General features: G+C 70.6%; 49 protein-coding genes, 1 tRNA gene and 2 pseudogenes (1 of these 52 running past the window's edge). 22 read left to right on the plus strand and 30 right to left on the minus strand.

Features of this window, described 5'->3' with window-relative positions; genetic code table 11:
* Positions 1-230: 230 nt before the first annotated feature.
* Positions 231-887 (plus strand): TetR/AcrR family transcriptional regulator, encoded by a 657-nt coding sequence (locus tag AB0C04_RS30885; RefSeq protein ID WP_357061621.1) that lies wholly within the window; start codon positions 231-233, stop codon positions 885-887.
* A gap of 14 nt (positions 888-901) precedes the next feature.
* Here AB0C04_RS30885 and AB0C04_RS30890 read toward each other — a convergent pair.
* Positions 902-1,047, minus strand: a pseudogene (locus AB0C04_RS30890) (Ada metal-binding domain-containing protein); the annotation flags it as partial.
* Between the two features lie 394 nt (positions 1,048-1,441).
* Here AB0C04_RS30890 and AB0C04_RS30895 point away from each other — a divergent pair.
* The 3 genes from AB0C04_RS30895 to nhaA all read left to right on the plus strand — a co-directional run bounded on the left by AB0C04_RS30895 (position 1,442) and on the right by nhaA (position 4,492).
* Positions 1,442-1,870: an OsmC family protein gene (locus AB0C04_RS30895; RefSeq protein WP_357061624.1), complete on the plus strand. Its 429-nt coding sequence runs from the start codon at positions 1,442-1,444 to the stop codon at positions 1,868-1,870.
* Positions 1,871-2,111: 241 nt separating this feature from the next.
* Positions 2,112-2,561: a hypothetical protein gene (locus AB0C04_RS30900; RefSeq protein ID WP_357061626.1), complete on the plus strand. Its 450-nt coding sequence runs from the start codon at positions 2,112-2,114 to the stop codon at positions 2,559-2,561.
* 38 nt (positions 2,562-2,599) lie between these two features.
* Positions 2,600-4,492 carry a Na+/H+ antiporter NhaA gene (gene nhaA, locus AB0C04_RS30905; RefSeq protein ID WP_357061629.1) on the plus strand — a complete coding sequence of 631 codons (1,893 nt, stop codon included), beginning with the start codon at positions 2,600-2,602 and terminating at the stop codon, positions 4,490-4,492.
* A 156-nt stretch (positions 4,493-4,648) separates the two neighbouring features.
* Here nhaA and AB0C04_RS30910 read toward each other — a convergent pair whose 3' ends face one another.
* Positions 4,649-4,876 carry a DUF2007 domain-containing protein gene (locus AB0C04_RS30910; protein ID WP_357061632.1) on the minus strand — a complete coding sequence of 76 codons (228 nt, stop codon included), beginning with the start codon at positions 4,874-4,876 and terminating at the stop codon, positions 4,649-4,651.
* Between the two features lie 863 nt (positions 4,877-5,739).
* Here AB0C04_RS30910 and AB0C04_RS30915 point away from each other — a divergent pair.
* The 6 genes and pseudogenes from AB0C04_RS30915 to AB0C04_RS30940 all read left to right on the plus strand — a co-directional run bounded on the left by AB0C04_RS30915 (position 5,740) and on the right by AB0C04_RS30940 (position 14,301).
* Positions 5,740-6,414: pseudogene (locus tag AB0C04_RS30915) on the plus strand (cytidylate kinase family protein).
* 130 nt (positions 6,415-6,544) lie between these two features.
* Positions 6,545-6,742, plus strand: coding sequence for a hypothetical protein (locus AB0C04_RS30920; protein WP_357061634.1), 198 nt, complete (start codon positions 6,545-6,547; stop codon positions 6,740-6,742).
* 538 nt (positions 6,743-7,280) lie between these two features.
* Complete coding sequence (locus AB0C04_RS30925; protein WP_357061636.1) at positions 7,281-8,486, plus strand: hypothetical protein; 1,206 nt, start codon at positions 7,281-7,283, stop codon at positions 8,484-8,486.
* Positions 8,487-10,029: 1,543 nt separating this feature from the next.
* On the plus strand, positions 10,030-12,972 hold the full coding sequence (locus AB0C04_RS30930) for a beta-L-arabinofuranosidase domain-containing protein (protein ID WP_357061638.1): 2,943 nt from the start codon (positions 10,030-10,032) through the stop codon (positions 12,970-12,972).
* Positions 12,973-13,142: 170 nt separating this feature from the next.
* The gene (locus AB0C04_RS30935) at positions 13,143-13,688 is read left to right on the plus strand and encodes a PadR family transcriptional regulator (protein ID WP_357061641.1); all 546 of its coding nucleotides are present in this window, start codon (positions 13,143-13,145) and stop codon (positions 13,686-13,688) included.
* Entirely contained in the window at positions 13,660-14,301 is a 642-nt protein-coding gene (locus AB0C04_RS30940; protein WP_357061645.1) for a GyrI-like domain-containing protein, read from the plus strand. The genes AB0C04_RS30935 and AB0C04_RS30940 overlap by 29 nt, the downstream gene beginning before the upstream one ends.
* A 995-nt stretch (positions 14,302-15,296) precedes the next feature.
* Here the strand turns inward: AB0C04_RS30940 and AB0C04_RS30945 are convergent.
* Positions 15,297-17,543 (minus strand): helix-turn-helix domain-containing protein, encoded by a 2,247-nt coding sequence (locus AB0C04_RS30945; RefSeq protein ID WP_357061648.1) that lies wholly within the window; start codon positions 17,541-17,543, stop codon positions 15,297-15,299.
* A 163-nt stretch (positions 17,544-17,706) separates the two neighbouring features.
* On the opposite strand from AB0C04_RS30945, the gene AB0C04_RS30950 reads away from it, so the two are divergent.
* Complete coding sequence (locus AB0C04_RS30950; protein ID WP_357061651.1) at positions 17,707-18,162, plus strand: carboxymuconolactone decarboxylase family protein; 456 nt, start codon at positions 17,707-17,709, stop codon at positions 18,160-18,162.
* 125 nt (positions 18,163-18,287) lie between these two features.
* On the plus strand, positions 18,288-18,746 hold the full coding sequence (locus AB0C04_RS30955; RefSeq protein ID WP_357061653.1) for a DUF1801 domain-containing protein: 459 nt from the start codon (positions 18,288-18,290) through the stop codon (positions 18,744-18,746).
* A gap of 203 nt (positions 18,747-18,949) precedes the next feature.
* Here AB0C04_RS30955 and AB0C04_RS30960 read toward each other — a convergent pair whose 3' ends face one another.
* The 7 genes from AB0C04_RS30960 to AB0C04_RS30990 form a co-directional block, all read right to left on the minus strand.
* Positions 18,950-19,528, minus strand: coding sequence for a dihydrofolate reductase family protein (locus AB0C04_RS30960; protein WP_357061656.1), 579 nt, complete (start codon positions 19,526-19,528; stop codon positions 18,950-18,952).
* Positions 19,525-20,724 (minus strand): RNA polymerase sigma factor, encoded by a 1,200-nt coding sequence (locus tag AB0C04_RS30965; RefSeq protein WP_357061659.1) that lies wholly within the window; start codon positions 20,722-20,724, stop codon positions 19,525-19,527. Before AB0C04_RS30965 ends, AB0C04_RS30960 begins: the two co-directional genes overlap by 4 nt.
* A 20-nt stretch (positions 20,725-20,744) precedes the next feature.
* On the minus strand, positions 20,745-21,098 hold the full coding sequence (locus tag AB0C04_RS30970; protein WP_357061662.1) for a YciI family protein: 354 nt from the start codon (positions 21,096-21,098) through the stop codon (positions 20,745-20,747).
* Positions 21,099-21,137: 39 nt separating this feature from the next.
* Positions 21,138-21,551, minus strand: a complete 414-nt coding sequence (locus AB0C04_RS30975; protein WP_357061665.1) for a DUF6069 family protein — start codon at positions 21,549-21,551, stop codon at positions 21,138-21,140.
* A 513-nt stretch (positions 21,552-22,064) separates the two neighbouring features.
* Entirely contained in the window at positions 22,065-22,541 is a 477-nt protein-coding gene (coaD, locus tag AB0C04_RS30980) for a pantetheine-phosphate adenylyltransferase (RefSeq protein ID WP_357061668.1), read from the minus strand.
* Positions 22,542-22,597: 56 nt separating this feature from the next.
* Positions 22,598-23,131, minus strand: a complete 534-nt coding sequence (locus tag AB0C04_RS30985; protein ID WP_357061670.1) for a DUF6817 domain-containing protein — start codon at positions 23,129-23,131, stop codon at positions 22,598-22,600.
* A gap of 470 nt (positions 23,132-23,601) precedes the next feature.
* Positions 23,602-24,198 (minus strand): TetR/AcrR family transcriptional regulator, encoded by a 597-nt coding sequence (locus AB0C04_RS30990; RefSeq protein ID WP_357061672.1) that lies wholly within the window; start codon positions 24,196-24,198, stop codon positions 23,602-23,604.
* 252 nt (positions 24,199-24,450) lie between these two features.
* Between AB0C04_RS30990 and AB0C04_RS30995 the strand changes: the two genes are divergently transcribed.
* The 6 genes from AB0C04_RS30995 to AB0C04_RS31020 all read left to right on the plus strand — a co-directional run bounded on the left by AB0C04_RS30995 (position 24,451) and on the right by AB0C04_RS31020 (position 30,658).
* Positions 24,451-25,008 carry a hypothetical protein gene (locus tag AB0C04_RS30995; RefSeq protein WP_357061674.1) on the plus strand — a complete coding sequence of 186 codons (558 nt, stop codon included), beginning with the start codon at positions 24,451-24,453 and terminating at the stop codon, positions 25,006-25,008.
* Position 25,009: 1 nt separating this feature from the next.
* Entirely contained in the window at positions 25,010-26,452 is a 1,443-nt protein-coding gene (locus AB0C04_RS31000; protein ID WP_357061676.1) for an NAD(P)/FAD-dependent oxidoreductase, read from the plus strand.
* 289 nt (positions 26,453-26,741) lie between these two features.
* The gene (locus AB0C04_RS31005) at positions 26,742-27,977 is read left to right on the plus strand and encodes a low temperature requirement protein A (RefSeq protein ID WP_357061678.1); all 1,236 of its coding nucleotides are present in this window, start codon (positions 26,742-26,744) and stop codon (positions 27,975-27,977) included.
* A 244-nt stretch (positions 27,978-28,221) separates the two neighbouring features.
* Positions 28,222-28,569: a hypothetical protein gene (locus tag AB0C04_RS31010; protein ID WP_357061681.1), complete on the plus strand. Its 348-nt coding sequence runs from the start codon at positions 28,222-28,224 to the stop codon at positions 28,567-28,569.
* A gap of 377 nt (positions 28,570-28,946) precedes the next feature.
* A complete protein-coding gene (locus tag AB0C04_RS31015) occupies positions 28,947-29,474 on the plus strand; it encodes a hypothetical protein (RefSeq protein WP_357061684.1) in 528 nt (175 codons plus the stop codon).
* A gap of 140 nt (positions 29,475-29,614) precedes the next feature.
* Positions 29,615-30,658: a DUF6461 domain-containing protein gene (locus AB0C04_RS31020; protein WP_357061687.1), complete on the plus strand. Its 1,044-nt coding sequence runs from the start codon at positions 29,615-29,617 to the stop codon at positions 30,656-30,658.
* Between the two features lie 152 nt (positions 30,659-30,810).
* On the opposite strand, the gene AB0C04_RS31025 is transcribed toward AB0C04_RS31020, so the two are convergent.
* Positions 30,811-31,602, minus strand: coding sequence for a helix-turn-helix domain-containing protein (locus AB0C04_RS31025; protein WP_357061690.1), 792 nt, complete (start codon positions 31,600-31,602; stop codon positions 30,811-30,813).
* Positions 31,603-31,852: 250 nt separating this feature from the next.
* Between AB0C04_RS31025 and AB0C04_RS31030 the strand changes: the two genes are divergently transcribed.
* Positions 31,853-32,803, plus strand: a complete 951-nt coding sequence (locus AB0C04_RS31030) for a patatin family protein (protein WP_357061693.1) — start codon at positions 31,853-31,855, stop codon at positions 32,801-32,803.
* A gap of 23 nt (positions 32,804-32,826) precedes the next feature.
* Positions 32,827-33,726 (plus strand): alpha/beta hydrolase, encoded by a 900-nt coding sequence (locus AB0C04_RS31035; RefSeq protein ID WP_357061696.1) that lies wholly within the window; start codon positions 32,827-32,829, stop codon positions 33,724-33,726.
* On the opposite strand, the gene AB0C04_RS31040 is transcribed toward AB0C04_RS31035, so the two are convergent.
* The 10 genes from AB0C04_RS31040 to ald form a co-directional block, all read right to left on the minus strand.
* Positions 33,625-34,191: a hypothetical protein gene (locus tag AB0C04_RS31040; RefSeq protein ID WP_357061698.1), complete on the minus strand. Its 567-nt coding sequence runs from the start codon at positions 34,189-34,191 to the stop codon at positions 33,625-33,627. The two genes, AB0C04_RS31035 and AB0C04_RS31040, sit on opposite strands and share 102 nt — an antisense overlap.
* Positions 34,192-34,648: 457 nt before the next feature.
* A tRNA-Pro gene (locus tag AB0C04_RS31045) sits at positions 34,649-34,722 on the minus strand.
* 219 nt (positions 34,723-34,941) lie between these two features.
* Positions 34,942-36,345: a ribosome biogenesis GTPase Der gene (der, locus tag AB0C04_RS31050; RefSeq protein WP_357061700.1), complete on the minus strand. Its 1,404-nt coding sequence runs from the start codon at positions 36,343-36,345 to the stop codon at positions 34,942-34,944.
* On the minus strand, positions 36,342-37,022 hold the full coding sequence (cmk, locus tag AB0C04_RS31055; protein WP_357061703.1) for a (d)CMP kinase: 681 nt from the start codon (positions 37,020-37,022) through the stop codon (positions 36,342-36,344). The genes der and cmk overlap by 4 nt, the downstream gene beginning before the upstream one ends.
* A gap of 189 nt (positions 37,023-37,211) precedes the next feature.
* Positions 37,212-37,982, minus strand: coding sequence for a pseudouridine synthase (locus AB0C04_RS31060; protein WP_350874544.1), 771 nt, complete (start codon positions 37,980-37,982; stop codon positions 37,212-37,214).
* Entirely contained in the window at positions 37,969-39,006 is a 1,038-nt protein-coding gene (gene scpB / locus AB0C04_RS31065; protein ID WP_357061706.1) for an SMC-Scp complex subunit ScpB, read from the minus strand. The genes AB0C04_RS31060 and scpB overlap by 14 nt, the downstream gene beginning before the upstream one ends.
* A gap of 5 nt (positions 39,007-39,011) precedes the next feature.
* The gene (locus AB0C04_RS31070; RefSeq protein ID WP_357061708.1) at positions 39,012-40,082 is read right to left on the minus strand and encodes a ScpA family protein; all 1,071 of its coding nucleotides are present in this window, start codon (positions 40,080-40,082) and stop codon (positions 39,012-39,014) included.
* Between the two features lie 53 nt (positions 40,083-40,135).
* The gene (locus AB0C04_RS31075) at positions 40,136-41,059 is read right to left on the minus strand and encodes an AAA family ATPase (RefSeq protein WP_357061710.1); all 924 of its coding nucleotides are present in this window, start codon (positions 41,057-41,059) and stop codon (positions 40,136-40,138) included.
* A gap of 239 nt (positions 41,060-41,298) precedes the next feature.
* Positions 41,299-42,258 carry a site-specific tyrosine recombinase XerD gene (locus AB0C04_RS31080; protein WP_357061712.1) on the minus strand — a complete coding sequence of 320 codons (960 nt, stop codon included), beginning with the start codon at positions 42,256-42,258 and terminating at the stop codon, positions 41,299-41,301.
* Between the two features lie 44 nt (positions 42,259-42,302).
* Positions 42,303-43,418 (minus strand): alanine dehydrogenase, encoded by a 1,116-nt coding sequence (ald, locus tag AB0C04_RS31085; protein ID WP_357061714.1) that lies wholly within the window; start codon positions 43,416-43,418, stop codon positions 42,303-42,305.
* A gap of 290 nt (positions 43,419-43,708) precedes the next feature.
* On the opposite strand from ald, the gene AB0C04_RS31090 reads away from it, so the two are divergent.
* Positions 43,709-43,966, plus strand: a complete 258-nt coding sequence (locus tag AB0C04_RS31090) for a TM2 domain-containing protein (protein ID WP_357061717.1) — start codon at positions 43,709-43,711, stop codon at positions 43,964-43,966.
* A gap of 114 nt (positions 43,967-44,080) precedes the next feature.
* Here the strand turns inward: AB0C04_RS31090 and AB0C04_RS31095 are convergent, their stop codons facing one another.
* From AB0C04_RS31095 to recN, 9 genes are all read right to left on the minus strand, one after another.
* Positions 44,081-44,686: an NUDIX hydrolase gene (locus tag AB0C04_RS31095; protein WP_357061719.1), complete on the minus strand. Its 606-nt coding sequence runs from the start codon at positions 44,684-44,686 to the stop codon at positions 44,081-44,083.
* A complete protein-coding gene (locus AB0C04_RS31100) occupies positions 44,683-46,422 on the minus strand; it encodes a CTP synthase (RefSeq protein ID WP_357061721.1) in 1,740 nt (579 codons plus the stop codon). Before AB0C04_RS31100 ends, AB0C04_RS31095 begins: the two co-directional genes overlap by 4 nt.
* A 159-nt stretch (positions 46,423-46,581) precedes the next feature.
* Positions 46,582-48,972, minus strand: a complete 2,391-nt coding sequence (locus AB0C04_RS31105) for a hypothetical protein (protein WP_357061724.1) — start codon at positions 48,970-48,972, stop codon at positions 46,582-46,584.
* Positions 48,972-50,138: a glycosyltransferase family 4 protein gene (locus AB0C04_RS31110; protein WP_357061727.1), complete on the minus strand. Its 1,167-nt coding sequence runs from the start codon at positions 50,136-50,138 to the stop codon at positions 48,972-48,974. The genes AB0C04_RS31105 and AB0C04_RS31110 overlap by 1 nt, the downstream gene beginning before the upstream one ends.
* Entirely contained in the window at positions 50,135-51,826 is a 1,692-nt protein-coding gene (locus AB0C04_RS31115) for a lipid II flippase MurJ (RefSeq protein ID WP_357061730.1), read from the minus strand. The genes AB0C04_RS31110 and AB0C04_RS31115 overlap by 4 nt, the downstream gene beginning before the upstream one ends.
* 1 nt (position 51,827) lies before the next feature.
* Entirely contained in the window at positions 51,828-52,694 is an 867-nt protein-coding gene (locus tag AB0C04_RS31120) for a hypothetical protein (protein ID WP_357061733.1), read from the minus strand.
* A gap of 49 nt (positions 52,695-52,743) precedes the next feature.
* Complete coding sequence (locus tag AB0C04_RS31125; RefSeq protein ID WP_357061736.1) at positions 52,744-53,682, minus strand: copper transporter; 939 nt, start codon at positions 53,680-53,682, stop codon at positions 52,744-52,746.
* Between the two features lie 28 nt (positions 53,683-53,710).
* On the minus strand, positions 53,711-54,889 hold the full coding sequence (gene steA, locus AB0C04_RS31130; RefSeq protein WP_350874533.1) for a putative cytokinetic ring protein SteA: 1,179 nt from the start codon (positions 54,887-54,889) through the stop codon (positions 53,711-53,713).
* A 119-nt stretch (positions 54,890-55,008) separates the two neighbouring features.
* Positions 55,009-56,766, minus strand: coding sequence for a DNA repair protein RecN (gene recN / locus AB0C04_RS31135; protein WP_357061739.1), 1,758 nt, complete (start codon positions 56,764-56,766; stop codon positions 55,009-55,011).
* 91 nt (positions 56,767-56,857) lie between these two features.
* Between recN and AB0C04_RS31140 the strand changes: the two genes are divergently transcribed.
* Positions 56,858-57,671 carry the 5' portion of a helix-turn-helix domain-containing protein gene (locus tag AB0C04_RS31140; protein ID WP_357061741.1) on the plus strand. 170 nt of this gene lie beyond the right edge of the window, so only the first 814 of its 984 coding nucleotides appear in the window; the start codon lies at positions 56,858-56,860; its stop codon lies off the right edge, out of view.

The following is a 57,671-nucleotide window of genomic DNA, read 5'->3' on the forward strand; positions in this document are numbered from 1 at the left end:
CCCGGCCGCACCGTCCTCCACCCCGCGGCCGCCCCCCCGGGGGGGGGGTACCGCCGCCCCGTCGCCGCCCCGGACCCCCCCGGGCCGCGCCCCGCCCCCCCCCCCCCCCCCCGGCCCGGGGCCGAGGTGGTCGCCTGGACGAGGGCTGGTGGCGTCGAGAGTGCGGCAAACGGATGGACTCCAAGGTCCCATTCTCGATGGATTTTCTGGCGCGCCGATACACTTGACCAATGGGCGACGAGCAGGTGGCTGCGCCGACGAAGCAGCGGAGGATCAGTCAACGGGGCATCGCGACGCGAGAGCGGATCCTCGAGGCGGCGAACCGGCTGATGTTCGTGCGCGGAGTGAACGCGACGACCCTTGACGACGTCCGCGAGGCAAGTCAGACGAGCAAGTCTCAGCTTTACCACCACTTCGCCGACAAGCAGGAACTCGTGCGCGAGTTGGTCAAGTATCGAGGGGCGCTTGTGCTTCAGCGCGAGCGCGGAGGCCTCGAACGACTGAAATCGTTCTCAGGGCTGGTCCGGTGGCGTAACGCGCTGGTCCAGGCCAATTCGCTGAACAACGGCAAATACGGGTGCGGCCTCGGGTCGATGGCTGTCGAGCTGTCCGATCAAGATGAGCAGGCTCGATCGATGCTGTCGGAGACGTTTGCGGCGTGGGAAAAGCTGATCAGTGATGGTCTGCACCGGATGCGGGACAGCGGTGCACTGCGCCAGGACGCCGACCCGGAGAAGTTGGCTACGGGATTGATGGCAGCTTTGCAAGGCGGCTACTTGCTGGCGAACGCCTCACACAACGTCGCACCCATGGAAGTTGCTCTGGACATGGCGCTGGAACACATCAAATCGTTCCTCTCGGAGCCGTCCGGCGAGCCGACCCGTTAATTGAGCCCGCGCCAGGGCGCTGCGTCGGGGGACCCGCATTTGCAGGCTCGGCATCCAGCGAGCTGGGCGCTGGCCGCTGTCGGGTGAAAGTCGACGTTTCCGTCCGAGGGGTCTTGGCACGACACGACGGCCGACAGTAGATGCCGGTCGTCTTCGCCGCGGCAAGAAGGCTGCCATCGAGTCGCTCCTCGCGTCGATGGATCGCCGTGTACTGCGCCTACTGATCACTGATCATCGATGTTCCTCACGTAACCTTAACGGACTGATGGGTCCATTTCTGGGTTTGCCGTTGAGCGAGTTCAGCTGGCGGCACCCTGGTCCTAGCCGCCCCGCAATGCAGCTTACAACACCCCCGTGTGATGGTTCACAAGGGCCGAGCGGCTCTGACGACGAACGGCAAATTGGACGATCTGGTCCGCATAGGCTAGCCTGCGGAGGTACTCGATGACGGGGTGATACGCCCGGCCACAGCCCCTGCCCAGACTGCGGCTCGGCTGCTGCTGGATCCGCGTATCTGGACCGTCACTTCCAGGATCTACAGGAAGGCGCGGCTGATGGAAACCGATCGGGACCGTGTCGTCGCATCCGCCCGAGCTGTCCTTCCGGCCACTGAGCGCCGGCGCACGGACATGACCACCCGCGGCTTCACGTTCGTCGCCGATGAACCGCACAACCGCGCACTCGGCGAAGGCCCGACGCCGACGGAGTACCTCTTGATGGCGCTCGCGTCGTGCACTGCTCAGACGCTTCGGCAGTATGTCGACTATAAGTACGACACCGCCGGTGACATCACCGTCGAGATCGACTACCACGAACCCGAGCAGGAAGGCGCAGAGCGTTACCTGCAGCGCACAATCACGCTGAGCGAAGAACCTGACCCCGACGACTTGAAGGTGATGCACGACATTGCCGAGAAGTCTCCGGTGACCCTGCTGATTCAGTTCGCATGGAGCGTGAGGACCGAGTTCGTCGGGCCGCGCTGAATCAGGCCGCTCGCTGCTCGACGATCACCGCCGAGCAGTAAGCGGTTGTCGGGGATCGGCAGCCCGTGGCGCGGCAATGCCTGGTTCACGCGTACCTGACGAGCCGCGGTAATGACGGTGCGTGCGCGAGCCGTACGCGTAGAGGCCGGCGTACGTGGAGAGCAGTTCGGGATGCTGGCGGCGCAGCCAGGCGGAGAACAGGTCTCTGACGCCGCGCATCAGGTGCAGCGGCGCCGGGAGAATGCTGCCTGCCTCTGCGTCGGCCAAGGGTGCCGATCAACTCGTCGATCTGCTCGGTGCTGTCTGTCAATTCGGGCAGGATCGGCGCGACGATCACGGCGTGTGTGAGGCCGGCGTCGCGCATGGCTCGCAGTGTGATCAGCCGGGCCACGGTGGGCGGTCCGTCGGGTTCGAGCGAGCGTTGCAGTCGTCGAGGAAGGCGATGGAGCATGCCGAGCTCGACGTTGACGCGCTGAGCTGCGACAGCGAGCTGATCCAGGTCTTCCTCGTGGGTATCGCCGATTTCACCATCGCGTCGATCATGTGCGCGGTCGTCCCGACCATGAGCTCACTGATAGTCGCCCGCATCCTGCAGAGCAGCATCGCTCTCTCCGCAGCCGGCTACAGCTGGGGCAGCGCGATCAGTACTGAACCGAGGGGTCGCGTGCCCGCACTGCCGCATGTGATCTAGCTATCCATGCTGGCCCGGCCAGCTTCGGAAGGTGACGTGTGACCGAAACCAAGATGATCGGCCGAACGATCTGGATGCGGAATCTACCGGCACCGCTGCGAGCCTTTCTGCGAACTGAGTCCGGCAGCGCCGGCGTGCTCGTGGCCACCATCGTCGCCGCACTGCTCTGGGCCAACATCGACGTCGGCTCCTACGAGGCCGTCTGGCGCACCCAACTGTCCCTGCGCCTCGGGCACCTCGAGCTCTCCCGCGACCTGCACACCTGGATCAACAGCGGCTTGATGACGCTGTTCTTCCTGGTCGTCGGCCTTGAGGCGCGGCGCGAGTTCGACCTCGGCGACCTACGCGACCGGCGACGTTTCGTGTTGCCCAGCGTGGCCGGCGTGATCGGCATGCTGATCCCGGTGCTGATCTTCCTGGTGATCAACCACGGCGGGCCGGGCGCGCATGGCTGGGGCGTGGCCATGTCGACCGACACTGCTCTCGCGTTGGGCCTGCTGGCACTGCTCGGCCGGGGCGTGCCCGACCGGGTCCGGATCTTCCTGCTCACCGTGTTCGTGGTCGACGACTTGATCGCACTCATCGTCATCGCCCTGGTCTACAGCGACGACATCAAGATGATGCCGATCGTGGTGGCCGTAGCGGCGTTCGCGGTCATGCTGGCCATCCACGCAGCCGGCGTTCGACGTGGCTCGGCGTACGTGCCGGTCGCCATCGTGATGTGGGGCGCGCTGCTGGTCAGCGGAGTCGACCCGGTGGTGGCCGGACTGGCCATCGGGTTGACCGCGTTCGCCTACTCCCCCGGCCGAGCTGAGCTCGAGCAGGTCAGCGGGCTGTTCCGGTCGTTCCGTGAGCAGCCGACGCCCAAGCTCGCGCGTACGGCTTCGATCGGCCTCGCGAACACGCTATCGCCCAACGACCGCCTTCAGCGCATCTACCACCCTTGGTCCAGCTACGTCATCGTGCCGCTGTTCGGGCTCGCCAACGCTGGCATCAGCATCGACGGTCCGTTCCTGGCCCAGGCGTTCGCGTCGCCTGTCACCTGGGGCGTGCTGCTCGGGTATGTCGTCGGCAAGCCGCTCGCCGTGATCGGCACCTCGGCCGGGCTCACCTGGATCTCACACGGCCGCATCCGTCCGGCCGTGGGCTGGGCGGGCGTGCTCGGCAGCGGCACGATCGCCGGTGTCAGCTTCACGGTGTCGCTACTGATCGCCAGCCTGGCCTTCACCGGCGACCTACTGGCCGAGGCCAAAGTCGGGGTGCTCAGCGCCGCGATCGTATCCTCAGCGCTGACCTGGACCGCGTTCCGCGTCACCAACATGCTGCCCAAGGACAAGCGCACCCGGGCGCTCTTCGGCGACATGACGGAGCTGATCGACCTCATCCCAGGGGTCGACGAGAAGCACGACCACGTCCGCGGCCCAGCCGGTGCGTCGGTAACGCTGGTGCAGTACGGCGACTTCGAGTGCCCGTACTGCGGGAAGGCCGAGCCAGTCGTCCGGCAGTTGCTGGGCCACGCCGACCTGCGTTTCGTGTGGCGTCACCTGCCCCTGTCAGACGTGCACCCGCAAGCCCAGCTGGCAGCCGAGGCCGCCGAAGCAGCGGCCGCTCAGGGCAAGTTCTGGCAGATGCACGACCTGCTGCTCGACCACCAGGACAAGCTGAACATCACTGATCTAGTCACATACGCCGGTGACCTCGGTCTGGATCAGAAGCGCTTTCACGACGATCTGATAAGCCGGGCCCACGCCGGCCGCATCGAAAGCGACATCGACTCGGCTGACAACAGCGGAGTGTCCGGCACCCCGACGTTCTTCATCAACGGCCGCCGCCACTACGGCGCCTACGACATCACGACCTTGACCGCCGCCATTCGTATTGCCCGGGCCCGGGCCCGCCTCGGCCGCGAGGCACCAGCGAGCCGGAAATAAGCGCGTTCCGTTGACTCGACAGCACGCCGGTCGGCCGCTAGATCCTGCCGCGCGAACTCTTGCCTTGACGCGATGCGCGTGCGACAACGCCCGACACCCTGTTTACGACGACCTCGAGCCGTATGAACACGTGCCGGTCGCCTACCTCGATGGTGCTTACTCATACCCCCTGTCGCCGATGTCCGCGAGGATGCGCCGGGCCGCGGCTTCGTCGGCCGAGGCGACCAGCACACGCACGCCGCCCTGCTGCAACTGCGGCTCCTGCCCGCCGACGTCGTCCGCGATGTACGTCGCCCACAGGCCCTGACTTCGCAGCAGGCCCACGGCCAGTTCCGCCTCGATGCGGCTGGTGACAATCGCCACCGTGACCGGCGCACTCTCCATGACAAGAGACATTAGGCCGGTCCGGACCGAACCCAACCACGAACCGCGTTCCTGTCCGCCGGCCGCCGGACGGGTGCGAGGGTGGGGCGCGCCAAACCTGTCAGGTGGAGGTCCTACGCCCTGTACCGACGGCCGGCTCATCCGTCCTTCCCCGACGCCGGTCGACACTGGTAGGTGGAGAACTCGTCCAGCAACAATGCGCCTTCCGGCTCGATACGCCGGAAGAAGCGATCGCCGACCTGCAGCACCGGATCGCGGCCACACGGTAAACCCAGCCGAGAGCTGGTCACTGTGAACAGCCCCAGGAGGCGCGGCCCTAGGCCGGCCAGGCAGGTTCAGCCGCTAGGAGGATCGCGCCCGTCCGAAATACTCGACGCATGTCGTTAGCAGAGATGCGTCTCGCGCTCTACCTCCTCGGAACCTTGCTCTTCAACGGCTTAACCAACGCGGCTTTTTTACTGCAGGGAGCTTGGGGCGCGGCATGCCTCCCCCTGATGGGGGACCATCGTCGCAATACTGCACGGACGCGCTCAGCCACGGAGAGATACGGGACGCCCTGAGGTATCCCACGCCGACAGCACCGCAAGACTTCCGCACAGTAAGTGGTCTGCGTCGGCCCACAGCTCGCGGAACGAGCAATCAGCAGCGACATGACGCCTCCATCTGCTGTACCTAACCATGGTCCGGCTGTTCAACTGGCTCGCCCTCCTCACCAGAGGCGATGCCGCCAAGACCGTGTGCGCCGCGACCGCAGCACTTCATGCGGCAAGCTCGCTCACTCGGGGACCGGCGGGCGCGAAAGGCTGGCGGGCATAAGGTTGGCTCGACGCGGCGACCTTCGCGAGACTTGGACGGGGCAGGACATGGACCAAGGCACCCGTGACGAGGTACTCGGCCGCCTGGCTGAGGCAGTCGGGTCCGTCACAGTCGCGCACCCGACGCGGGTTGCCATCGACGGACCGCCCGCCGCAGGCAAGACCACGCTCGCCGACGAACTGGCCGTCGTCTTGCGCACACAGGGCCGCGACGTCATCCGCGCGACGATCGACGACTTCCTCTTCCCTCGGGCACAGCGCTATCCGCGCGGCGAGTACTCGGCCGAAGGCTGCTACTTCGACGCCCACGACTACGACGCGCTGAACCGGGTTCTGCTCGATCCGCTCGGCCCGGGCGGAGATCGACACTTTCAATACGCGGTCTACGACCGCACCGCGGATACTGCGCTGTCCCCGCCGGTCACTACTGCCCCCGCGGACGCCGTGCTGGTCTTCGACGGCGTCTTCCTCATGCGCCCGGAACTGATCGATCGGTGGGATCTGCGCATCTTCGTGTCGACCGCGCTCGAGAAGACCGTCGATCGTGCCGTGATCCGAGAGCGCCAGGTGTTATCTCGGGCCAAAGTCGAACGGCGCTGACGCGAGCGTTACATCCCCTCCCAGCAGTTCTACTTCGCTACGGTCCACCCGACCGATCACGCCGATATCATCGTGCACAACGACGAGCCCCAGCAGCCGCTCTGGGAGACCCGAACACACTGACCGCACTCAATTCGGCAGGTGCTCACTCCGGCCGAGTCAGCACGCCGTGACGTCGCGTAGCACGCGGGATCGTGGCAGATCGGGATGCCGCCGGCCGGCGAACATACTGTGCTCTGGCACACTCTGCGGCGTGTTGACCACCATCACCCTACGAAACGTCGGCGCCGCCGCCATCGTGGTTGGACTACTCGTCGCCGTGCTTACCCTCGGCACCACCACCGACCGTCCATTCATCCTGGCCGGGCTGCTCGTCCTCGTCGGTACTGGCCTACGGTTGGAGGCTGCCGTCCGCGCCCGAAACACACGCCACCAGGGCAGCGGCCACTGATCTTCACGGCAGTACACGCAATATCGCCATGTGGTTACGACCGAAGCAGCCAGATCGGCCTGACTCCGCGCCGGGGCGCTGCCCGCCCCTCCACTATGTCCCGTGACGCCCGATCGGCGGCATGAGCGCCGCCTCAACTTGACCAGCAATCATCCCGCCGCGGATCGGGGCGGCACTCAAGGGCATCGGATCTTGCGGACGGCGCCGTCACATCCTGTCGAGTGCACCGCCAATACCAGAGCTGTCAAGGGCTGCGGTGGTGGGTCTCCGAGGGAGAGTCGGCGTGCGTGGCAGCGGCACTCGTCCTTGACGCAGGCGTTGGGGTGACGAAGGTTGTCGTGTCGGTCTTGGTCAGGGTTGAGCACCGCGCCGCGCCACGAACTCCAGGAAATCTGTCCCGCGATGATCACCTGTGCGGTTGAGTCGGTCCGGAGCCCGCGCAGCGCCTCCGACACAGGTCGCGCGGGGGATACCGAACCCGGCCGGGTGCCGATAGTGTCCACGGGTCGCACCGCCCGTTCATCCGGAGGACTCCGTCATGAGGTTCGGACTTCCGTGGCTGCCCCGAACGGTGGCCACCGTGCTGCTTCTTCTCGGAGGGGTCGGCGTGCCCGCCGCGTCCGCCTCGGCGACGCCGGCGGGTCCGGACCTCACCGTCGACCTGGCCGGCGCGACGATTCCGCTGGGGGTCACGAAGAAGACCCTTCACCTGAAGCTCAGCAACCGGGGCGACGCGACCCCGACCCGGGTCGTCGTCCGGGTCGACGCGTCGGATCTGGACAGGTTCGATTTCAGGATTTCGCTCTGGCCGACCGGCGGGCTGGCTGAGTGCGACGGCGATTTCTCCGGCTGGTACTGCGACCTGCTGCCGGATCAGCTTCCGGGGCCGGGCGAGACGATGGAGCTTCCCGTCCTCGCCACCGTCCAGACCGGAGAGCCCCTCGCGGGCCGGATCAAGGTGACGGTCGATGTCAAACCGGTCGACACGAATCCGGCCGACAACACGAAGTGGTTCCCGATCGAAGTGGTGGATCACCCCGAAGCCGACCTTTCGGTGGTCGCACCGGACGTGACACAGTCGGTGAAGATCGCTGCCGACGGCAGCCTCGAATCCACCGGCACGCTGAATCCGGGCGAGACGGGCGCGGTGCGCTACACGATCGCCAACCAGGGGCGGGAGCCGGTCGATGGCGTCAAGGTCGAGCTGCGCGTGCCCACGGGCGCGACGTTCACCAGGCCACCGGGTGAATGCGTCCTCGGTGACGCCGGGCGTACGGCGGTCTGCACCTACGACCGACTGGCCCTCGTTCCTGTCGACCAGGACACCGACCCGAACGACCAGCTCCACTCCGCCGTCGAGCTGTACCACCTGGTGACGGTGCCGGCCGCCACGAAGGCGCCGGTCACGTTGCGAGACGGGACCATCCGGGTCGAGGGCCTGAGCCAGCCGCGGTCGGACCGTTCCGGCCCGGCGCTGAGCGACCTTCCCACGAACGCCATCGCCGTACCGGCGGTCGACGTGGACGACAGCGACAACCAGGACGGGTTCGCGGTCGTGGTGGCCGCGAACAGCAGCGGCGGAGGTAGCGGCGGCGATCCCGGTGACGGTGGTGGCGCTGGTGGTGGCGGCAGCTTGCCGATTACCGGGCCCCAGGCCGGGCTGACCGCCGGGACAGGCCTCGCCATGCTGCTGGGTGGCGGCGTGCTGCTGCTCCTGACCCGACGGCGCCGGGCCATCCGGTGACCCTCGACGGGTGATCGGTGTTGGCAGTGCGCAACTGGCCCGTCAGGAGCCCGAGCCGGAACGCGGGCGCCGGCCTGACCAGGGGCGAAACCACGACCGACAGAGCGGACGCCACCACCAGTGGACAAGCGAAGCGCCCGTAGGCGAACACCCAGCGGGGACGTCGACGAGAGGGCCAGGCGACCGTCGACGCCGCCGGCGGGGAGGTTTGCCGCGAACGGCCGTCGATCCTCCCCGACGGGAAGCACAGGACTCGCGCTGGCCTCCCGCTGGCGAAAAGATCGTGGACGCATTAGAGACTTTCGTGAAACGTGGTGCGGCAGACGGAACACCCGCAAACCCGGCCGGCCCGAGATTCCGGCCCTCATGATCTTCCCTGAGGCTCTTTCAACCTCGGAGATGCTGCTCCTCGACGAGTAGCAGGACGACGATCGTGTGGGCAGGGCGGCGGCGCGGCCCAAGCTCGTCGGCCACGCCAGCGGCGACGACAATGCTGGCATGTCTCGACACGACGCTTGGTGGGCTGCGCTGAGCCCGCAGCTGTAGGCCCGGATCGGCGAGCTGTTGTGCGCACGCCGGCTGATCATGGCCGTTGTCCTGCTGCGGTATAGCTGACCGCAACCACCACAGGGGCCTGTAGGTCCAGCCGCCGCACCCGATCGTTACCGCTCTGACACCATGGTGTGGGCGTGATCGTCATCCAGCGGGTACGCGTGCGATCGAGCGCCGCTGGCCGCGGCGCTCCACACCCCAACGCCCGTCGATGGCTCAACCGCCCGGTGATACTTCCTGCGCCGCTGCCAACCGGCGATGTCGTAGCCCATGACATCCTGGCCGCTGAGGCCACCGGGTACGCACGCCGCAGCGACGTACTGACCGGCGGGGCGTGAGCATCGCCCGCAGTCTCACTTTGTGGCTCACCTTCGACGGCTCGGCGGTCACCGTCGAACGCCTGCCCGGCGGGGCGGCGTTTCTCAACTGGGCGTGTCGAGCACGACGCGACCGTCACGGAGCGGACCCGTTATGCCCGGTGTGCCACAGCGCTAAGGCCCAACCTCCTAACCAGCAGAACAGGCCGGACCCAGACGTTCAGGCGGATCTAAAAGGGCTCAGTCGGCTTACCAGCGGGAGCTCGACGCTTGCTCATGCCCCGCATTGGGCTGCCTGGCCATGAGTGCCATGTCCGAGGCCCCCGCGGGGGAATACCTCCCTGAGATACCGGTCGCGCTCGCCTCATCTCGGTTCCGGTGTGGACAAATTCGGTGACGCCGGGGTGGTGGCGACGATGGGCGGCGCCATCGACGTGCACAGACCTCTTGACCATGGCCTAGTGATCGCTAACATGGGGAGCACACACGTGCAGTAGCGCTCTCACCACCGACAAGGCGCAGTCCTGCCTGAGCTAATGCCTCGCCATCGTCTGCCAACCCGCCCACCAATGCGCCGCGATGTTAGCGCGAACATTTCCCTCCTGGCGGTGGGGTGGCCGGTGTGTCCCGTCCCGGCCAGCGACCTGGTCACAGCCCAGAACAAGGAGAGTGACGTGAGCAAGCAGTTCTCCCGGCGGAACCTGTTGCGCATTGGCGCTTTGGCGGCCGCCGCCCCGGCCGCGATGACCCTCGCGCCAACCGCGCCCGCATTCGGTTCGGGCGGCACCCACGGCGACCGAGGCGGCGCCGGAAGCAAACACCCGCGACCGGGCTGGGAAGCCGCCAACTGGCGGGTCAAGCCCTTCGCGCTGAACCAGGTCGCCCTGCGCGACGGCATCTTCCAGCAGAAGCGCGACCGGATGCTCAACTACGCTCGGAACTACCCCGGCACCGGCGGTGTTTTCGACGGGCCGGACCGCATGCTGCACCTGTTCCGGGTCAACGCCGGCCTGTCCGCTCCCGGGACCTGGCCGGGTGGTTGGGACACCCCCAACCACCTCCTGCGCGGCCACTTCACCGGTCACTACCTGACGATGCTGTCGCAATGTTGGGCCGACACCGGCGAGGAGGTCTTCCTCGACAAGCTCGACTACCTGGTCGAGGAACTGGGCAAATGTCAACGGGCGCTGGACGCCCGACCGGTGGGTCGGGTGCCGGGCCGTTCGGGCAAGGCGGTACGGCTCAGCGACCCGCACCCCAACCAGTACGTCCTGCTGCCCACGGGCATCCTGGCGGACGTCGCGGACGTCACCATCGCGGCCTGGGTGAACCTCGTGGCGGCGCAGAACAACGCCAAGATCTTCAGCTTCGGCACGGGTGCCAACGTCCACCTCTCGCTGACCGCGCGGGTCTCGGCGACCAACCCCGGTCCGCGTTTCGCGATCACCAACAGCGGCACCAGCGCCGAGCAGCGGATCACCGGCGACAGCGTTCCCGTCCCGGTCGGTCAGTGGGCGCACGTCGCGGTCACCCTCTCCGCCGCGGACGGCACCGGTCGGCTCTACGTCGACGGGGTCGAGGCCGGCACGGCCGCCATCACGCTTACCCCGGCGAGCCTCGGTGCGACCGGCAACAACTGGATCGGGCGCGGGCAAAGCAACAACGACCCGCTGCTGAACACGTCGGTCGACGACTTCCGGATTTATCGTCGGGCGCTGAGCGGGACCGAGGTGCAGGCGCTCGCCGCTGAACAGGCATCGGCCCCGGCCGCGTCCCCGGCGGACCTGGTCACCTGGTACCGCTTCGACACCGACGGCGAGACCGCCCGCGACCACTCGGGCAACCGGCGGGACGCGAGGATCATCGGCACCAGCTACCGCGGTTTCCTCGCCGCGTTCCCGGAGGGCCAGTTCAGCCGCCTCGAGCCGCCGACACTGCAGCCCAACAGCGGACCGAACGCGGTCTGGGCGGTCTGGTACACCTGCCACAAGATCATGCGAGGGCTGCTCAACGCGTACCACCTGACCGGCAACGAGGAGGCCCTCGACATCGCCTTCCGGATGGGCGACTGGGCCCACCAGCGGCTCAGCCGGTACAGCCAGGATGAGCTGGATCGAATGTGGAACATCTACAGCGCGGGCGAGGCCGGGTCGATGAACGAGGTGATGGCGGAACTCTCGGCGCTGGCCCACGGCTCCAAGAAGCGGGCGCAATACCTGGCGACGGCAAAGGCTTTCACCTTCACCACCCTCTTCGACGCCTCCCTCGCCGAGCGGGACGAGCTCAACGGGCGTCACGCCAACCAGTACATGGCGCCGAACATCGGCTACCTGCGGATCTTCGAGCGGACCGGGGACCGGGACTTCCACGTCGCGGCCAAGCACTTCTGGTCGATGGTGGTGCCGCACCGCACCTTCAGCAACGGCGGTGCCGGCCGGAGCGAACACTTCGGCCCGCGCGGCGTCATCACGGCCGGATTCACCTCATCATCGGACCCGAGACACGCCGAGACCTGCTGCGCCTACAACATGCTGCGACTGACCCGGAACCTTTTCTTCCACGACCCGGATCCGGCCTACATGGACTTCTACGAGAAGGCCCTGCACAACCAGATCCTCAGCTCGCGTCGGGACGTGGACAGCGTGACCAGCACCGAGGTGACGTACCACCAGAACATGTGGCCGGGCCGCTCGCGCCGGATCGGCAACACCGTCGAATACAGCCGGTACGGCGGCAACGGCAGTTGCTGCAACGGCACCGGCCTGGAGAGCCACACCAAGTACCAGGAGACCGTCTACCTCCATTCGGCCGACGAGTCGACGCTCTATGTGAACCTCTTCATCGCCTCGACCCTCACCTGGCGCGACCGGGGTTTCGTCATCACCCAGGAGACGCGGTACCCGACCGAGGGGTCGAGCCGGCTCCGCTTCGAGCAGGGCGGCGGGCGGTTGAAGGTCCGGCTGCGGGTGCCGTCGTGGGCGACGCAGGGCTACACGGTACGGGTGAACGGGCGCCCCCAGCGGCTGGAGGCCAAGCCCGGCAGCTACGTCACCGTCGACCGGCGCTGGAACCGCGGCGACACGATCGACATCGACATGCCGATGAGCTTCCGGGTGGAGAAGGCCCTCGACGACAAGTCGGTCCAGTCGATCATGTACGGCCCGACCCTGATGGTGGTCCGCGACGCGACGCCGAGCTACCGCGAGTTCAGCTTCTATCGCGACCTCAAGCTCAACGGCGATCTGGCCAGTTCGATCCGATCGACCGACGTGTCGATGCACTTCACCACGCACGGCTACACGCTGGCGCCGTATTACATCTCCGACCCGGTGCCCGGCGAGTTCAACGCCTACCACCCGTACGTCAAGCGGATCGAGCCCGAGGTGGTCTTCGGCACAGTCGGGTCCGGAGTGCCCAACGACGGCGCACGCGACGAGAACGGCGAGACCTTCCTCGACCGGGTCTGGGCGGAGGCACCGTTCGCCAGCCACTGGCACTTCCTCAACCGGGTGCGGCAGGTTTCGGCCGAGTGGGTGACCGCCGGCCGGCACACCGAGGAACAGCGGCAGGCGATCCTCGACGCCGCCACCCAGGCGCGGCGCGACCTGGACGGCTGAACGTCGTCGCGCGGGGCCGGTCCGGGGCGGTGTCACCGTCCGGGCCGGCCCCGCGCTGCGGCCAACCCACCCCGAGGCTGCGGCGACGGCCGTGTTCAGGAACGCCATCCGTCACATCCTGTCGGGGTGCACCGCCGATACCAGAGCTATTCTAGTGCTAGAGTACGGCCGTGGAGTTGACTCCCGCTGAGCTGACCGTGTTGGGCCTGGTCATCGAACGGCCGCAGCACGGTTACGACCTGGAGCAGGTGATCGAGCAGCGCGGCATACGGCAGTGGACCGACATCGGGTTCTCCTCGATCTACTACCTGCTCACCAAGCTGGAGCAGCGCGGCCTGCTCCATGTCCCGGAGGCTCCGGCCGCCGCCAAATCCCGGCGCGTCTTCCACGCCACCACCGAGGGCCGCCGGGTTGCGGCACGTAACGCGCTGGCCTTCGTCGCTGAGGCACGACCAGTCCCACACCCACTGCTGGTCGGCGTCGCCAACCTGTCCCTGCTCTCGACGCAGCAGTACGCACAGGCACTGCGCACCCGGCTGGCGCAGCTCGAAGCCCGGATCGCCGCAGTCCGGGCGGCGCAGCAGGCACAAGCCACCCTCCCGCTCGCAGCGCGTGAGGTGTTCTCCTACTCCCTGAGCCTCATGGACGCAGAAAGGCAGTGGCTCGCCACCCGAGTCCAGGTGCCCCATGACCAAGAAGACCGACGACAAGATTGACTTCAAGAAGACCCTTGACGCCTACCGAGCGCAACGAGGCCGGTTCCGGATAGTCGACGTACCCGACATGCAGTACCTCATGACCGACGGCCACGGCGACCCCAACACCTCGCCCGCCTTCACCGAGGCGGTCGAAGCGCTCTACCCAGTGGCGTACAAGCTGAAGTTCGCCAGCAAGCGTGACCTCGGGCGCGACTATGTCGTCCCGCCGCTGGAAGGCCTGTGGTGGGCCGAGGACATGGCTGACTTCACAGTGGCACGGGACAAGTCGCGGTGGGACTGGACGCTGATGCTCATGGTCCCCGACTGGATCAACCAGACCATGTTCACCACCGCCGTCGAGCAAACCGGTGCCAAGCACCGGCCGGCGCGTCTCGACGAAGTCCGCCTCCAAACGCTGTCCGAGGGGCGGTGCGTGCAGACGCTGCACATCGGTTCCTTCGACGACGAGGCCGATGTCCTCGCACAACTGCATCATGGGTTCATCCCCGGCAACGGGCTTCGCATGGCCGGAACACACCACGAGATCTACCTCAGCGACTATCGCAAGGTCGCACCCGACAAGCAGCGCACCATCCTCAGACAGCCAGTCACCATCGACACCGAGGTGTGAGGGGGAGCATGGCCGACGCCCAGTGTGCAGATGTCGACGCCGGACGCTCCCGAACTGCTCCCCCGCTTGGGTGGCCGCCGGTTGAACCAGCGGCCGGTAGGTTTGGCCGCCGGATCTTCGGTCGCCGAACGTGCTGGCGCGGGTGTTGTGTAAGCCATCCGGCCCCGCCGTGGGCTCGATCTGGTTGATCGAGACTCGGGCGGGGCCGGACGGCCTGGGTGCTGCTGGTGAAGATCCCGCCGGGCGGCAGGGTGGCAACGTTCTGGACGACCGTGGACTCCGTGAGGTGGACCATGCCGTCGTTGTAGATGCCACCGGCGAGCGAATTCCCGCCCGCGGCCTTGTTCTGGTCGACATGGCTGCGCCACAGCACGACAGTGCCGCTACCGACGTAGATGCCGCCCCCGTGCTCGTTGCGGACGGTGTTCTGCTTCGGTCATCACGGCCGCCGAACGGCTGGGGCACGGAAACGCCTTGGTCCTCATGGGCGCCTGATGCCGGACTCCGAGGAGCACACCCGCCGCGTCGTTCGACGAGCATGGGCCCCTCCCCCGGTGTGCCTCAGAGCGAGGAGACGATCTTCTGACGTGCGGGAACCGGCTGGATCTTCCGCACGCTGTGAGTGACGCCGACGCAGGCCGCCGTAGGGCCTGGCCAGGCGAGCACCCCGATCAGGCTCGCCAGCAGGGAGCTGACGAAAAGCACATCGGCTGCTCCAACCCGCTCCCCCAACCGGCCTGGCACCGGGCCCCCGACCGCCGCCCCGAACGCCGCGCCTCGTCAGCGGCAAATGAGTACGCACGACCTGCAAGGCCTCCACCTGGTGGCAGGCCGGCTGGTCGTCCGGGGTCAGCGGGTCAGCGGGACGCGTCTCGTCGGCGTGCAGCGGCCGGGGCATGATGATCGGATTCGCAGCGATCCGCGCTGATCGGCACGAGCGAGCGCTCGAGGGCCTGGTCGGCGATCGAGCGAAGTGTACGGACGGTGGTGAGGGTTCAGCAGGCAGCGCGCACGATCTCCCGCGCCGCCTGGGCGAGCTTCTCGTCGTGCGGCCGGCCCAGCTCACGCGCGAACTCAATGGTCCGGTCGAGCAGCGCCAGCGCCTCGTCATAGCGACCCGCCGCGCGGCACGTCTCGGCGTACGTGTGCAGGAAGTCGACCTCCAACTGGACCTCGGCCAGCGGCTCCAGCAGCTCGAAGGTGCGCCGGTGGTGTTCGAGCGCCTTCTCGGGTGAACCCATGATCCGCAGCGCGACACCGAGATAGTTGTGGCACCACGCCTGGTTGTGTTGAAGATTGTTCTGCTCGGACAGCTGTAACGCGTTCTGCAGCGTTCGCAGCGACTCCGCCGGGTCGTCCGGTGCCAGTGCGACACCGAGGGTGACCAGCCCGGTGATCTGTGCAGGCCCGTCCGCCAGGGCGACGGATGCCCGGGCGAGTTCGACGGCTTCACTGTGCCGCCCGAGGTGAAGTGTCACCCAGCCGTCGAAGGCCAGCGCCTGGGATTGCCCGGCGGGGCGTCCGATCTTCTCGAACAGCGTGCGTGCCCGCCTGAACTGCGCCTGCGCCGCTTCGAGGTCACCCAGATCCCGGCGTACGAAGCCGATGCGCAGAGCCAGAGCAGCTGCGACATCATCGTCCGGCCCGGACTGCTCCGCCAGTTCGTAGGCAGCGAGCGCCTCGGTGAGGCGTCCGGCGGCGGCGCGGGCGTAGCCGAGGTCGGCGAGCAGCGAAGCCCGCTGCTGGTCGCGGCCGAGACGTGCCGCGGCGGCCGCGGCGGCTTCGAGCAGTCGTGCCTGGTCGTCGGTTCCGCGGTGCCGGAAAAACCAGACCCGCATGGCCTGCGGCAGTTCGGCCACCACCTCGTCCACGCCGAGCCGCACGGCGGCGTCGAAGTAGGCCACCAGATTGACGTACTCGAGGTCGAACCAGCCCAGGGCCTTCGCCGGATCGCCCGGCGAGGGTTGGCCACGGTGCGGGGAGGGCAGTGTCTGATCGTGAGCGACGGCCTGCGCCAGATAGTGGCTCAGGACCCGGCGCAGAGCGGCTTCGGCCTCCGGCTCCTCGGCGGCGGCGATGTCCGCCGCGTACTGCCGGATCAGGTCATGCATCCGGTACCGCCCGGGTGAGGGCTCCTGGACCAGGTGGGCGTCGACCAACTCCTCCAGCCCCGCGCCGACCCGGTCGGGCGGCATGTCGGTGAGGGCGCCCGCCACCGCCGCGTCGAAGTCGGCGCCCGGCAGGACGCCCAGCAGCCGGAACATGCGGCGCTGGACCGCGTCGAGCTGCTGCAGCGACATGGCGAACACGGAGTCGAGGCGGCTGGGGGTGGCGCGCAGTCGCTCGGCCAGCACCGCCACCGTCCAGCCTGGACGGTGACAGAGCCGCGCGCCCGCCATCCGTAGCGCCAGCGGGAGCCCGCCGCACTGCCGCAGCACCTGGCTGACCGCTTCCTCTTCGGTGAGCGCCAGCCCGGCTGCCCGGCCGAACAGGTGCGCCGCGTCGGCGTCGGCCAGTGGCTCCAGCGACACCGGCGGCACCCCGTCCAGGCTCACCAGCCGGTGGCGGCTGGTGACCAGGACCGCGGATTTCCCCGCGCCGGGGAGCAGCGGGCGCACCTGCTCCGCGTCGACCGCGTTGTCGAGCAGGACGAGCGCCCGCCGGCGGGACAACTCCGACCGCCAGAGCGCCGCGCGTTCGGCGGTGCCGGCTGGGGGGTGCGCGATATCCAACGCGCCCAGTAACCGGCCCAGCGCGGCATGCGGCTCCAGCGGCTCCTGGCCCGGGGTGAAGCCGTTCAGGTCGACGTAGAGCCCGCCGTCCGGGAACGTGGGGGCGAGCCGATGAGCCACGTGCACGGCGAGGCTGGTCTTGCCCACGCCGGCCATGCCGTCGATCGCGGCCGCGCCGACGGTGCACAGCAGCTCTTCGACCAGCGCGGACTCTGCCTCCCGGCCGGTGAAGTCGAACAGGTCGGCTGGCAGGTCGTTGCGGCGCGGGGTGGGCGCCGCGCCGGCTCTGGCCGCCTCGGCCCAGACCGCGCGCAGTGGCCGGGGATCGCGGCCCACGGCCCGGCACAACGCCACGACGGCCTCCCATGGCGGCACGAGCTGACCGCTCAGGTACCGCGACAGCGAGGAGCTGCTGAGACCCGTCTGGCGAGCGAGCGCGCGAAGGCTGAGCCCGCTCAGCTCCTTGATCCGGGCGAGCTGAGCCACCAGTCGCTCCTGGGGGCTGGACACGTGCAACACCGTACCCGTCCCGGTCCGCGCTAACGGATCGGCGGCGGGTTTGCGCTGCTAGACGGGGTTTTATGTGTCCCACAGTGTCCCACGGACCGCGAGGGGCCCGGCACGCCGATGTCGGATGACTCCTGTCAGAAACACCGACGACGAAGGAGAAGCGATGTCGACCGAGCGCATGCCGAACCCGGCGGTTCTGATCCCCGAGGCGATGGAGGCCCTGATGGCCGTGAACGGGGTCATCGCGGGCGCCGGAGTGGACGGCAAGCTGCTGGCGCTGAGCCACCTGCGGGCCAGCCAGATCAACGGCTGCGGGCCGTGTGTGGCCGGGGGCGCCCACCAGGCCCGCCAGCACGGCGCGACCGCGGACCAGGTGCACGCCGTCGCCGCGTGGCGGGAGACGCCCTGGTTCAGCGACGAGGAGCGCGCCGCGCTGGCCCTGACCGAGGCCGTGACTCGGCTCGCCGACCAGCCGGACCCGGTGCCGGACCAGGTGTGGGACGTGGCCGCCAAGCACTTCGACCAGAAAGAGCTGGCCGCGCTGCTGCTCAACATCGCGATTGCCAACGCCTTCAACCGGCTCAACGCGCCGACCCGCCAGCAGGCGGGCAAGTGGTGACCTTGTTCCTGATCAGAACCGAAGATCTCGATCAACGCTGAGACCTCGGTGGGCTCCGCCCTTCGGACAGGGCTCCACTGACCGGTACCGCCCGAAGCCACGTGTCACAGAGAGAGGACGTTGTCATGTCGACCACGACGAAGACCATCACCGCGAACGGCGAGAAGTACGACGGTTTCACCGAAGAGGAGCGCGACGCGATGAAGGAGCGCGCCAAGGAGCGGAAGACGAGCGCCCGGCGGGGCGCCAAGCCCGACACGGAGAGCGACGTGCTCGCGAAGATCGCCGAGATGTCGGCGTCCGACCGGGTGATCGCCGAGCGGTTGCACGCCGTGATCAAGGCCAACGCGCCGGTCCTCACATCGAAGCTGTGGTACGGGATGCCCGCGTACGCCCGCAACGGCAAGGTCGTCTGCTTCTTCCAGAGTGCGGCGAAGTTCAAGACGCGGTACGCGACGCTCGGCTTCAGTGACGGGGCGAACCTCGACGGGGGCGCCATGTGGCCGACCTCGTTCGCCCTGACCGAGTTGACCGCCGACGACGAGGCGAGGGTCGGCGCGCTCGTGAAGCAGGCGGTGAGCTGAGGACCGGACGTACAGCTGGTCAGCCGGCGCCGATGGGGCCGGCTGACCAGCTGTATTGGCGGATCGCGGAAGATCCGGACACGGCCAGGGCCGTGACCACAAGCAGAGGGGTACGTCCCGAAGCACCTATCTCGCCTACGGCGATGGCGGAAGCTGCGGGTCAGGTTCGACCGCGTGGCGGGGGTGGAGGTGAACGGACGGACTCAGACGTGCAGGGTCGGCCGGTAGATGAGTTCCTGGGTGCGGCCGTCGAGTGTCCGGCTCTCTGTCAGCTCCAGGTCGAAGTCGGCCGCCCCCTGGAAGATCGGCTCCGTCCCGGTCTGACCGGTGATCACCGGAAAAAGCGTCACCTGGACGCGGTCGACCAGACCGGCGGCCATTAGCGCCCGGTTCAACGACAGGCTGCCGTGCGAGCGCAAGGGCACCTCGGACTCCTCCTTGAGCCGGGCGACGGCGTCGACGGCGTCACCGCTCACAACGGTCGCGTCCGGCCAGTCGAGGGGTCCTTCCAGCGTGCTCGACACCACCGTCGCCGGGAGGCTCCTCATCCGAGTGACCCAGGCGTCACGGACCTCGGACTCCTCGGTGCTCGCGGCCAGCATCCGCGCGAACACCCGGTACGTCTCGGCTCCGAAGACCATGCGCTGCTCCTCGCTGTACAAGGCGAGGCGGTGCTCGAGCAACTCGGGGCCCTGCTTACCCCAGTAGCCGCCCCAGTTGCCGCTGTTGGTGCCGAAGCCATCGAGGCTGGAGAAGACGTCGAAGGTGTAGGTAGCGGTCATGGTGCTCTCCTTGTGCGTGCGAGTTCGGTACGACGGGTCTGCAGGAAGGCGCGCTCGGTCTCGTTGGTGGCCAGTGCCATGGCTTGGTCGTAGGCGGCTCGGGCCTCCGCGTCACGGCCGAGCCGGGCCAGCAGTTCGGCCCGGGTGGCGGGCAACCGGTGGTAGCCCGGGAGATCGACGTCTTCCAGCGCGGCGAGGGCCACCGCCGGTCCGTGCACCTCGGCGACGGCGACCGCACGGTTGAGCGCGACGATCGGAGTCGGCGCGAGCGCGAGGAGCTGGTCGTAGAGTGCCAGGACCTGCGGCCAGTCGGTGGCGGCGCCGTCGGTGTGCACCGCGCTGATCGCGGCCTGGATCTGGTATGGGCCGGGCCGGTTTCGCCGCAGACAACGGCGGACCAGGTCGTGGCCCTCGGCGATGAGTGTCCGGTTCCACAATGACCGGTCCTGATCGACCAGCAGCACCAGTTCGCCGGTCGGGTCGAGCCGGGCTGGGCGGCGCGCCTCGGTCAGCAGCAGCAGGGCGAGCAAGCCGAGGACCTCGGGCTCATCGGGCATCAACGCGGCGAGCTCGCGGGCGAGCCGGATCGCCTCGGTGCACAGGTCCCTTCTGATCAGCGGTCCGGCGGTGGAAGCGTAGCCCTCGTTGAACATCAGGTAGAGCACGGTGAGCACCGGCGGCAGCCGGTCCGGCAGCTCATGTTCGGCAGGTACCCGGTAAGGAATGCCGGCGTCGCGGATCTTCTTCTTGGCGCGCACGATCCGCTGGGCGACGGTCGCCTCCTGAATCAGGTAGGCCCGGGCGATCTCCGGTACTTCGAGGCCGCCGAGCAGGCGGAGCGTGAGGGCGGTCCGCGCATCAGGAGCGAGCGCCGGGTGGCAGCAGGTGAAGATGAGTCGCAGCTGGTCGTCTTTCACCGGTCCCACCTCCTGGGGCTCGTCCTGTTGGTGCAGCAGCAGGGCCTGGGCGTGCCGGGCCTCGCGGGTCGACTCCCGGCGGAGCCGGTCGACGGCCCGGTTGCGTCCGGTGGTCACGATCCAGGCGCCCGGGTTCGGCGGTGGGGTCTGCCACTTCTGCAGCGCCGTGGTGAAGGCGTCTTGGACCGCCTCCTCGGCGAGGTTGATGTCACCGAGGAGGCGGGCCAGGGTGGCGACGCAGCGGCCGTACTCCGCGCGGTAGATGCTCGCCAGGTCCATGTCGCGTGACCGGCTTGTGATCAGGCTTGGGACAGGTCATCGAAGGGGCGCACCTCGACCGGGCCGCAGGCCGCCGCGCACTTCTGGGCCCAAGCCAGCGCCTGGTCCAGGTCCGCGCACTTGATGATCCAGAATCCGGCGATGTGCTCCTTCGTCTCGGCGAATGGACCATCGCTCATGGTGGTGGTGCCGTTCTCGATCCGGACGACGGTGGCGCTGTCCGGCGACAGGAGTCCGCCGGCGAAGACCCAGGCGCCGGCGGCCTGCAGTTCGTCGTTGATCCGATCGGTCTCCCTGAACATGGTTTGCATCTCCTCGTCGGACGGCGTCGGAGCGCCCTCGACGAAATGCACGGCAATCAGGTACTGCTTCATGACGGTCCTCCGGTAGCTCGACGGTGCGATGGCGACAGGTCAGGCGGTCAGGCGGCGCGCGACAGCGGGGATCACGATCGCGGCCGCGACCAGGTGGGTGAGCATCAGCAGCGCCTTGGTGGCCGCCCCGGCGTCGGCGATCACGTCCGGCACCAGTGACAGGACGGTCAGCACCACCGTTGTGCGGACGAACGTGCGCTGCGGACGCCGGGCGACACGCGACAGCAGCGCGGCGATGACCACGCCGATCAGCGAAAAGGCAGCGGTCAGCACGCCGAACCCCGCGACCGGAATCGGGGCGCCACCCATGTCGAGGCTGATCCCTGCCGCGTGGCCGGCGGCGGCGACGGCCATGGTGGCGGCGCTCGCGGCAACCGCGGCGATGACACCGGTCCGGATCAGCGCACCGATGCTCGACGTGGTGGCGCGGGTCGTGTTCGCAGTGGTGGTCATCGTGCCCTCCAGGAGGTGTGTGGACCGGCTCGGCGCCGGGCTCTCACCAGGGCTACGAAAAGGATCAACCCCAATCGACAAGCACGCCCAGATCTTTTCGAAGACATTCGACTCCGGTGTACGTCGACGCAGTTCCGGGGCATAGCGGACGAACCCGACGATAGGCCGGTGATGCTCTGGGCGTCGATGAGCCGCGCGCCACGAACCTGACCTTCACCACAGCCTCCGCGTGGCCGCTGCTACCGACCTCGTCGACCATGCCGACGAGACCCAGTTCCAGAATCCACCGTTGCACGCCGTTCGGCCTTGGACCCCGACCATGCGGCGCGATGCGCTTCGTGCACCTGGCGCGCACTCTCGGCGGCACGAGCGGGCACCCAGCGGGCGCGCGTCTCGGCCGCTGGCTACGCCGCCCGCGGGTAAGGCACGGATCGAGCAGGTCACCGGGTTGATCCTGGCCACCGTCGCCGTCCGCCTAGTACTCCAACGTCACTTGTTCTTGACGCGGCAGTCTCAAGAATTATCTGGCGGCGGTCCGACGAGGGGTTCGCCAATGTCCGGCAGTCTACGGCCGCGTGGACGAGGGCCAGTTCCCAGCGTGCGCACCGCGGTCGAGGACACCGCGGCCAGTTCTGGCTGCGCAGGCAGAAATACCGTGGGGACACCCAGCGACTGGTTCATCGCGGCGAGCTGGTACTCGGTCCGAAGGTCGGTGGTGTTACGCACGCCGCGGACGATCACTCCTACTTCGAGGCGACGGCAGTAGGTGGAGGTCAACCCGCTCCAGGCCGTAACGGTGACGGAGGTCCACTCGACCGGCAGGATGGCCCGAACAGCGGCCGCCCGCTCCTCTTCGTTGGTGCCCGGATGCTTGATGCTGTTGACCGCGACGAGCACGACCACTTCGTCGAAGAGGTCGCGCGCCCGCTTCACGACATTCAAATGCCCTGGGGTGAAGGGATCAAAGCTGCCGGGGTAGACGGCTCGCACGCGTACGCGACCGGGGGTGCGCGCTGTCGAACGTGGCCCTGCCGATGGTTCGGTCGTCACGGCCGCAAGACCCGCTGCGCATCGCGGATGACCCGCTCGGATGCCAGTGGGGCCCAGGAGGCGAACAGTTCCCGGAAGTAGGTACCGTGCCGGTCCGCCACCGCGGGATCGTGTTCGACGACGTCCAGTTCGTTGACGATGCTCAGGTCCATGAGCGACCGAAGTTGAGCCGCATTCGGCGTTCTCACCTGACGTACGAAGCGGTCGAACACCTGACCGGTCTTTGCCAGCTCCCGCCAGCTGCGTCTACGGTCGCAGGCGCCATACAGATAGACAAGCTCCTCGGCGTCGGCACCAACGAGGTCCCGTAGCACAGCACGATCGGCCTGATCAAGCAGGGCGAGGTCGAACCCGTCGGTGCCGTAGACGGCGTGGGTAAGGCCCGCGGCTTGCACTTCACTGCTGCAGCCAAGCACGGCGAGTCGTTCGCTGACTCGACACAGGTGGGCGTACAGGTTGCCCCCGGGATGCGCGATCTGCTCAGCTCCATGCCGGCGGAGCCAGACCCGCACGCCTTTGTCGGTGCCCATGGCCCGACTGTAGGTATCGGCTGTCGGATTCGCTGGCCCCTGGGTGTGGGCAATATGTCACAGCGCCGTGGATACGTCTGGCACTTGCCCCTGAGGGTCGGCAGACCCAAAGCACCTCAATGCCACCTGGCTACGAGATCAAGAAATAGAAGGTCCGCACAGACTTTCGAAGAACCGGACGTGGGCGATGCCGCCCGCGTTGGGCAGCGCCGGCGTCCGCTCTTCAGCTGCCGGCTACCGGCCGTCCACTGAACCCACGACGGAGACTCCGCAACCACCTACGGCTACCGGCTTGAGGCGGGCGGGCAGCCGGCACCATTCGTGGCGACGTCAGCGGACGTACCATGCTGCGCGCACTGAGGGACGTCTGCGGCACGCGCGCCATGGACGGCTGGAAGCACGAAGCCGGCGCATCACAGCGATCCTCTTCGACGGCCCCCGGTCGGCGCGCAACGCAGGCTGACCGCAGCTCAGGATGGCTGGCGTGCGGCATGAGTCCGGATGAGCCCCTCGACGCCGCGGAGGAAGGTTTCGCAGATCAGTACCGGGTCGAAAAGGCAGCCGGCCGCCATGGCGCCGTCGCGGAGCATGACGAAGTGCTGCGCGGCGGGCTCGGCCTCGGTTTTCTCGATGCTCGCCATCAAGGTGTTGATCGTGTCGAGGAACCACTGTCGATGCGTGAGGACGGCTTGGTGCACGGGGTGGTCGGGATCGTGATACTCGGCCACGGCGTTCAGGAAGGCGCAGCCGCGAAAGCCGGCGGACTGAATGCCCTGGGCAATCGACTCCGCAACGGCCCGGAGGGTGTCGGGCGCCGGTAGGCCGGCGGTGATAGCCGTGTCCACCTGGCCGCGGATGGCTTGATCGGCTGCCTGCAGATAGGCGAGGACGAGATCCTCTTTGCCGGGGAAGTGCCGATAGAAAGTGGCCCGGGTCACTTTCGCCTCGGTGATGATCCGGTCGACGCCGACCGAGTGGATTCCCTCCCCGTAGAAAATCCTGGTCGCCGTGTTGAGAAGCCGTTGTCGCGCCTCGGACGGCCGGATGACGGTCTCGCTACGTGCCATGAGCCCATAGTAGCGAATAGAACGTTCAGTCTTGCACCTTCGGCCCGTCGGGCTCGGCCAGTCCTCGCGGATGGCCTCGACGGCCGCTCCCAGCCCGGGGGTAGGCAAAGGGGTAGAACGTTCTGTCTTGACAAGTCGGCGCCAAGTCGCCATCATTTAGCTAGGTAGAACGACCGTTCTACAGGGCGGTGCTTCCGGCCCGCGGCGCCCGCTGGGCGCCGTTTCCCCTCTCAGTACCCACCGAAGGACACCATGACCACCGTTACCGCACCCGGGATCTCGACGACGGCGTCCACCCTGCGGCGGCTTTACTTCGTCCGCTTCGCGTTCGCCATCGTCTGGGCCCTCGTGATGTTCACGACCGCCAAGCACCTCGGGCCGCTGGCCGTGACGCTGCTCGTAATCTACCCGCTGTTCGACGTGGCCGCCGCCGTCATCGACGCCCGCGCGTCGCGCGCCACCGGATCATCCACGCTGCTGTACGTGAACGTCGCGGTCAGCCTGCTCGCCGCAGTCGGCTTGGCCTTCGCCGGCGCGTCCGGCATCCCGGCGGTCCTGCGCGTGTGGGGTGCCTGGGCGGTCGTGGCCGGACTGGTTCAGCTGATCGTGGCGGTCAACCGCCGCGGGATGGGCGGCCAGTGGCCGATGATCATCAGCGGGGGCATCTCCGTCCTCGCCGGCGGATCGTTCATCGCCGCTGCCTCCGCGGACAACCCGGTGCTGACCAACGCGATCGGCTACGCCATTCCCGGCGCCATCTTCTTCCTCATCTCGGCCATCCGCCTCGGTCGCGCCGCCAAGGCGATCTGACATGGACAGCGCCACCTACGACGTGGTCGTGATCGGCGCGGGGCCGGTCGGGGAGAACGTCGCCGATCGGGTCGTGCAGGGCGGCCTGACCGCAGCCATCGTCGAGCGGGAACTGGTCGGTGGTGAGTGCTCATACTGGGCCTGCATGCCGACCAAGGCGTTGCTGCGCAGCGCGACCGCGCTCCGGGCGGCGCGCCAACTGCCCGGCGCTCGTGAGGCGGTGACGGGCGACCTGGACGCGGCCGCCGTGCTGCGCCATCGCGACTCCTTCGCCTCGAACTGGTCTGACGACGGGCAGGTGTCCTGGCTCGACTCGGCCGGGATCGCGCTGTATCGCGGCCAGGGACGGATCAGCTCCGACCGGGTCGTCGAGGTGTGGACCGGCGAGGACGACCCGAGCATCTCGCTCACCGCCCGGCATGCGGTCGTCGTCGCGACCGGAAGCAGGGCACTGATCCCGGACGTCACCGGTATCGGCCAGGCGGCACCCTGGACGAGCCGGGAGGCTGCCGCCGTGACCGACATTCCTGGTCGGCTCGCCGTCATCGGTGGTGGCGTGGTGGCGTCGGAGATGGCGACCGCGTTCGCAAGTCTCGGATCCAGGGTGACGGTGCTGGCCCGTGACGGTGTGCTGCCGCTGGCGGAGCCGTTCGTCGGCGAGCGGGTCACGCAGTCGTTGCGGGAAGCCGGTGTGTCCGTGAGGCTCGGCGCCGAGGCCGCGTCAGTGAACCGGGACGGCGACGGCACGGTGCACGTCACGCTCACCAACGGCGAGCAGATCGCAGCCGACGAACTCCTCGTCGCGACCGGCCGTACACCGAACACGCAGGACGTCGGTCTCGACAAGATCGGCCTGAAGCCCGGTGCGTGGCTCACGGTCGACGACACGTTGCGGGTCGTCGACGACGACGGGGCGTTGATCGGCGACGGATGGCTGTACGCCGCCGGTGACGTCAACCGGCGCGTACTGCTGACCCACCAGGGCAAGTACCAGGCTCGCGCAGTGGGCGACGTCATCGTGGCGCGCGCCAAGGGCGAGCAGGTCGACGACGGCCGGTGGGGCCGGCACGTCGCCACGGCCGACGAGCGTACGGTGCCGCAGGTCGTCTTCACCGACCCGGAGATCGCGTCGGTGGGGCTGACCGCAGCCGCCGCCGAGGCCGCCGGGCTGCGGATCCGGGTCGTCGACTACGACCTGGCCGCCGTCGCGGGATCCGCTCTGCACGCCGAGGGATACCAGGGGCACGCCCGGATGGTCGTCGAAGAGGACCGGCAGGTGATCGTCGGCTTCACACTCGTCGGTCCCGACGTCGCGGAACTGCTGCATGCGGCGACGATCGCGGTCGTCGGCGAGGTGCCGCTGGATCGGTTGTGGCACGCCGTTCCCGCGTTCCCGACGGTCAGCGAGGTTTGGCTGCGCCTGCTGGAGGCGTACGGCCGCTGACGGCGAGCCGAGTACCCCTCGACCGGTCGCGGTTCGTGGCGGGACGAGGCGCGCTGAAGTGGCGCCGGCCAGCGGCTGCTTTCTCGGCACCCCACCGATGCGGGGGTCACGGACGCTGCAGCTCCTCGACCGTGAGCCCCTCGGGACCGTCTGCGTGTTCATCGCGGAGTACCGGAAACCACTCCCGGGGCCCGCGGGCGGATGAGGGCGAGGGGAACACCAGCAGAGGCCGACGCAACCCTGTCGGCCGCCGACTCGTTGCTGCCACAGGGGCGGACGGGGGCGGACGATGGTGGCGGGACGCGGTGCCGAACTGCTGCGCCCTGCGACGAGTTCGGGGCGCGCCACGTTCCTGGAACTCTTCTTCGACCTGGCCTTCGTTGTCGCCCTCACCCGGGTCTCGCAACGGTTCGCCGACCTCGGCAGCGACACCGGCTGGACGCTCGTTGCCGGGCTCGGTCGTACCCTGCTGCTGTTCCTGGCGCTCTGGTTGATCTGGTCGCACACCACCTGGATCACCAGTCGCTACGAGCCGGAGCGGTCGATCATTCAGGCGGTCGTGGTCGGCACCATGTTCGCCGCCCTGGTGATGGCGGTGACGCTGCCGCGCGCCATGGAGGAGCGGGCGTTGCCGTTCACGGTCGCGTATCTGCTGGTGATGGTGGTGCGGCCGCTGGTGGTCGCTGCCGCGCTGCGTGGCCATCCACGACGGCTGGTGCCGTTTCGCCTCGCCGCATGGGCAGCGCTTTCCGCGCCGCTCTGGCTGGTCGGCGCGTTGGGCCCGGACCGGCTCCGCCTGCCGCTATGGGCTGCCGCGCTTGCCGTGGACTATCTCGCCTGGGCCCTGGGCTGGCCGCTGCCGCGGCTCGGGGCTGCCGCGGTGGGTCACTGGCGGATCGCCGGGGGGCACCTGGCCGAACGTCACCAGCAGATGTTCCTCATCGCGCTCGGTGAGTCGATCGCGGTCATCGGCGTCGTCTTCAGTGGCATGAGTTACTCCGCGGAGCGGGCAGCCGCCTTCGTGGTCGCGTTCGCCACCAGCGCGCTGCTGTGGCGGATCTACTTTCACCGCGCCGGTCTGTTGCTGACCGAGGCGTTGGGTCGGGCGCGTATGCCCGGCCGGTTGGGCACGGCGACGGAACGGACGCACGCGTTGATCGTGCTCAGCGTGCTCGTCACCGCGGTCGGCTACGAGCTGGTGATCGCCCATCCGTTCGGGCCGCTGCGACCGACGTGGCTTCTGTTCGTGGTGGGCGGTCCGGCGCTCTTCCTCCTCGCTCGGGTACGGCTGGATTACGAGATCTTCGGCCGGGTCTACCGGTCGCGGATGATCGGCTTGGTGGTCCTGCTGCTGGTCACGACGGTGCTGGCCCGCTGGTCGCCGATGGTCGCACTGAGCGTGGTGGCCGGAGTGCTGGTCCTTGTCGCGCTGCTCGACGCGTTGCGAAATCGGCAGCAGCCGCTGGAGGATTCCGCCTCGCCGATTGGGCGGGAGACGCCCGGCAGCCCCGGGTCCGAGGCGTGATCGCGCGGGCTACCTGAAGCGCTCCGTCGCCCCGCAGCTGTATCAACTCACCTGTCTTGTGGGCGGGATCAGGCACCCGCGACTCGCCAGCCGTGGCCGCCTAGTCATACATCACCGTGGGTCACCAGCGGCGATGAACGCCAGCCCGCCCAGAGGGGCAGAAGCGGATGCCAGCAAGCAGATCGCGTGGCGCGATACCCGCGAACCGCGACGTAGTCGTGGACGTGCGGCAGGATGGACAGCCATGGGCGCTGCCGACCCGTACGTGACCGTCACGGAGCCGACATTCGTGGCACGGATCCTCCTCGATCCCGACACAGGTACCGCGGATTCCGTGGCCAGCGTGGATGCCTTCGTCGATCTTCCTGACGGCTCTAGTTGGGCGCTGACGATCCTCACCGTCGACGAGGTCCGCCGCCTGCTCGCGGAATGGAAGGAGACCGGTGAAGTCGCGAACGGCAGTTACTTCTGGGCCGTTGATCAGCTGATCGTGCCCGGACCGGGCGTATCGGCCATGGCCACAGCGATCCGAGAACTCGTCCGCAGCGGGGAGATCGTAAGCGTCGGTGTCCGATGCGAGGATCCGGGCTGACGCCGTTTGGGCATACCCGCGACGAGTGATGGCTCCGACGGGCGACGGGCACGGCTGCCGGCAGCGCAGTGCGCCTTATCAGACACGGGCGCGGGCACGGCGTGACGCCTCAGGGCTCGCGCTGCTCAACCCGAGTCCACCCGGTCCAACCACGCTCGCCGATCAGCTCCCGCAGCCGCACGGCGGCGGAGTGGGCGCCGTCGGGTTGGGAAAGTGGCGTCATGGCTGACTCACCGCTCGGTCATCGGCAAGTGAGGACGTCACCCGACGAATCCTGTTACGTCTGAACCCGACGCCCTCGCCGTCCATTCGCTCGACCAGCGGCATAAGCGGATATCGGCTGGCGCGGCGCGCAGCCCGTGGGCCATAGTTTGGGCGTGATCGTCATCCAGCGGGTGCGCGTGCGATGGAGCGCCGCTGGCCGCGGCGCACCACAGGCCGACGCCCGTCGAGGACTCAACCGCCCGTTGATACTCCCTGCGCCGCTGCCAACAGGCGATGTCGTGGTCCACGACGTCCTGGCTGATGAGGTCGCCGGCTACGCACGACGCGTCGACGTACTGACCGGCGGCGTGAGCATCGCCCGCAGCCTCACTCTATGGCTCACCTTCGACGGCTCGGCGGTAACCGTCGAGCGCCTGCCCGGCAGGGCGGCGTTTCCCCGGACGGGAGTGTCGACCCGGCTGTTCACCCTCACGCACGGGCAGGTCGGCCGGTACAGAGCCAACTTCCGGTTCCGGTTCACCGACTGCGCGTGCGACCCCAGCTGGTACTACGAGGACTGGGTGGTCCACGTCAGCAACGGCGATGTTGCACACGACCGGTTTCTGAGCGGCGAGCCGGACCGCGATGTCGACAACCGTGTCCATCTTTACGGCGGCCCCGCGCGCCGAGGTAACCGCTAGCAGGCTCCCATCGCACGCGGGTCGGCCGGGATTCGAGCGCGCTGGCGAGTCATGCGCGTCGATGCTGGTTGATCGCTGAGAATGCTCGCCGTGATAATGCTGCTGGCCGTATGACACGGCCGCTGGGGAGGCTCGGGGCAGTGACCGATGAGGACGTGGCGCGGTACCGGCGGCTGCTCGATGTGCACCCCGAAGCGACGATAGCCCTGGTCGAGTCGTTGTGTTGGACGGTGATTCAGCCGCTGACCAAGCCCGTGTCCGTGCCCGAGATAGCGCGCCGCCTGGGCGCAGACCCGGACGAGATCGAGCATCAGACGGTGTGGGGGGATACCCCGGACTGGGCGGTGCATCTTGATCAGGTGGGGTCGGCGGTGGTGATGGTGGAGCGGTTCGGCAGCGAGGGCTCCCGCGACGAGGTGTTGCGGTGGCTGTCCGACGGCGCGATCGTGCACAGCTCCTGGTGGGGTATCAACGCTCGCGGCTCGTTCAGCTACGCCGCCTTCGGCCGGTTGCTCACCCGCCTAGAGGACATCGACGACGACCAGCCCAGCGGCGAGCAGCCGACCGCTCTGGACGAGGATCGCGCCGCGTTGCGCGGGCTCGCCGACGACCTGTTGTCCTCTTCGGCGCAGTTGGCTCTGGTGGAGCGGCGCACCGGGATCCGGCTCGATGCGGCCTGGTTGGACGAGCCGCACCCGATGGTGGTGCTGCGAAGGCCGATCCCCGACGACCCACGCCCACCGGGCATTTTCGCCCCTGAGGACCCGGACCTGGCCGCCCTGCTGTTCATCGCCGGCGAACCTGCCCACCGCACCGCCGTGCGCTGGGTGCTCGGCCTGCTCGCCGACGAGCACGGCCTGCGCGACGAGCCCGTGGTCGGTGCGATTCTTGATGCGCTGACGCACGACTGGCCGACCCGCGAGGCGGCATGGGCAGACATCAGGGTGATGCAGCTGCGGCTACAGGAGGAGGCCAGGACAGGCGCGACGGGCTTCCCCGAGCGCGAGCGGCTGACCCGCCGCTTTTTCGCCGGTCTGGCCTTCGCCGAGACGGTCGGCGCACCGGATGGCCGCTTGGGGCGGCCGGCGACGCTGTATTACGCCAAACAGGCGCTTGGCAAGCGGTGGCCGACGATTCGGGCTGAACTGTGGCGCCGCGCCCGCAGCGAGCGCGGCACTGCCTAGCGCCACGCGCCCAGAATCGATCCCCGCCCGACCCGCCAACCCTTGTGAGGCCGGCCTGCCCAACGGGCGGCGCCGGTACCGTCCGTATCTCGGGCTAATGCCGCTACTCGACGGTGGAGCGCAGGCTCGTGGGCGTTCGCCTCGAAGTCGACCTAAGAGTGGCGGCGCAGGATGGTCTCGGTTTGCTCGTCGGCAGGGAAGAACAGCTCGATTGACAGGTCCGACAGGGTGACGTCCATCGGGGTCCCGAATGTGCTCAGGAGGCTGAACATCGATAGTTCCTCACCGCCGAGCTCCAGCCGCCATGAGAGGACCGGGTCGTCCGCTTCGTCTGAGGAAAGGCGGCCCCAGGTGTGGCGTTCCGGGATGGCGGGCCAGGTCGCGATCTCGTCGGCGAGTGCGGCAAGGCGGGGGTCTTGGGTCCGCACGACGGCCCGATCGAGCCGGCGCAGCAGGTAGGCCGACCATTGCGGGAAGTTTCGGGTACGGCCGGCGAGTCCGGCAGGGTGCAGGGCCATACGGAAAATGTTGATCGGCGCGCCCCTCACGTCCTCAGGAATGCCGGCAACCAGTCGGCGTGCAGCGCGGTTGCTGAGCTGCACATTCCACTGCCGGTCGATTGCGAGGCCGGGGAACGGGTCGTGCGTGTCCAGGAGCGCTTGCACCGAGGCCCGGATGCGGGAAAGCGCCGGCCCGGTGAGCGGCGTCTCCGGATAGCGGGGAGCGTATCCGGCCGCCAGCATCCAGTCGTTGCGCTCGCGCAGCGGCAGGTCCAGATGCTCGGCGATCTTCATCAGCAAGCCGACACTCGGCTTCGACTTGCCCAGTTCGACGAAGCTCAGGTGGCGGGGTGAGATGCCGATCTCGTGCGCCAGGTCCATCTGGCTGCGCCGAGCCAGCCCCCGCTGCCGGCGGATCAGGTGTCCGACGTCCGCAGCTGTCACGAGACGCACGATAGCCGGGCGGCACGCGTCGAAACGAGTACCTGCCAGGTATTCGCATCTGCGTCCCCCCAGCGGGCAGGATGGCGACACCCCCAAAGCTCGGGACAAACCAAGAATGCCCCTCTTCGACACCACGCAACGGCCCCGGCCTGCAGATACGGGGCGGGGTGCCCTGAGTGTCGCGCAGTCGCATTCACCCGAACCTGGGCAGCTATTGAAAGAATCGGCATCAAAAGAAAAAGGTGCACCGGTGACCGCCACTGTCCTTCAGCTGCTACGTGACCGCATGCAAGAAGCAAGCATTCCCGGACAACGCAGCGACGACGCGCGCCTGGTACTACTGATCGAAGGCGGCAGCTCCCGTGGCGCCTACTCGAGCGGAATGACAATCGCCGTCGAACAACTCGGGCTGCTACCACTGTTCGACGCCGTCTACGGCAGCTCCGCGGGAGCGCTGAATGCAGCGTGGCTGCTGTGCGGTCGCGCGGCAAGCAGCAAGCACGCCTGGTGGGATCCGATCATCATGCGGACGACCATCAACCCAAGGCGTGCACTGCGCCGGCTGCCGATCGTGGACACTCGTTTCCTTGTCCACACGGTGTACACCGAGATCTTGCCGATGGGGTTCCAGGAGATCCTGGACAGCGCGGTTGAATTCCACCCGATCGCCACAGACGCGCTCACAGGCCAGGCCATTGATCTGCACGGACAGATCCGTGACCGATCCAGCTTGCAGGCCGCGCTGCGCGCGTCGACTGCAATGCCGCTTCTCGCAGGCGAACCGATCGAGATCGACGGGCGACCGTTCGTTGACGCCGGGCTGAGCGAGGCGGTCCCGGTACGGACAGCACTCGCCCAGAAGGCCACCCATATCGTTGCGCTGCGTACTCGACGCACGGATGAGGTTGCGTCAGCTCCGTCCCGCGCCGAGCGCCTGGTGATGTCGCGATGGTTCGCCCGACGCGCACCGGGAGCCACCGAGACGTGGCTGCGCCGCGAAGCCATCAGAGCGGAGGAAGAGCAGCTCCTGGCGTCCCACCCCTCGACCTTGCAGATCCGCCCACCGATCGGCAGCGCGAAGATCGGCCGTACCGAGCGACGCCCACACCTGCTTCGCGCAGCTGTCGACACAGGCTGGCAGGCGGCACTGAACGAACTCCGCTGCGTCGAAGATGCCCCTATGAGGTTCGCCCCGAGGTGACATCGATTCCCGGGGAGGTCCGCATGCTCGACACAGCCCTTGGTACCGGCAAGACCGTGGCCCTGCCCAGCGGGCGGGTCGCCTACGCCGAGCGCGGCTCCGGCCCGCCCGTCGTGTTCGTGCATGGTCTGCTGGTCAACGCCAACCTCTGGCGCAAAGTCGCGCCGGCCATCGCGGACGCCGGCTTTCGCTGCATCGCGCCGAATTGGCCGCTCGGCGCGCACCAGCTGCCCATGCCGGCCGACGCTGACCTGACGCCCTCCGGGGTCGCCACGCTGATCGCGGAGTTCCTCGACGCGCTTGACCTGACTGACGTCACCGTGGTCGCCAACGACACCGGCGGCGCACTCACGCAGATCCTGATGGCCAACCATCCGGAGCGGCTCGGCCGTGTTGTGCTCACCCCGTGCGACGCGTTCGAGTACTTCCTGCCCGAGCCGTTCACCTCGCTACCCGAGCTGGTTCGGCTGCCCGGTGCGGTCTGGCTGGCCAGCCGACTGCTCCGGCCGCCGATGGTGCAGCGCCGGCCGGCTGCATTCGGCTGGCTGGCCAAGCGCGGCATCCCCGCAGAGATCATGGACTCCTACCTACGGCCAATCTACGACAGCCGGCAGATTCGCAGAGACGCCAGGCGGTTCATCGTTGGTGTGCACAACAGGTACACGCTGGCCGCTGCCCAGGCGCTGATCGGATTCAGCAAGCCGGTGTTGTTGGTCCGTGCGCAGGACGATCGGATCTTCCCTGCCCGGCTCTTCGAACGACTCGCGGCAACCCTGCCCGACGCCCGACTGGTCACGGTCGCCGATTCGTATACCTTCGTGTCAGAGGATCAGCCGTCCGAACTGGCCCGGCTGGTCGTGGAGTTCGCTGGCCTGCCGGCTTTCGAACAGCGCCCTCACCACGGACGCGATGAAGACGGCTGACGCGATGGTCAGCACCACGGCCACAGGAGCGATGTGCTCCGTCTGCCACTCGAAATCGCCTGCGGTGATAGCCGTTTGATCGACGCCAAAGATTTCCCACGACGATGGCAGCAGCGAGGCCGGATACCACAGCGGCGCGTATGAATACGGCAGACCAACACCATCGTTGAGCGTCCAGTAACCGGCCCCGTCATAGATCAGCGCACTGTCGACGACGACCGCCACATCGCAGGCAACCAGGGTCGCGACGCACAGCAGCACGACAGCACTCTTGGCGTGCCCCCACCTCGCCAGCCGGCTCGCGACCAATGCGCCCATGCCGAGGAGCGCCGCCCAGACGCTGGCGGTGAGCGCCTCGATCGGCAGGTACTCGGCACGTAGTCCGTGCGCAAATAGCACAACGAGCAGCACTACGACGATCCACAACAGACCGAGCCGCTTGGTCATCGACCAGGTTGAACCCATGCCGCGGAGGCTACCGCAGATCGACTCGGGTCCTGGGCCAGAGACTCTGGCGGCGGGACGGATTCGCCAGCAGAGTCCCGTCAGCTTCCACGGCAGGACCCCGCCGTCTACCGCCTGACGCAGCGTTACCTGCCGGCCATCTGCGTGACCGCGCCGCGCCGCCGCCATCGGCAGAAGGAGGCGGCGAGGGAAAGAGCCGGCGAAGCTCACAACGCCCGCCGCACCTGTGGTTCGCCACTGGTCGACCTGGACGTGTGTCGCGGAACGCTTTGGCGATCCTGAGACGCGGACTTCTCGATCACGATGGAGATCTACAGCCAAGTCTCGTCCAAGGCCACCCGGGAAGCCCTGCGGAAGCTCGGCCAGAGCCCGGATCAAATGAGCCGTTGCTGTATCTCGCTGCAATACAAGATCAGAAATGGCCACCCGGAAGATTCCGAATGGCCTCTGACCTGCGTCGGGACGGCCGGATTCGAACCGACGACCCCTTGACCCCCAGTCAAGTGCGCTACCAAGCTGCGCCACGTCCCGATGCTCCCGCGCGATCTCCCCGCGACAGCCGGTACAGCTTAGCGCAGCATCTCCCCCTCGTCCGCACAGGCCCCACTCGTCCCGCCGGCTGGCGCGGCGCCGCACCGGCTCCCGCGCGACCCACCCCACCACCTGTAAAGCGTCCTAGGAGGGTGGGGTGAAAGGGAATGCAGAAGGGCCGGGTGGGATGCGTCCCCCACCCGGCCCTTCGAGGATCGATCAGCCGTGTGCCTTGCCCCGGCCGCCGGGGCCGAGCTTCTTGCGCGGGCGTACCGAGATCTCGATCGGGCTGCCCTCGAAGCCGAACTCCTCGCGCAGCTTGCGCTCGACGAAGCGCTGGTAGCCGGCGTCGATCGGCCCGGTGGTGAAGAGCACGAAGCGCGGCGGCGCCACCCCGGCCTGGGTGGCGAAGAGAATCCGCGGCGCCCGTCCGCCTCGCACCGGGTGCGGGGTGGCCTGCACCAGCGCGGTCAGCCACTGGTTGAGCTGCGCGGTCGGTACCCGGGTCTCCCAGCTGGCAAGGGCCTTGCGCAGCGCCGGTGCCAGCTTGTCCACCGCCCGGCCGGTCATCGCCGACAGGTTGAGCCGGAGCGCCCAGGGGATGCGGCGCAGCTCCCGGTCGATCTCCTTGTCCAGGTAGTACCGACGGTCGGCGTCGACCATGTCCCACTTGTTGAAGGCGATCACCAGGGCCCGGCCGGCCTCGGTCACCATGGTCAGGATCCGCTGGTCCTGCTCGCTGATCGGCTCGCTGGAGTCGAGCAGCACCACGGCCACCTCGGCCGCCTCGATCGCCGCGGCGGTGCGCAGGCTGGCGTAGTACTCGGTGCCGCTGGCCTTGCCGACCCGCTTGCGCAGCCCGGCGGTGTCCACCAGGTGCCAGGTCTCCCCGCCGATCTGCACCAGGCTGTCGACCGGGTCGACGGTGGTGCCGGCGACCGAGTCGACCACCGCCCGCTCCTCGCCGGAGAACCGGTTGAGCAGGCTGGACTTGCCCACGTTCGGCCGGCCGACCAGCGCCACCCGGCGCGGTCCGCGCGGGCGGTTCTCCACGATCGGCGGGGCGTCGGGCAGCGCGTCCAGGATCGCGTCAAGCAGCTCGCCGGAACCACGCCCGTGCAGCGCCGACACCGGGTGCGGCTCACCCAGTCCGAGCGACCAGAGCGAGGTGGCCTCCATCTCGATCGCGGTGTTGTCGGCCTTGTTCGCCACCAGGATGACCGGCTTGGCGCTGCGTCGCAGCATCTTCACCGCGGCCTCGTCCACGTCGGTCGAACCGATCACCGCGTCGACCACGAAGAGCACCACGTCGGCGGTGACCACCGCCGCCTCGGCCTGCGCGGCGATCGCCGCCGCCCGGTCCTTCGCGTCCGGCTCCCAACCGCCGGTGTCCACCACGGTGAACGCCCGGCCGGACCACTGCGCGTCGTACGGCACCCGGTCCCGGGTCACCCCGGGGACGTCCTCGACGACCGCCTGCCGGCGGCCGATGATCCGGTTGACCAGTGTCGACTTGCCCACGTTGGGCCGGCCGACCACGGCCACCACCGGCTGCGGACCGGACTGCTCCTCAACTTCCACGTCGGGTTCGCGCAACTCGACCCAACCACCAGGCTCGCTCATGCCACTCCCCGCTCGGTGAGCAGGTCGCGCAGCTGCTGGACGACCTCGTCGATGCCCAGCTCGGTGGTGTCCAGCACGACCGCGTCCGCGGCCTGCTGCAACGGCGAGACCTTGCGGGTCGAGTCGAGCCGGTCCCGGCGGGCCAGGTCGGCGGCGGTGGCCGCCGCGTCGGCGGCGTCCTCGGCGCTGCGGCGGGCGGCGCGGGCCAGCTCGGAGGCGGTCAGGTAGACCTTCAGGTCGGCGTCCGGCGCCACCACGGCACCGATGTCCCGGCCCTCGACCACGATCCGGCCGGCGTTGACGATCATTTCCTGCTGGCGGGCGACCAGCAGCGCCCGCACGGCGGGCACCGCGGCCACGGCGGAGACCGACGCGGTCACCTCGGGCCCACGGATCTCGGCGTCCACGCTGACGCCGTCGGCGGTCACCCCGTACCCCTGGGGGTCGGTGCCGATGCGCAGGTCCACCTCACCGGCGACCTTGGCCACCGCCTCGGCGTCGGTCAGGTCGACCCCGGAACGCAGCACCGCCCAGGTGATCGCCCGGTACATCGCCCCGGTGTCCAGGTAGCGGGCACCGATGCCGGCGGCGAGCCGCCGCGAGACGGTGGACTTCCCCGAACCGGACGGCCCGTCCACAGCGACCACGCATCGCCCGGCCCGTACGTTTTCCTCCACCGTCGTCCTCCTCAGCCCGTACCTCACGGATCGCCGGCCTTCCGGCGCCGCAAGCGGATGTCCCTCGTCAATGATGCCCGCCGCCCCCACGGGGCGCGCGCGACGCCGCCGGGCGCGACCCGCGCCACCGGCGCGGCCGTCGCCCGGCCGCTGCGAGCCTACCGGCAGCCGTACCCCCGTCCGACGGGGTCAGTCACCCACCGCCTTGAACAGGGCGGCGACTTCGGCGTTGGTGAGCCGCCGGGTCCGCCCGGCGCGCAGGTCACCGAGGCGGATCGGCCCGATCGAGGTACGGATCAGCCGGGAGACCGGGTGGCCGACCTCGGCCAGCAGTCGCCGGACGATGTGTTTGCGCCCCTCGTGCAGGGTCAGCTCCACCTGGGCGGTCCGTCCCAGCGTGTCCACCACCTTGAACGCGTCGACGGACACCGGGCCGTCCTCCAGCTCGACGCCGGCCATCAGCCGCTTGCCAAGGTTGCGGGGAATCGGACCCGCCACCTCACAGAGGTACGTCTTGGGCATCCCGTAGGAGGGGTGCATCAGCCGGTGCGCCAGGTTGCCGTCGTTGGTGAGCAGCAGCAGGCCCTCGCTGTCCGCGTCGAGCCGACCGACGTGGTAGACCCGCTGCTCGACCCGGTTGCCGATGAAGTCGGCCAGCGCGGTGCGGCCCTTCTCGTCGGCCATGGTCGACACCACCCCGCGCGGCTTGTTCATCGCCAGGTACACCAGGGTGGTGTCAGCGACCAGCCGCTCACCGTCGACGTGGATCACCGCCGTGGCCGGGTCCACCTTGTCGCCGAGCTGCGCGACCCGCCCGTCCACGGTCACCCGCCGCCGGAAGATCAGGTCCTCGCAGGCACGCCGGGAGCCGACGCCGGCGGCGGCGAGCACCTTCTGCAGGCGCTCGGCCCCGTCGGGAGCGGGGGCGTCGGGTCGGGGGGTGCGGTCATCGCGTCGCATCGGTCAGCTCTTCCACATCGTCGGGGAGGAACGGCGCGAGCGGCGGTAGCTCGTCGACCGTATTCAACCCCAGCTTCTCCAAGAACAGGGTGGTGGTCCGGTAGAGGAACGCGCCGCTCTCCGCTTCGGTGCCGCACTCTTCCACCAGTCCGCGAGTGACCAGGGTACGGATCACCCCGTCGCAGTTGACGCCCCGGATCGCGGAGATCCGCGACCGGGTGACCGGCTGCTTGTAGGCGACCACCGCGAGGGTCTCGAGCGCGGCCTGGGTCAGCCGGACCGACTGACCCTCCAAGACAAAGCGCTCGACATAGCTGGCGTATTCCGGCCGGGTGTAGAGACGCCAGCCACCGGCGGCCCGGCGCAGCTCGAAGCCGTGCCCGGAGGCGGTGTAGCCGGCGGAGATGTCGTCCAACATCGCGCCGACCCGCTCGGGCGACTGCTCAAGGACCTGGGCCAGGGTCAGCTCGCTGACCGGTTCGTCCACCACCAGCAGGATCGCCTCCAACGCCCCGCGCAGCTCGGCGTCGTCGAGCACCGGCGCGGGCGCCGGCTCCGGCGCCGCCCGCCGCCGCCCGGTCCCCTGCCGGACCGGCCCGCCCGGGGTGTTGCCGGCTCGCCCCACCTCCGCCTGCTCGGCCGCGACCGCCTCGGGCGTGACCTGCTGAGCCGTGACCTGCCCCACCTCGGCCTGCTCGGACGCGACCGGCCCCGCCTCGGGCCGCGGCTCGGCAGCCGGCCCCGCCTCGGGCTGCGGTGCCTCAGCCGGCCCCGCCTCGGGCCGCGGTACGGCAGCCGGCTCCGCCTCGGGCCGCTCTCCCCCGGGCTCCCCCGGGAACTCGCCGACGTCCGCCGCCTCGGGGTCGGGGTCCCCCGAGATCTTGGCGGATCCCAGCGCCTCCAGGGGCCGGTCGGTGCCAAGATCTGCGGGGGCCCCGGTCGGCGGCGAGGCGGGGCGCTCCCAGGGTGGCACCCAGGCGGCGGCCTGGTCGGCCAGGGAGTCGGGGCGCTCCTCGTTGCTCATCGCGGTCACTCCTCGCTCGTTCCCGCCTCCGGGGATGCCGCCGCCCCGGACACGGTGCTGCCCGACTGCGGGGCAGCGGCGTCCTCCGCCGGCGGCTGCGTCCCGGGGGTCGCCGGCTCGGCGTCGGGTTCGGCCGGGGTGCCGGCGTACTCGTCGATGTGCAGGTCGGTGCCGCCGTCGGCGGGGCCGGTCCAGCGCACGGTCAGCTCGTCCAGGGCCTGCTCCTGCACGAAGGCGACCAGACCTTCCCGGTAGAGCTCCAGCAGCGCCAGGAACCGGGCCACCACCTCGAGGGTCGCCTCGCAGTCGGCGCAGAGCAGCGAGAAGGTGGCGGTGCCTGCTCGGCGCAGCCGCTCGGTGATGATCGCGGCGTGTTCCCGGACGCTGACCCGGACCATGTGCACGTGGGCGATGGAGACCTCGGGCACCGGCTTCGGGGTCAGCGCCTTGATCGCGAGTTTGAGCAGCCGCTGCGGGCCGATGCCGAGGACCAGGTCGGGCAGCGCCTCGGCGTACCGGGGTTCCAGGGTGACCGCCCGGGGATAGCGCCGACCGCCGACCGCCTCCAACTCGGCGATGTGCGCGGCGGCCTCCTTGTACGCCTTGTACTGCAACAGCCGGGCGAAGAGCAGGTCCCGCGCCTCCAGCAGGGCGAGATCGTCCTCGTCCTCGACCTCGGCGGCGGGCAGCAGCCGGGCCGCCTTCAGATCCAGCAGGGTGGCGGCGATGAGCAGGAACTCGCTCGCCTCGTCCAGGTCCCACTGGTCGCCCATCGCCCGGATGTAGGCGATGAACTCGTCGGTGACCCGATGCAGCGCCACCTCGGTGACGTCCAGTTTGTGCTTGCCGATCAGCTGCAGCAGCAGGTCGAACGGGCCGGTGAAGTTCGCCAGCCGGACGGTGAAACCGCCGCCGTCCTGCGGTGTCGCGCCGGGTTCGCCGGCCTGCTCCTGGGCGTCGGTACCGTTCCCGTCGGCCTCCGCGTCCGCCGTCGCACCGGTCCCGGCGGGGCCGGTGGCGCGCGCGGGGAGCGGCTGCTCGGGCGCGGCGGGCGAGTCGAGGGGCGGGGCGGTCACCGCACGACCGTAGTCGACGGGCCGCGACGGCGGGCGCGACGGGGCACCCGGGCCTACCGCTCGGTCTGCGCGGCGATCACCTCGCGGGCCAGCTGGCGGTAGTTGCGGGCGCCGGACGAAGCCGGATCGAGCGTGGTGATCGGGGCACCGGCGACGGTGGACTCGGGGAACTTGACCGTCTTGGTGATCACGGTCTGGTAGACCTTGTCGCCGAACGCCTCCACCACCCGCTGGAGCACCTGCCGGCAGTGGGTGGTGCGGCTGTCGTACATGGTGGCGAGGATGCCCTCGAGCTCCAGGTCGAAGTTGAGCCGCTCGCGGACCTTGTCGATGGTGTCCAGCAGCAGCGCCACCCCGCGCAGGCTGAAGAACTCGCACTCCAGCGGGATGAGCACGCCGTGCGCGACGGTCAGCGCGTTGATGGCCAGCAGGCCCAGCGACGGCTGGCAGTCGATCAGGATGTAGTCGTACTCCTTGCGCACCGAGCGCAGCACCCGGGCCAGGGCCATCTCCCGGGCGACCTCGTTGACCAACTGGATCTCGGCGGCGGAGAGGTCGATGTTGGCCGGCAGCAGGTGCAGCCCGGCCACGTCGGTCTTGATCAGGACGTCCTCGGCGGTGACGTCGTCCTGCATCAGCAGGTTGTAGACCGACAGGTCGAGGTTGTGCGGGTTGACCCCCAGCCCGACCGAGAGCGCGCCCTGCGGGTCGAAGTCGACCAGCAGCACCTTGCGGCCGTATTCGGCCAGCGCGGCGCCCAGGTTGATCGTGGTGGTGGTCTTGCCGACGCCACCCTTCTGGTTCGCCATCGCGATGATCCGCGCCGGCCCGTGCCGGTCGGTGGGCATCGGCTCGGGGATGGGCTTGCGCATCGTGTAGGCGGCCGGATCGGCCGGGCCCAGGTCCGCGCCGAGCGTGGCCTGCTGCTCGCGGAGCTCCGACGTCCAGGTCTCGGCACGGTCACCGTTGCCAGCCATGTCCTCGTTGCCCCCTCCCGACGACCACCCGGCGTCGGAGCCGTCCGACGTCCTTCGCGGCGCCGCTGCGCACCCCGGTTCACCACCCAGGAGGTCCGCGCCGATGCCGACTGTACGCCACCGACCAGCAGGCGGTTCGCTAGCCGCTCGGCGTGTCGGGCGGCGCCCACCGGATCAGCCGACGGCGCCGCCCGCACCGGTGTGGGCCAGCACCCGGATCCGGTGACGACACGGCCGGGTCAGCCGCGGGCGCGGGGGTGCGCGGTGGCGTACACCTCGCGCAGCCGCTCGACGGTGACCAGCGTGTAGACCTGGGTGGTGGTCACCGAGGCGTGCCCGAGCAGTTCCTGCACCACCCGCACGTCCGCGCCGCCGTCGAGCAGGTGGGTGGCGTAGGAGTGGCGCAGCGTGTGCGGGGAGACCGCGGCCGGTCCCTCGACCGGCAGGCCGGCCCGCTGGGCGGCGCGGCGCAGGATCGTCCAGGCGCCCTGCCGGGAGAGCGCGCCGCCGCGGGCGTTGAGGAAGACCGCGGGGGTGCCCCGGCCGGCGGCGGCCAGCGTGGGCCGGGCCCGGACCAGGTAGGCGCGCAGCGCCTCGACCGCGTACCCGCCGATCGGGACCAGGCGGGTGCGCCCGCCCTTGCCGTGCAGCAACACGGTTCCCTCGGCCGGGTCCACATCGTCCACCGCGGCGCCGACCGCCTCGGAGATCCGCGCTCCGGTGCCGTACAGGAACTCCAGCAGCGCCCGGTCGCGCAGCGCGAGCGGCGCTGCCTCGCCGCTCGCGGTGACCGGCCCGGCCGTCTCCACCAACCGGACCACGTCGTCGAGCGGCAGGGCCCGGGGCAGCCGGCGCGGTGGGGTCGGCGGGCGGACGTCCCGGCTCGGGTCGGCGCCGGCCAGTCCCTCGCGCAGGGCGAAGCGGTGCAGGCCGCGGACCGCGCTGGCGGCCCGAGCGGCCGAGGAGACGGCCAGCGGCGGGTGTTCGCCGTCGCCGGCGCGCAGCCGCGCCAGGTGCGACTCGACGACGCCGGCGCCGACCGACGCGAGGTCGGTGACGCCCGCGGCGGCCAGAGTCGCGAGGTAGCGGTCCAGGTCCCGGCGGTACGAGGCGAGGGTGTTCGCGGAGAGGCCCCGCTCCACGGTCAGGTGGTCGAGGTAGCCGCGCACGGCACGACGCAGGGCCGGCGCGGGCTGCACGCCCTCGCCGGCCCCGTCCGTCGTTCCGGTCAGCCCGCCGCCTCTCAGGCCAGCACGTCGGCCAGCGGGAGCACGCCCATGCCGTGCGCCTCGGCGACCGGGCCGTAGGTGACCTGACCGGCGTGGGTGTTCAGACCCAGGGCCAGCGCCGGGTCGCGGCGCAGCGCCTCGCGCCAGCCGTGGTTGGCCAGCTCCAGGGCGTACGGCATGGTGACGTTGGTCAGCGCGTAGGTGCTGGTGTGCGGCACCGCGCCGGGCATGTTCGCCACGCAGTAGAAGATCGAGTTGTGCACCTGGTAGGTCGGGTCGGCGTGCGTGGTGGGACGCGAGTCCTCGAAGCAGCCGCCCTGGTCGATGGAGATGTCCACCAGCACGCTGCCCGGCTTCATCCGGGAGACCAGCTCGTTGGAGATCAGCGTCGGGGCCTTCGCGCCGGGGACCAGCACCGCGCCGATGACCAGGTCCGCGTCGAGCACGGCCCGCTCGATCTCGTACGCGTTGGAGGCGACCGTCTGCAGGTGGCCGCGGTAGATGGCGTCGGCCTGGCGCAGCCGCCCGACGTTCTTGTCCAGCAGCAGCACCTCGGCCTGCAGGCCGAGCGCGATGGCGGCGGCGTTCATGCCGGAGACCCCGGCGCCGATGACCACGGTCTTGGCCGCGTAGACGCCGGAGACGCCGCCCATCAGGATGCCGCGCCCGCCGCCCTGGCGCTGCATGTGGTGCGCGCCGACCTGCGGGGCGAGCCGACCGGCCACCTCGGACATCGGGGCGAGCAGCGGCAGCGAGCGGTCGGGCAGCTCGACGGTCTCGTACGCGATGCCGGTCACCTTGCGGTCGACCAGCGCGTCGGTGCACTCCTTGGACGCGGCCAGGTGCAGGTAGGTGAAGAGCACCTGCCCCTCGCGCATCCGGTGGTACTCCTCGGCCACCGGCTCCTTGACCTTGAGCACCAGCTCCGCGACGTCCCAGACCTCGTCGGCGGTGGGCAGGATCTTCGCGCCGGCGGCGGCGAAGTCGTCGTCGGTGATGCTGGACCCGACCCCGGCGCCGGACTCGACGAAGACCTGGTGACCGCTGCGGGTGAACTCGTTGACGCCCGCCGGCGTGATCGCCACGCGGTACTCGTGGTTCTTGACCTCGCGGGGGATTCCGACCTTCACGATGCAGACACCTCTCTCAGGGGGCTGCGCTCCCCCGACTGCTCGGTGCGCGGCGGCCCCTTTGCCGACGCGGTCCACCGGTCCCGCCGGCGGCAGTCTAGGCGCGCCGCCGGCCCGGGAGGGCCAGCACAGTGGCATCCGGTGCCGGCACGCCCTGACGGAGTGTCAGGCGTGAGCCCGGGCCTGCGGTGGAGGGCGCCTCAGCCGTCAGGACAGTATTCGTCCATTATCGTCCCACTCACGGGGTGCCGCTGCGACAGGACGCCAGTGGATCTATATGGTGTCGCCTCATGACCACTCCTCCTTACCAGCCTGGCTACCCCCAGGGCGTTTCCGACAAGAGCAAGGTCGTCGCGGGCATCCTCGGCATCGTGCTCGGCTCGTTCGGCGTCGGCCGGTTCTACATGGGCCACACCAAGATCGGCGTGCTGCAGCTCGTCGTGACCGTCGTGACCTGCGGCATCGGCGGCCTCTGGGGCTTCATCGACGGCATCCTGATCCTGGTGAACGGCGGCGTCGACGGGCAGGGTCGCCCGCTGCGCGACTGACCTGGCAACACCGAAGGGGCCGTGCGGCGTGCCGCACGGCCCCTTCTCGTCGTCCCCGGATCGCCGCCGTGGCGGCGGCACCCCCGGTCCTCGCCTCCTCGACGCCGCCGCGGTTCAGCGCGGCAGCGGCGCGTCCGCCCGGCGCAGCACCGACCAGCCGGTGTCCCGGGCCCGGGCGGCGGCGAGCAGCCCGGCCACGCAGGAGGCGTTGGTGATCTCGCCGGCCAACACCATGGAGACCGCCTCGTCCAGGCCGATCCGGACCACCTGGAGGTCGGCCTCCTCGTCGCGGCGCTCGTGGCGCTGCTCCGCCGGCACGTCGGCCAGGTCCCGGGCCAGGAAGACCCGGACCAGCTCGTCGGTGAAGCCGGGTGAGCTGTGCAGGTCGACCAGCACGTCCATCCGCCCCGCGGTCAGGTCCGCCTCCTCGGCCAGCTCCCGGGCCGCCGCGGCGGCCAGGTCCTCGCCGGAGACGTCCATCAGCCCGGCGGGCAGCTCCCAGAGATGCCGCCCCACCGGGTGCCGGTACTGACGGATCAGCACCACCTGGCCCGCGTCGTCCAGCGCCACCACCGCCACCGCGCCGACGTGCCGGACGATGTCGCGCTTCCCCGTGCCGCCGCCCGGCATGGTCACCTCCTCGGTGACCACGTCGAAGATCCGGCCGGACCAGCGCTGCTCTCGGGACCGGACCTCGTAGCGGTGCTCGACGGCGCTCACGACGCGGACGCCGCCTTGGCCGCGGCGCCGTTGCGGGCGGCCTGCTCGGCGTCCGGCGCGTCCAGGTCGACCGGGAGCTGGTCGGCCTGCGAGTAGGCGAGCGCGGCCTTGACGAAGGAGGCGAAGAGCGGGTGCGGCCGGGTGGGCCGGCTCTTCAGCTCCGGGTGCGCCTGGGTGGCCACGTAGAACGGGTGCAGGCTCCGGTCCAGCTCGACGAACTCGACCAGCCGCCCGTCCGGCGAGGTGCCGGAGATGTGCAGCCCGGCCTTGGTCAGCGCGTCCAGGTAGGCGTTGTTGACCTCGTAGCGGTGCCGGTGCCGCTCGCTCACCTCGGTGTTGCCGTACGCCTCGGCGACCAGCGAGCCCTCGGCGAGCTTCGCCGGGTAGGCCCCGAGCCGCATGGTGCCGCCCAGGTCGCCCTTGCCGGCCACGATGTCCTCCTGGTCGGCCATGGTGGCGATGACCGGGTGGCGGGCCTCCTCGTCGAACTCCAGCGAGTTCGCCCCGTCCAGGCCGGCCAGGTGCCGGGCCACCTCGATGGTCATGCACTGCAGGCCGAGGCAGAGGCCGAGCAGCGGGACGCCGTTCTCGCGGGCGTACCGGGCGGTGCCGATCTTGCCCTCGATGCCGCGCACCCCGAAGCCGCCCGGAATCAGGATGCCGTCGACGCCGGCCAGGGCGGCCGCCGCGCCGGCCGGGGTGACGCACTCGTCGCTGGGTACCCAGCGCAGCTTCACCCGGGCGCGGTGGCCGAAGCCGGCCGCCCGGATCGCCTCGCTGACCGACAGGTACGCGTCGGGCAGGTCGACGTACTTGCCGACCACCGCGACGGTCACCGTGTGCCGCGGCTGGTGCACCCGGTCCAGCAGGTCGTCCCAGCTGCCCCAGTCCACGTCGCGGAAGGAGAGGCCGAGCCGGCGCACCACGTACGCGTCCAGCCCTTCCCGGTGCAGCACCTTGGGGATGTCGTAGATGCTCGGCGCGTCCGGGGCGGCCACCACCGCCTCGGCGTCCACGTCGCAGTAGAGCGAGAGCTTGTGCTTGAGCTTCTCCGGGATCTCCCGGTCGGAGCGGCAGACGATGGCGTCCGGCTGGATACCGATGCTGCGCAGCTGCGCCACCGAGTGCTGGGTCGGCTTGGTCTTCAACTCCCCCGAGGGTGCCAGGTAGGGCACCAGCGAGACGTGCAGGTAGAAGCAGTTGTCCCGACCCAGGTCGTGGCGGACCTGCCGGATCGCCTCCAGGAACGGCAGCGACTCGATGTCGCCGACCGTGCCGCCGACCTCGGTGATCACCACGTCCGGCACCTGGCCGTCGGCGTCCGGGTCGGCCATGCCGAGGATCCGGGCCTTGATCTCGTTGGTGATGTGCGGGATGACCTGCACCGTGTCGCCGAGGTACTCGCCGCGCCGCTCCTTGGCGATCACGTCGGAGTAGATCTGCCCGGTGGTGACGTTCGCCTTGCCGGAGAGCGCCCGGTCCAGGAACCGCTCGTAGTGCCCGACGTCGAGGTCGGTCTCGGCGCCGTCCTCGGTGACGAAGACCTCGCCGTGCTGGAACGGGTTCATCGTCCCCGGGTCGACGTTCAGGTACGGGTCGAGCTTCTGCATGACCACGCGGAGACCCCGCGCGGTGAGCAGATTGCCGAGGCTGGAGGCGGTGAGGCCCTTACCCAGCGAGGAGGCCACGCCCCCGGTGACGAAAATGTGCCTGGTCGTCCGTGCTGAAGGGGCCAAGGCCTGCTCCCGTGTCGTCCGTAGCGGTCGTGCAGAACGCCGAGGCGATCAGCAAAGTGATCACGCGATCCACGGGATTCCACGGTAACACCTCACCGGGGGTGACTCGCATCCCGCACCGAGGTCACGCCCCCGAGCCGGGTGGTTGACGACGCCCCGTCAGGGCGTCGTGACCTGGCGCGACGAGCGATCGGCCTGACGCGGGGCCGGGGCGCCGCGGTCCGCCTCCGGCGCCCCTGGCTCGGTGTCCGGCGCCCGGGTGGCCGGGGCCTGCGTGTCCGGCGCCACAGCGCCCGGCTCCTCCGGCGGCGTCACCGGGGCCGAGCCGCCCGACGGACCGCCCCCGCCGGCCGGGCCGTCGTCCGCGCCACCGCCGCAGCCACCCTCACCGCTGCCGCCGAGCCCTTCGTCGCCGGTCACGCCCGAGCCGTCGGCGGTCGGCCGGCCGGCGCCGGGCAGGGTCCGGTCGGTCGAGTGGTCGAGCACCCGCAGCGAGGCCAGCGCGGCCATCGGCACCACCAGCGCGCCGGCGGCGCCGGCCACGTCCAGCGCCGAGCCGCTCAGGACGCCGCCGATCACCGCCGCGACCGCGGTGCCGGCCATCGCGGCCCGGATCGCCGGATAGATGCCGAACAGCCGCATCAGCCCGCCCCACGGTTGCAGCAGCGCGAACCAGACCAGCAGCGCGCCGGCCAGGGCCAGCACGGTCAGCGGGCTGTCGACCAGGGTGTCGAAGTTGGCCGTGCTGGAGCGGTGCACGGTGAGCCCGCCGGTCCCGTCGCCGATCGAGGCCAGGAACCGGCCCAGGCTGCCCCGCTCCGCGGCCGGGCGGCGCACGTCGAGCACCGCGAAACCGATGGTGACCGCGAGCGCCGCCATCACCGCCCAGGCCAGCCGGCTGACCGTCAACCAGCCGCCGGCGCTGATCGCCGCCGCGACGCTCAGCCCGGCGGTCAGCGCTATCGCGCCGATCGGGTCCGCCCCCAGGTAGGGGCTGCCCACGATCACCACGGCGACGCCGCACACCGCGACCATGACCGCCGGACGCCAGCCCCGCTGCATCCGCTGGGCCAGCCAGCCCGCGCTCAGCAGCGCGCCGGCCAGGAACACCCCGAGGCCGACGGTGCCCAGCCCGGCGTACCGGCCGCCCTCCAGCGCGGAGTAGCCGACCACGCCGTTGAGCTGCAACCGGGCCCCGGTCAGCACGTCCAGGCCGATGGTGAGCGTGGTCAGGCCGGCGACCGCGCCGAGCGGCCCGAGGGTGCTGGCGTGCCCGGGGGCGAACCGGACCGCGGCGGTGCCGGCGATCACCAGCAGGGCGGTCACCCCGGCGAAGGCCCAGCCGGGTCGGTCCGTCCGCCACCACGGCACCACGTCGGCGAGCAGCGCCGCCGGCACGGCCAGCGCGGCGGCGACGAGCAGCAGCTCCACGGTCGCCACCACCCGCCGGGCGACCGGCTTCGGCCCGTACGGGCCGGCGTGCCGGCGGGCGCGGCGCAGCAGCGGCAGGACCGCCACGGCGAGCAGCATCTGGGCGGCGGCGAGCAGGGTGAAGAACCAGCCGACGATGCTCCGCTGGGCGGCGGCCTCCCGGTCGGCGTCAGCCGGCTGGGCGATCGCGGCGGCCAGGTCGGCGGGGCGACCGTCCACGGCGAGCGCGGGCCGGCCGAGGAAGAGCCGGTCGGGCATCGGCCGGCCCAGCGCGGCGAGCGCCGTCGGCGCGAGGTCGACCAGTTGCAGGTAACCGTCGCGGCCGGTGCTCGCCGAGGTCAGCCAGCCTCTCTCCCAGCCCGGGCCGTCGGCGACCGCCACGTGCAGCCGGGCCGGCTGCTCGGTGTCGGAGATCCCGGCCACCAGCACCAGCGAGCGCGGCGGCCGGGCGGCGAGCACCCGGGCCAGCTGCGCGTCGGCCGCCCGGGCCGCCGTGGCCCGGTCGGCCTTCGAGGCGCCGTCGACCGTGCCCAGGTCGACGATGCTGAGCACGCAGGAGCCGAGCAGCCCGGCCGGGTCGGCGGGCAGCGCCGAGGCGTAGCGGTCCACCCGGCCGAACGGGCGGGCGGCGGCGACGGCGGCGCCGGGGCCGACCGCCACCGAGCAGCGCACCGACTCGGCCAGCGACCCGGGCATGGCGCCCCAGGGCAGCTGCTCCTGGTTGTACTGGACCACGCCCTCCTGCTCGGGCAGGTTCGCCCCGATGCCGTCCGGCTGCTCCACCGTCACCGCGGCCGGCGGGCAGCCGCCGACCTGCCGGCTGCCGTTCCAGGCCGCGAAGCTGCCGGCGCCCAGGCTCAGCCAGCCGTCCACCGGGCAGGTGGGCCGGTGCGCGGAGCGGACCGACAGCGAACCGATCGAGCCCTGCTCGGCCATCCGCCACAGCGTCGGGGTGGTCTGCGGGTCCACGTCCTCCCAGCGCAGCCCGGCGACTCCGGCGAGGACGACGAAGTCGGCGGTGCGCTGCGGCGCGCCGCGCTCGGGCCGGGCGCCCAGCGCCGCGATGCCCAGCGCCACCACCATCAGGGTGAGCAGGGCGGGGACCAGTCGGCGCAGCATTATCGGTGTCCCGTCGACGGTGCGCCCGCGTCCGGGGCGGTCGGGCCGCTGCGCTGCGCGGCCAACTCGGCGTAGAGCGCGCTCAGCGCGGCGACGGTGTCGGCCTCGGTGGGCCAGGTCGCCGCCCGCTCCGCGCCGAGCCGGCTCAGCGCCGCCCGGCGCTCGGGGTCGTCGAGGAGTTCGCGTACGGCGGCGTCGAGCGCGTCCACGTCGCCGGGGGGCACCAGCACCGCGGCGTCGCCGACCAGGCCCGGCAGGCCGCCGACCGAGGTCGCCACCAGCGGTACGCCGGCGCGCAGCGCCTCCTGGGCGAAGAGCTGGCGGGCCTCCCAGTCGCTGGTGACCACGGCCAGGTCGGCGCCGGTGAGCAGGTCCGCCACGTCGGTGCGGTGCCCGAGCAGGGTCACCGGCGCCCGGGCGGCGGAGATCCGGGCGGCCAGCGGCAGGTACGCCGGGCCGCTGCCGGCGATCACCACGACCGGCGCCGGGGTTCGGGTACGCCACCGGGCTGCCGCGTCGATCAGCAGGTCGTAGCGCTTCTGCGGGTGCAGCCGGCCGACCGAGACGATCAACGGCCGCGCGGCGTCCACCCCGAACTCGGCGCGTACGGCGGCGCGGCGGCGGCGTGGGGTGGGCAGGGTCGGCGCGGCCACCGGGGCGAGCCGGGCTTCGGTGGCGCCGAGCGCGGCGGCCCGGTCGACCAGGTCGGCGGAGGCGCCGAGCGCGACCCGGGCGCCGCGGGCGACGACCCGTTCGGCCAGCCGGGACAGGGCGCCACGCAACCCGCCCGCGAGCACCGCGTTGTGCCAGGTGACCACGAGTGGTGCCGCCGGTCGGGCGAGCACCGCGACCAGGCCGGCCCGCAGTCCGTGCGCGTGCACCACGTCCACCGCGGTGCTGTTCAGCGCGCGGCGCAGCGCGGCGACCGCGCGGGCGTCGGCCGGCGTGGGGCTGGCCGGGATCTCGACCGGCTCGAAGCGCGCGCCGACGCCGGTGAAGTCGAACTGCTCCTCGGTGGCCGCCGGGCCGCAGACCACGACGGTGGCGCCGGCCGCGGTGAGCCCCCGTGCCACGGAGCGGACGTGCTGCCCCACCCCGCCGGTGCTGGAGGCGAGTACCAGGGCCACTGAGCCGGGCCACCGCGGCGCCGACGAGGCGTCCGTCATGAGGAAACGGTCTCCTTCCCGTCGCCGCGCTTTCCGGGGCGTTGGTCGTCCTGCGGGCCGGCCGGTGGCCGTCGGCGACCGAGCCGGCGGGTCACGGCCGCGAGCAGCGGTCGGACGTCCCGCGCGTCGGTCAGCCAAGCGACGGTGAGGAACAGGGCACCGACCACGACACCGGACAGCATGCCCTGCGCGAGCGCCCACGGTGCGGTCGGGGTCCCGTCGCCGAGGCTCGCGAGCGCGCGGGCGGTGCCCGCCCCGCCGAGCCCCGCGACCGCGGCGGCGAGCAGGCCGGCGGCCCCGGCCCGGCCGACGCCGAGCAGGGCGGCGTGGCCGGCGGAGCGCAGCACCGCGGCGACGAGCAGGCCGCCGAGGAGCAGCATTCCCCCGGAGGTGGCCAGGGCCACCGCCAGCACCCGGTCGGCGAGGGGCAGCAGCTGCCCGAGCAGGAGCGCGAGCAGGGGCACGGCCAGCCACCCGGCGGCGGTGGCGACGGTCGCCGAGCGGGTCTCGCCCCGCGCGTAGAGGGCCCGGGTGAGGATGGCGAACAGGCCGTAGCCGAGCAGGCCGGGGGCGAAGCCGGCGACCGCCGCCGCGGCGGTCGCGGCGACCTGCGGGTCGTCGGCGAAGAACGCGTGCCCGACCGGCCCGGCGGTGCCGACCAGCGCCGCCGCGCCGAGCAGGCTGAAGAGCACGACCCCGCGTACCGCCGGAGCGAGGGTCTCCCGGTAGGTGCGCTCGTCGCCGGTCGCCCGCGCCGCCACGAGGGTCGGGTACGCGGCCACGGCGAGCGGCACGGCCAGCACCGCCCAGGGCAGGAAGTAGATGGTCTGCGCGATGTTGTAGACGCCCGGGTTGGCCCTCGACCCGTACGTCACCTGGTTGAGGGTCACGATCAGGGCGATCTGCTGCGCGGTGACGGTCACCACACCGGCGACCGCGAGCGCGCCGACCCTCGACCGCGCGTCGGCCGGGAACCGGTAGCCGGGTCGCAGCCGCAGCCGGAGCCGGCGCAGCGGGATCAGCAGGGACAGCGAGAGCACCACCACGCCGAGGGTGGTGCCGCCGGCGAGCAGCACCTCGCCGCCGGGGTTCACCGAGCCGACCGTGGCCAGCCGGCCCTGCCACGCGGTGAAGCCGAGGTAGACCGCGATCACGGTGATGCTGGACAGCAGCGGGGCGATCACCGGCCAGGCGAACCGCCGGTGCGCCTGGAGCACCCCGGTGAGCACGATGCCGACGCCGTACAGCGGCAGTTGGGGGGCGAACAGCAGCAGCATCCGGGCCCCGGCCTGCTGCTGCTCCGGGCTGAGGCCGGGGCCGAGCAGGCCGATCAATGGATGGGCGAGCAGGGCCAGCGCGAGGGCGAGCGGCACGAGCAGGCTGAGCGTCCAGGTCAGCAGCGCCCCGGTGGTGGCGGCGACGGCACGCCGGTCCCCCGCCTCGACGGCGCCGGCCAGCAGCGGTACGACGAGGCTGGCGAGCGCGCCCCCGGCCACGATCTCGAAGATGAAGTTCGGCAGGTTGTTCGCCACCACGTAGGTGCCGCCGAGGTCGGTGCCGGCCAGCGTCCAGGTGAACACGGCCGTGCGGCCGAAGCCGGCGAGCCGGCTGACCACGGTGAGTACGGCGATGAGCGCGGCCGCTCCGGCCACCCGGCCGGCGCCGGCGAGGGGTGCCGGTCTGGTCACGTCAGTCGGCGCGTCGGCCCAGCGCGTCGAGCTCACGCAACCCGGGGGTTCGTTGGATCACCTGGGTGAAGCTGACCTTCTCGCTGGCGGCGGTGAGACCGGCGAGCACGGCGAGGACGCCGGCGCGGCCCAGCGGGCCGGTGCGGGCGGCGAGCGCGACGCCGAGCAGCGCGCCGAGGGCGTTCGCGCCGCTGTCGCCGAGCATCACCTCCTCGCCGAGGTCCGCCGGGAGCAGCCCGGCGGCGGCGCCCACCGCGCCGGCGGCGATCCCACCGTGCGGGCCACCGGTCAGCGGCACGCCGAGCAGCAGGCCGGACTTGAGCGCCCGGCCGGGGCGCAGGTCCAGCAGGTTGAGCAGGTTGGCGGTGCCGGCCACCACGCCGGCGCCGAGCAGGACGTCGACGCCGCGGCCGAACGCCCCCTGCTGCTGGCGGCGGCGGTGCCCGGCGACCCGGGGGTCGGCGGCGAGCAGCGCGGCTGCGCCGAGCCCGGCCGCGCCCACCCCGACGATCTTGACGAGGCCGGCGGTGACCCGCCCCTCGCGCAGCGCGGCGAGGTGCCCGGTGAAGCCCTTGGCGGCCTTCTGCTCCGGTCGGGCGCCGACCACGTCGTCGTAGAGCCCCACCGCGCCGGCGCCGGCCCCGGCGACCAGCGCCGCGGCGCCGGCGGCGACGCTGGTGGCGCCGAGCGCCCCCGCGCCCGTCGCGCCGACCGCGAGCGCGGGCCCGGCGGCGAGGGTGACGGTACGGCCGCGGAAGTTGGTGCGCTGCAGGGCGGGGCCGGCCGGGGAGGTACGCACCTCGCGCAGCGCGTACCGGACGGCGGCCGCCCCGGCGCCGGCGGTCAACAGCCGGGCCAGCATCCTCACGCGGTGACTCCGATCGGCTCGTCGGCGGGCATCCGGGGCTTCGGTTCGCTCACTGGGGCAGTTTAGGCAGCAGCGACGCGACGTTGTCGCCGACGCCGTACTGGCCGGCCTTCTTCTCGGTGAGCTGCTGCACCAGCGCGAGCGTGGTGACCAGCTGGCCCTGGATGGTGTTGGCGTTGTCGACGGTGGAGATGGTCTGCGAGAGCACCGGGTCACCGCGCACGATCGCCACCAGGTTGCCGCCGGCCGAGCCGTTGCCGCCGACCACGATGGCGCCGGTCCGGTCGAACTGCTCGGCGATCTTGACCACCGACTCGTCCTTCTTGGCGGAGTCCTTGTCGACGTACGGCTGGCCGCTGACCACCACGACCGCCTCGGCCGGGCCGGTGACCCGGTCCTCGGTGGTGAGGTAGCCGGCGTTGGTGTAGGCGGCGAGCACCGCCCGCCGGTCGGCCTCGCTGACCGGGGCGACGCCCGGCCGGTCCAGCAGCACGCTGGCCAGCAGGGCACTGGAGGTCTCCACGCCGTGCCCGTTGCCGGGCAGGCCGGTGGTCTGCGCGCTGGTCGGGCGGGCGGCGGTGACCGCCAGCTCGAGCAGGTTGTTGTTGTTGTCCGGGTTGATGAGCTTGTCCTGCAGGTCGACCCGGCCGGTGACGTCCGCCCCGGCCATCTGGAGCATCTTGAGCACGCCCTCGGTCTGGTCGCGCCCGGTGGGGAGGCTGAGCACCAGCACCCGGCGGCCGGTGAGCTTGCCAGGCAGGACGACCTGGGAGATCTCGGCCGCGAAGGCCTCCTCCGACTCCAGCTGCTTCTCGACGTTGTTGACCGTCTGGCGCATCTGCTGGTTGTCCTTGCGCAGCGCGGTGACCTGCTCCTTGAGCGAGTCGGCCACCGGACCGTTGAGGGCGGCCGTGCCGACCACCAGCCCGATGGCCAGGGCCAGGAACACCGCGGTCAGCGACACCACGTGGTACCGAAAGTTGATCACGCTTGCAGCCTCTTGATCGTCGGGGGAGCTAGAAGAGCTGGCCCAGCTGGAACACGAAATTGTCCCACCACTCGGAGACCACGCCCAGGTATGCCTTCCCGACCGTGGAGACGGCCACCGCGGAGGCCATCGCGGCGACCGCCGAGAGCACCAGCAGCAGCAGCGAGGAGCCGGAGATGCTCTGCCGGTAGAGCCGGCTCACGCCCTTGGCGTCGACCAGCTTGCCGCCGACCTTGAGCCGGGTGAGGAACGTCGAGGCCATGCCGCCGCGGCCCTTGTCGAGGAACTCCACCAGGGTGGCGTGGGTGCCGACGGCGACCAGCAGCGAGGCGCCCTTCTCGTCGGCCAGCAGCATGGCGAGATCCTCGCTGGTCGCGGCGGCCGGAAAGAGCACCGCCGGGACGTCGAGCCCGGTCACCCGGGGCAGCCCGGGCGCCCGACCGTCCGGGTAGGCGTGCACGATCACCTCGGCGCCGCAGCGCAGCACGTCGTCGGTGACCGAGTCCATGTCACCGATGATCATGTCGGGGGTGTAGCCCGCCTCGACCAGCGCGTCGGCGCCGCCGTCGACGCCGATCAGCACCGGCTTGAACTCCCGGATGTAGGGGCGCAGCACGTCCAGGTCGGCCTTGTAGTCGTAGCCGCGGACCACGATCAGGCAGTGCCGCCCCTGGATCTGGGTCTCGATCTCCGGCACGCCCACGCCGTCGAGCAGCAGGTCGCGCTCCTGCTTGAGGTAGTCCATGGTGTTGGCGGCGAACGCCTCCAACTGGACCGAGAGCCCCTCCCGGGCGTCGGCCATGGACTTGGCCACCGTCTCGGCGTCCTGGAGGTTGCCGTGCGCGACCGGCTCGTCACCGACGTAGACCGTGTTGCCCTCGATCCGCACGGTGTCGCCCTCGCGGATCCGCTCGAAGACCCCCTCGCCCAGGTCGTCCAGGAGCGGAATGCCCGCGCCGACCAGCACCTCCGGACCGAGGTTCGGATAGCGGCCGGAGACCGACGGCTTCGCGTTGAGTACCGCCGCGACACCGACGGCGACCAGAGAATCCGCCGCGACCCGGTCCAGGTCGACGTGGTCGATCACCGCGATGTCACCGGGGCGCAGCCGGCCGACCAGGCGTTTCGTCCGGCGATCGAGGCGCGCGGTGCCGAGGAGAACACCCGGTACCGCGTTCCGGGTCCGGCGCAACGTGGGTAGACGCATCGTGACCATCCTGGCATGTGAGGCAGGCATTTCTGTCGCGACATGCCTGAGCAGGGCCGCCTACCCAGGGAAGCACACCGGAGCGCAGGCTGGTGTGCTTGCGCTCACAATACCGGCGGTCACGACCGCCTTTCCTTGGCGGCCACGGCCAGAAGCTCCTCGGCGTGTGCGATACCCAGATCCGAGTCGGGCAAACCCGCGAGCATCCGGGCCAGCTCCCGGGCGCGCTCGGTGTCCTCCACCACCCGGACCCCGCTCGTGGTCACCGCCCCACCGGTGTCCTTCGCCACCACCAGATGCCGGTCGGCGAACGCGGCGACCTGCGGCAGGTGGGTGACCACCAGCACCTGGTGGCTGCGGGCGAGGCGGGCCAGCCGGCGCCCGATCTCCACCGCCGCCTGACCGCCGACGCCGGCGTCGACCTCGTCGAAGACCAGGGTGGGCGGGCCGCCGGAGCCGGCGAAGACCACCTCGATCGCGAGCATCACCCGGGACAGCTCACCGCCGGAGGCCCCCCGCTGCAGCGGCAGCGCCGGCGCGCCCGGATGGGCCAGCAACCGCAGCTCGACCTCGTCGCCGCCGTCGGGACCGACGCCCACCTCGACGCCGCCCACGGCAAGCGTCGGCTCGGCCCGGCCGGCCGGCCGGGGCAGCACCGCCACATCGATGCGGGCGTGCGGCATGGCCAGCCCGGCCAGCTCGACGGTGACCTGCTCGGCGAACCGGACCGCCGCCTCCTGGCGGGACGCCGACACCCGACCGGCCAGCTCGGCCACCTCGGCGGCCAGCCGCTGCCCCTCGCGGTCCAGCTCGTCCAGCAGGTCGTCGGAGGTGTCCAGCTCGGACAGTCGGGTGCGGGCCCGCTCGGCCCAGGCGATCACCCCGTCGACGTCGTCGGCGTACTTGCGGGTCAGCCCGCGCAGCGCGGCCCGCCGCTCGTAGACGGCCTGCAGCCGGGCCGGGTCGGCGTCGAGCGTGGCGAGGTAGGCCGACAGCTCGGCGGAGACATCGGTGACCAGGGTCGCCGCCTCCTCGAGCCGGGCCGCCAGCTCGCCCAGGGCCGGGTCGGTGCCGGTCTGCGCCTCGAGGGTGCGCCGGGCGGCGCCGAGCAGGGTGCTCGCGTCGGGGGTGTCGTCGGCCGCCTCCGCACCGCCGGCCACGCACTGCTGGGCGAGCTGCGCCGCGGTACGCAGCCCCTCGGCGTGCTCCAGCCGCTGCGCCTCGGCGCGCAGGTCGTCGTCCTCGCCCGGCTGCGGGTCGACCCGGGTGATCTCGTCCAGGCCCAGCCGCAGCAGGTCGGCCTCCTGGTTACGCTCGCGGGCGTTGCGCCGCCGGTCGGTCAGGTCGTCGACCACCCGCCGCCAGCCCGTGTAGGCCTCACGCAACGCGTCGAGCAGCTTCTCGTGCTCCGGCCCGGCGAACCGGTCCAGCGCGGCCCGCTGCTCGGCCGGGCGCAGCAGCCGCAGCTGGTCGGACTGCCCGTGCACCGCGACCGCCTGCTCGCCGACCTCGCCGAGCATCGACACCGGCATGCTCCGGCCGCCCAGGTGCGCCCGGGACCGGCCCTCGACGGTGACCGTGCGGCTCAGCAGCAGCGAGCCGTCCTCGTCGGGCTCGCCGCCGGCGTCGCTGATCCGGGCGTGCACCGTCTCGGCCACCCGGCCGGCCAGGCGCAGCCGCCCCTCCACCATCGCCCGGCCGGGCTGGGCGCGCACCCGCCCGGCGTCGGCCCGGCCGCCGAAGAGCAGGCCGAGGCCGGTCACCACCATGGTCTTGCCCGCACCGGTCTCGCCGGTGATGACGTTCATCCCGCCGGTCAGCGGCAGGGTGGTGTCCTCGATGACGCCCAGTCCGGTGATGCGCAGCTCTTCCAGCACAGCAACCGACAGTAGACGCGAGGCCCGACAGTTGACCAGCCGACGCGGGGTGCGTCGTGCTCCGGACGGCGGCGTCGTACAGTTCAGCCCCGTGTTGGACGTGATCGGCCTGACCGCAGGCGAGGAGGACCTCTACCGCAGCCTGGTGCAGCTCACCACGGCGCGGGTCGAGGAGCTGACCGAGCGGCTGCGCCGCCCCCGCGCGGAGATCGTCGCCCAGCTCGACGCGCTGCGCGCGAAGGGCTTGGTACTGCCGACCGGGCCGGAACCGGACGCGCCGCTGCGGCCGCTGGCCCCGGACGTGGCGCTCGGTGGGGCGTTGCTGCGCCGGCAGGAGGCGTTGGAGGCGGCCCGCGCGGCGGTCACCCAGCTCACCGAGGACTACCGGGCCGGGATGCGCCGGCACGACGTCGACCACCTGGTCGAGGTGATCACCGGCGCGCATGCGCTGCGCGAGCGCCTGCGTGACCTGCAGAACGCCGCCCGGGTCGAGGTGCTCTGGTTCTGTCGGGCGAGCCCGCTGGCGATGCTCGGTCAGGAGAACGTCGAGGAGTTCGACGCGCTGTCCCGCGGGGTCCGCTACCGGGCCATCTACGAACGCGAGATGCTCCTCGAGCCGGGCGCGCTGGCCGACGTCGAGCAGGGCGTACGCGCCGGTGAGCAGGCCCGGGTCCTCGACCGGCTGCCGGTCCGGCTGGCCATCGTGGACGGCCGGACGGCGGTCTGCCCGCTGGTGCCGAAGCCCGGCGACGGTGAGCCGAGCGCCGCGGTGATCGGCCGCAGTCAACTGCTCGACGCGCTGCTCGCCCTCTTCGAGAGTCACTGGTTGATGGCGACGCCGCTGCGGTCGTCCGTCCCGCCGGTCGACCGGAGCGCCGAGGGCTACCGGCCGGACGCCGACGAGG

Source organism: Micromonospora sp. NPDC048909, from assembly GCF_040649635.1.
Classification (GTDB): domain Bacteria; phylum Actinomycetota; class Actinomycetes; order Mycobacteriales; family Micromonosporaceae; genus Micromonospora.

What these genes read in the sequence shown, in the direction of transcription:
- AB0C04_RS30910 (WP_357061632.1), bottom strand. Translation starts at nt 4,876, where the DNA reads ATGGAGAGTGCGCCGGTCACGGTGGCGATTGTCACCAGCCGCATCGAG.
- AB0C04_RS30925 (WP_357061636.1), top strand. Translation starts at nt 7,281, where the DNA reads ATGAGGTTCGGACTTCCGTGGCTGCCCCGAACGGTGGCCACCGTGCTG.
- AB0C04_RS31035 (WP_357061696.1), top strand. Translation starts at nt 32,827, where the DNA reads ATGCTCGACACAGCCCTTGGTACCGGCAAGACCGTGGCCCTGCCCAGC.
- AB0C04_RS31110 (WP_357061727.1), bottom strand. Translation starts at nt 50,138, where the DNA reads ATGACGGACGCCTCGTCGGCGCCGCGGTGGCCCGGCTCAGTGGCCCTG.
- AB0C04_RS30965 (WP_357061659.1), bottom strand. Translation starts at nt 20,724, where the DNA reads ATGGACCTGGCGAGCATCTACCGCGCGGAGTACGGCCGCTGCGTCGCC.
- AB0C04_RS31060 (WP_350874544.1), bottom strand. Translation starts at nt 37,982, where the DNA reads ATGCGACGCGATGACCGCACCCCCCGACCCGACGCCCCCGCTCCCGAC.
- AB0C04_RS31040 (WP_357061698.1), bottom strand. Translation starts at nt 34,191, where the DNA reads ATGGGTTCAACCTGGTCGATGACCAAGCGGCTCGGTCTGTTGTGGATC.
- AB0C04_RS31005 (WP_357061678.1), top strand. Translation starts at nt 26,742, where the DNA reads ATGGTGGCGGGACGCGGTGCCGAACTGCTGCGCCCTGCGACGAGTTCG.
- scpB (WP_357061706.1), bottom strand. Translation starts at nt 39,006, where the DNA reads ATGAGCAACGAGGAGCGCCCCGACTCCCTGGCCGACCAGGCCGCCGCC.
- AB0C04_RS31105 (WP_357061724.1), bottom strand. Translation starts at nt 48,972, where the DNA reads ATGCTGCGCCGACTGGTCCCCGCCCTGCTCACCCTGATGGTGGTGGCG.
- der (WP_357061700.1), bottom strand. Translation starts at nt 36,345, where the DNA reads ATGAGCGAGCCTGGTGGTTGGGTCGAGTTGCGCGAACCCGACGTGGAA.
- AB0C04_RS31075 (WP_357061710.1), bottom strand. Translation starts at nt 41,059, where the DNA reads ATGGCTGGCAACGGTGACCGTGCCGAGACCTGGACGTCGGAGCTCCGC.
- AB0C04_RS30895 (WP_357061624.1), top strand. Translation starts at nt 1,442, where the DNA reads ATGGAAACCGATCGGGACCGTGTCGTCGCATCCGCCCGAGCTGTCCTT.
- AB0C04_RS31090 (WP_357061717.1), top strand. Translation starts at nt 43,709, where the DNA reads ATGACCACTCCTCCTTACCAGCCTGGCTACCCCCAGGGCGTTTCCGAC.
- AB0C04_RS30995 (WP_357061674.1), top strand. Translation starts at nt 24,451, where the DNA reads ATGACCACCGTTACCGCACCCGGGATCTCGACGACGGCGTCCACCCTG.
- AB0C04_RS30990 (WP_357061672.1), bottom strand. Translation starts at nt 24,198, where the DNA reads ATGGCACGTAGCGAGACCGTCATCCGGCCGTCCGAGGCGCGACAACGG.
- AB0C04_RS30985 (WP_357061670.1), bottom strand. Translation starts at nt 23,131, where the DNA reads ATGGGCACCGACAAAGGCGTGCGGGTCTGGCTCCGCCGGCATGGAGCT.
- AB0C04_RS30970 (WP_357061662.1), bottom strand. Translation starts at nt 21,098, where the DNA reads ATGAAGCAGTACCTGATTGCCGTGCATTTCGTCGAGGGCGCTCCGACG.
- AB0C04_RS30960 (WP_357061656.1), bottom strand. Translation starts at nt 19,528, where the DNA reads ATGACCGCTACCTACACCTTCGACGTCTTCTCCAGCCTCGATGGCTTC.
- AB0C04_RS30900 (WP_357061626.1), top strand. Translation starts at nt 2,112, where the DNA reads ATGCTGCCTGCCTCTGCGTCGGCCAAGGGTGCCGATCAACTCGTCGAT.
- AB0C04_RS30955 (WP_357061653.1), top strand. Translation starts at nt 18,288, where the DNA reads ATGTCGACCACGACGAAGACCATCACCGCGAACGGCGAGAAGTACGAC.
- AB0C04_RS30975 (WP_357061665.1), bottom strand. Translation starts at nt 21,551, where the DNA reads ATGACCACCACTGCGAACACGACCCGCGCCACCACGTCGAGCATCGGT.
- steA (WP_350874533.1), bottom strand. Translation starts at nt 54,889, where the DNA reads ATGCGTCTACCCACGTTGCGCCGGACCCGGAACGCGGTACCGGGTGTT.
- AB0C04_RS31010 (WP_357061681.1), top strand. Translation starts at nt 28,222, where the DNA reads ATGGGCGCTGCCGACCCGTACGTGACCGTCACGGAGCCGACATTCGTG.
- AB0C04_RS30940 (WP_357061645.1), top strand. Translation starts at nt 13,660, where the DNA reads ATGACCAAGAAGACCGACGACAAGATTGACTTCAAGAAGACCCTTGAC.
- AB0C04_RS30950 (WP_357061651.1), top strand. Translation starts at nt 17,707, where the DNA reads ATGTCGACCGAGCGCATGCCGAACCCGGCGGTTCTGATCCCCGAGGCG.
- AB0C04_RS31000 (WP_357061676.1), top strand. Translation starts at nt 25,010, where the DNA reads ATGGACAGCGCCACCTACGACGTGGTCGTGATCGGCGCGGGGCCGGTC.
- AB0C04_RS30885 (WP_357061621.1), top strand. Translation starts at nt 231, where the DNA reads ATGGGCGACGAGCAGGTGGCTGCGCCGACGAAGCAGCGGAGGATCAGT.